General features: G+C 25.7%; 52 protein-coding genes and 7 tRNA genes (2 of these 59 cut by a window edge). 41 read left to right on the top strand and 18 right to left on the bottom strand.

Translation table 4 applies throughout. The annotated features are described in order from the left end of the window. The 20 genes from EXC38_RS01570 to EXC38_RS01480 all read left to right on the top strand — a co-directional run. On the top strand, nucleotides 1-240 hold the 3' portion of the coding sequence (locus EXC38_RS01570) for a DNA-methyltransferase (RefSeq protein WP_129694597.1). The gene continues 534 nt to the left of window position 1, outside the view; 240 of the gene's 774 nt are visible here — the last part of the coding sequence; the start codon falls outside the window, past its left edge; the stop codon is at nucleotides 238-240. A gap of 257 nt (nucleotides 241-497) precedes the next feature. Beyond that, complete coding sequence (locus tag EXC38_RS03485; RefSeq protein WP_165056855.1) at nucleotides 498-671, top strand: hypothetical protein; 174 nt, start codon at nucleotides 498-500, stop codon at nucleotides 669-671. 509 nt (nucleotides 672-1,180) lie between these two features. After that, the gene (locus EXC38_RS01565; protein ID WP_129694596.1) at nucleotides 1,181-2,716 is read left to right on the top strand and encodes an MAG3960 family lipoprotein; all 1,536 of its coding nucleotides are present in this window, start codon (nucleotides 1,181-1,183) and stop codon (nucleotides 2,714-2,716) included. Continuing rightward, nucleotides 2,716-2,904: a hypothetical protein gene (locus EXC38_RS01560; protein WP_129694595.1), complete on the top strand. Its 189-nt coding sequence runs from the start codon at nucleotides 2,716-2,718 to the stop codon at nucleotides 2,902-2,904. Before EXC38_RS01565 ends, EXC38_RS01560 begins: the two co-directional genes overlap by 1 nt. A 126-nt stretch (nucleotides 2,905-3,030) precedes the next feature. Next, nucleotides 3,031-3,291 carry a conjugal transfer protein gene (locus tag EXC38_RS01555; protein ID WP_129694594.1) on the top strand — a complete coding sequence of 87 codons (261 nt, stop codon included), beginning with the start codon at nucleotides 3,031-3,033 and terminating at the stop codon, nucleotides 3,289-3,291. A 13-nt stretch (nucleotides 3,292-3,304) separates the two neighbouring features. Further along, a complete protein-coding gene (gene dnaG / locus EXC38_RS01550; RefSeq protein ID WP_129694593.1) occupies nucleotides 3,305-4,972 on the top strand; it encodes a DNA primase in 1,668 nt (555 codons plus the stop codon). Between the two features lie 9 nt (nucleotides 4,973-4,981). Continuing rightward, nucleotides 4,982-5,461, top strand: coding sequence for a hypothetical protein (locus EXC38_RS01545; protein WP_129694592.1), 480 nt, complete (start codon nucleotides 4,982-4,984; stop codon nucleotides 5,459-5,461). 10 nt (nucleotides 5,462-5,471) lie between these two features. Next, on the top strand, nucleotides 5,472-5,891 hold the full coding sequence (locus tag EXC38_RS01540) for a hypothetical protein (protein WP_129694591.1): 420 nt from the start codon (nucleotides 5,472-5,474) through the stop codon (nucleotides 5,889-5,891). An 11-nt stretch (nucleotides 5,892-5,902) separates the two neighbouring features. Next, a complete protein-coding gene (locus EXC38_RS01535; RefSeq protein WP_129694590.1) occupies nucleotides 5,903-6,427 on the top strand; it encodes a hypothetical protein in 525 nt (174 codons plus the stop codon). Nucleotides 6,428-6,439: 12 nt separating this feature from the next. Further along, nucleotides 6,440-6,790 carry a hypothetical protein gene (locus tag EXC38_RS01530; protein WP_129694589.1) on the top strand — a complete coding sequence of 117 codons (351 nt, stop codon included), beginning with the start codon at nucleotides 6,440-6,442 and terminating at the stop codon, nucleotides 6,788-6,790. Nucleotides 6,791-6,935: 145 nt separating this feature from the next. After that, complete coding sequence (locus EXC38_RS01525; RefSeq protein WP_223213793.1) at nucleotides 6,936-7,145, top strand: Mbov_0395 family pilin-like conjugal transfer protein; 210 nt, start codon at nucleotides 6,936-6,938, stop codon at nucleotides 7,143-7,145. A gap of 28 nt (nucleotides 7,146-7,173) precedes the next feature. Then, nucleotides 7,174-8,805, top strand: a complete 1,632-nt coding sequence (locus EXC38_RS01520; protein ID WP_129694588.1) for an Mbov_0396 family ICE element transmembrane protein — start codon at nucleotides 7,174-7,176, stop codon at nucleotides 8,803-8,805. A gap of 10 nt (nucleotides 8,806-8,815) precedes the next feature. Next, complete coding sequence (locus EXC38_RS01515; RefSeq protein ID WP_129694587.1) at nucleotides 8,816-11,647, top strand: Mbov_0397 family ICE element conjugal transfer ATPase; 2,832 nt, start codon at nucleotides 8,816-8,818, stop codon at nucleotides 11,645-11,647. Between the two features lie 92 nt (nucleotides 11,648-11,739). Then, on the top strand, nucleotides 11,740-12,357 hold the full coding sequence (locus tag EXC38_RS01510) for an Mbov_0398 family ICE element protein (protein WP_129694586.1): 618 nt from the start codon (nucleotides 11,740-11,742) through the stop codon (nucleotides 12,355-12,357). Between the two features lie 18 nt (nucleotides 12,358-12,375). After that, on the top strand, nucleotides 12,376-16,218 hold the full coding sequence (locus EXC38_RS01505) for an Mbov_0399 family ICE element protein (RefSeq protein ID WP_129694585.1): 3,843 nt from the start codon (nucleotides 12,376-12,378) through the stop codon (nucleotides 16,216-16,218). Between the two features lie 354 nt (nucleotides 16,219-16,572). Beyond that, nucleotides 16,573-17,385 (top strand): Mbov_0400 family ICE element protein, encoded by an 813-nt coding sequence (locus tag EXC38_RS01500; protein ID WP_129694584.1) that lies wholly within the window; start codon nucleotides 16,573-16,575, stop codon nucleotides 17,383-17,385. Between the two features lie 101 nt (nucleotides 17,386-17,486). After that, nucleotides 17,487-18,728 carry an Mbov_0401 family ICE element transposase-like protein gene (locus EXC38_RS01495; protein WP_129694583.1) on the top strand — a complete coding sequence of 414 codons (1,242 nt, stop codon included), beginning with the start codon at nucleotides 17,487-17,489 and terminating at the stop codon, nucleotides 18,726-18,728. A 449-nt stretch (nucleotides 18,729-19,177) separates the two neighbouring features. Next, entirely contained in the window at nucleotides 19,178-22,495 is a 3,318-nt protein-coding gene (gene cas9, locus EXC38_RS01490; protein ID WP_129694582.1) for a type II CRISPR RNA-guided endonuclease Cas9, read from the top strand. A 146-nt stretch (nucleotides 22,496-22,641) separates the two neighbouring features. Beyond that, nucleotides 22,642-22,717 (top strand) — tRNA-Thr (locus EXC38_RS01485). Between the two features lie 3 nt (nucleotides 22,718-22,720). Continuing rightward, nucleotides 22,721-22,805: transfer RNA gene (locus EXC38_RS01480), tRNA-Leu, on the top strand. A gap of 136 nt (nucleotides 22,806-22,941) precedes the next feature. On the opposite strand, the gene EXC38_RS01475 is transcribed toward EXC38_RS01480, so the two are convergent. From EXC38_RS01475 to EXC38_RS01460, 4 genes are all read right to left on the bottom strand, one after another. Beyond that, a tRNA-Val gene (locus tag EXC38_RS01475) sits at nucleotides 22,942-23,017 on the bottom strand. A 3-nt stretch (nucleotides 23,018-23,020) separates the two neighbouring features. Further along, nucleotides 23,021-23,096 (bottom strand) — tRNA-Glu (locus EXC38_RS01470). Between the two features lie 4 nt (nucleotides 23,097-23,100). Continuing rightward, nucleotides 23,101-23,175: transfer RNA gene (locus EXC38_RS01465), tRNA-Asn, on the bottom strand. A 128-nt stretch (nucleotides 23,176-23,303) separates the two neighbouring features. Continuing rightward, a tRNA-Thr gene (locus tag EXC38_RS01460) sits at nucleotides 23,304-23,379 on the bottom strand. A 162-nt stretch (nucleotides 23,380-23,541) separates the two neighbouring features. On the opposite strand from EXC38_RS01460, the gene EXC38_RS01455 reads away from it, so the two are divergent. From EXC38_RS01455 to EXC38_RS01395, 15 genes are all read left to right on the top strand, one after another. After that, complete coding sequence (locus EXC38_RS01455) at nucleotides 23,542-23,982, top strand: division/cell wall cluster transcriptional repressor MraZ (protein WP_004414549.1); 441 nt, start codon at nucleotides 23,542-23,544, stop codon at nucleotides 23,980-23,982. After that, entirely contained in the window at nucleotides 23,979-24,890 is a 912-nt protein-coding gene (rsmH, locus tag EXC38_RS01450; RefSeq protein ID WP_129694581.1) for a 16S rRNA (cytosine(1402)-N(4))-methyltransferase RsmH, read from the top strand. The genes EXC38_RS01455 and rsmH overlap by 4 nt, the downstream gene beginning before the upstream one ends. Before the next feature lie 3 nt (nucleotides 24,891-24,893). Continuing rightward, nucleotides 24,894-25,961, top strand: a complete 1,068-nt coding sequence (locus EXC38_RS01445; protein ID WP_129694580.1) for a hypothetical protein — start codon at nucleotides 24,894-24,896, stop codon at nucleotides 25,959-25,961. Nucleotides 25,962-26,023: 62 nt separating this feature from the next. Beyond that, complete coding sequence (gene ftsZ / locus EXC38_RS01440) at nucleotides 26,024-27,151, top strand: cell division protein FtsZ (RefSeq protein ID WP_057247585.1); 1,128 nt, start codon at nucleotides 26,024-26,026, stop codon at nucleotides 27,149-27,151. A 110-nt stretch (nucleotides 27,152-27,261) separates the two neighbouring features. Continuing rightward, nucleotides 27,262-27,924, top strand: a complete 663-nt coding sequence (locus EXC38_RS01435; RefSeq protein WP_129694579.1) for a 16S rRNA (uracil(1498)-N(3))-methyltransferase — start codon at nucleotides 27,262-27,264, stop codon at nucleotides 27,922-27,924. A 90-nt stretch (nucleotides 27,925-28,014) separates the two neighbouring features. Further along, nucleotides 28,015-28,449: a 50S ribosomal protein L13 gene (gene rplM, locus EXC38_RS01430; RefSeq protein ID WP_004414564.1), complete on the top strand. Its 435-nt coding sequence runs from the start codon at nucleotides 28,015-28,017 to the stop codon at nucleotides 28,447-28,449. Continuing rightward, nucleotides 28,449-28,847, top strand: a complete 399-nt coding sequence (gene rpsI, locus EXC38_RS01425; protein WP_129694578.1) for a 30S ribosomal protein S9 — start codon at nucleotides 28,449-28,451, stop codon at nucleotides 28,845-28,847. Before rplM ends, rpsI begins: the two co-directional genes overlap by 1 nt. Nucleotides 28,848-28,889: 42 nt before the next feature. Then, a tRNA-Ile gene (locus EXC38_RS01420) sits at nucleotides 28,890-28,966 on the top strand. Between the two features lie 100 nt (nucleotides 28,967-29,066). Continuing rightward, nucleotides 29,067-29,234: a hypothetical protein gene (locus EXC38_RS03480; protein ID WP_165056854.1), complete on the top strand. Its 168-nt coding sequence runs from the start codon at nucleotides 29,067-29,069 to the stop codon at nucleotides 29,232-29,234. Nucleotides 29,235-29,370: 136 nt separating this feature from the next. Beyond that, nucleotides 29,371-29,610, top strand: a complete 240-nt coding sequence (locus EXC38_RS01415) for a hypothetical protein (RefSeq protein ID WP_129694577.1) — start codon at nucleotides 29,371-29,373, stop codon at nucleotides 29,608-29,610. 5 nt (nucleotides 29,611-29,615) lie between these two features. Further along, on the top strand, nucleotides 29,616-29,771 hold the full coding sequence (locus EXC38_RS03475; RefSeq protein WP_165056853.1) for a hypothetical protein: 156 nt from the start codon (nucleotides 29,616-29,618) through the stop codon (nucleotides 29,769-29,771). 146 nt (nucleotides 29,772-29,917) lie between these two features. Further along, nucleotides 29,918-30,184 carry a 30S ribosomal protein S15 gene (gene rpsO, locus EXC38_RS01410; RefSeq protein WP_004414576.1) on the top strand — a complete coding sequence of 89 codons (267 nt, stop codon included), beginning with the start codon at nucleotides 29,918-29,920 and terminating at the stop codon, nucleotides 30,182-30,184. 153 nt (nucleotides 30,185-30,337) lie between these two features. After that, complete coding sequence (locus EXC38_RS01405) at nucleotides 30,338-30,865, top strand: tRNA (cytidine(34)-2'-O)-methyltransferase (protein ID WP_129694576.1); 528 nt, start codon at nucleotides 30,338-30,340, stop codon at nucleotides 30,863-30,865. A 13-nt stretch (nucleotides 30,866-30,878) separates the two neighbouring features. Then, complete coding sequence (gene ylqF, locus EXC38_RS01400) at nucleotides 30,879-31,721, top strand: ribosome biogenesis GTPase YlqF (protein WP_129694575.1); 843 nt, start codon at nucleotides 30,879-30,881, stop codon at nucleotides 31,719-31,721. 1 nt (nucleotide 31,722) lies between these two features. Beyond that, nucleotides 31,723-33,870, top strand: a complete 2,148-nt coding sequence (locus tag EXC38_RS01395; RefSeq protein ID WP_129694574.1) for an SGNH/GDSL hydrolase family protein — start codon at nucleotides 31,723-31,725, stop codon at nucleotides 33,868-33,870. A gap of 40 nt (nucleotides 33,871-33,910) precedes the next feature. Here EXC38_RS01395 and ffh read toward each other — a convergent pair whose 3' ends face one another. The 3 genes from ffh to EXC38_RS01385 form a co-directional block, all read right to left on the bottom strand. Then, the gene (gene ffh, locus EXC38_RS01390; RefSeq protein ID WP_060823268.1) at nucleotides 33,911-35,236 is read right to left on the bottom strand and encodes a signal recognition particle protein; all 1,326 of its coding nucleotides are present in this window, start codon (nucleotides 35,234-35,236) and stop codon (nucleotides 33,911-33,913) included. A 70-nt stretch (nucleotides 35,237-35,306) separates the two neighbouring features. After that, nucleotides 35,307-35,432, bottom strand: coding sequence for a hypothetical protein (locus EXC38_RS03595; RefSeq protein WP_268164553.1), 126 nt, complete (start codon nucleotides 35,430-35,432; stop codon nucleotides 35,307-35,309). Nucleotides 35,433-35,435: 3 nt separating this feature from the next. Continuing rightward, nucleotides 35,436-36,092, bottom strand: coding sequence for a hypothetical protein (locus tag EXC38_RS01385; RefSeq protein WP_129694573.1), 657 nt, complete (start codon nucleotides 36,090-36,092; stop codon nucleotides 35,436-35,438). 310 nt (nucleotides 36,093-36,402) lie between these two features. Here EXC38_RS01385 and EXC38_RS01380 point away from each other — a divergent pair, with 310 nt between their 5' ends. The 4 genes from EXC38_RS01380 (at nucleotide 36,403) to EXC38_RS01365 (ending at nucleotide 38,885) form a co-directional block, all read left to right on the top strand. Further along, nucleotides 36,403-36,636, top strand: a complete 234-nt coding sequence (locus EXC38_RS01380) for a hypothetical protein (protein ID WP_129694572.1) — start codon at nucleotides 36,403-36,405, stop codon at nucleotides 36,634-36,636. Nucleotides 36,637-36,654: 18 nt separating this feature from the next. Continuing rightward, nucleotides 36,655-37,068 carry a hypothetical protein gene (locus EXC38_RS01375; protein ID WP_129694571.1) on the top strand — a complete coding sequence of 138 codons (414 nt, stop codon included), beginning with the start codon at nucleotides 36,655-36,657 and terminating at the stop codon, nucleotides 37,066-37,068. Nucleotides 37,069-37,166: 98 nt separating this feature from the next. Continuing rightward, a complete protein-coding gene (locus tag EXC38_RS01370) occupies nucleotides 37,167-37,781 on the top strand; it encodes an Mbov_0392 family ICE element protein (RefSeq protein ID WP_129694570.1) in 615 nt (204 codons plus the stop codon). Nucleotides 37,782-38,273: 492 nt separating this feature from the next. After that, nucleotides 38,274-38,885, top strand: a complete 612-nt coding sequence (locus tag EXC38_RS01365) for an Mbov_0392 family ICE element protein (RefSeq protein WP_129694569.1) — start codon at nucleotides 38,274-38,276, stop codon at nucleotides 38,883-38,885. A gap of 169 nt (nucleotides 38,886-39,054) precedes the next feature. On the opposite strand, the gene EXC38_RS01360 is transcribed toward EXC38_RS01365, so the two are convergent. From EXC38_RS01360 to EXC38_RS01315, 10 genes are all read right to left on the bottom strand, one after another. Next, complete coding sequence (locus tag EXC38_RS01360) at nucleotides 39,055-41,130, bottom strand: BspA family leucine-rich repeat surface protein (RefSeq protein WP_129694568.1); 2,076 nt, start codon at nucleotides 41,128-41,130, stop codon at nucleotides 39,055-39,057. 109 nt (nucleotides 41,131-41,239) lie between these two features. Further along, the gene (locus EXC38_RS01355; RefSeq protein ID WP_129694567.1) at nucleotides 41,240-42,001 is read right to left on the bottom strand and encodes an MSC_0882 family membrane protein; all 762 of its coding nucleotides are present in this window, start codon (nucleotides 41,999-42,001) and stop codon (nucleotides 41,240-41,242) included. Nucleotides 42,002-42,141: 140 nt separating this feature from the next. Then, nucleotides 42,142-42,633, bottom strand: a complete 492-nt coding sequence (locus tag EXC38_RS01350; protein ID WP_129694566.1) for a single-stranded DNA-binding protein — start codon at nucleotides 42,631-42,633, stop codon at nucleotides 42,142-42,144. 6 nt (nucleotides 42,634-42,639) lie between these two features. Then, entirely contained in the window at nucleotides 42,640-45,309 is a 2,670-nt protein-coding gene (locus tag EXC38_RS01345; RefSeq protein WP_129694565.1) for an Mbov_0397 family ICE element conjugal transfer ATPase, read from the bottom strand. Nucleotides 45,310-45,311: 2 nt separating this feature from the next. Further along, nucleotides 45,312-46,898 carry an Mbov_0396 family ICE element transmembrane protein gene (locus EXC38_RS01340; protein WP_129694564.1) on the bottom strand — a complete coding sequence of 529 codons (1,587 nt, stop codon included), beginning with the start codon at nucleotides 46,896-46,898 and terminating at the stop codon, nucleotides 45,312-45,314. A 50-nt stretch (nucleotides 46,899-46,948) separates the two neighbouring features. Then, nucleotides 46,949-47,275: an Mbov_0395 family pilin-like conjugal transfer protein gene (locus tag EXC38_RS01335; protein WP_129694563.1), complete on the bottom strand. Its 327-nt coding sequence runs from the start codon at nucleotides 47,273-47,275 to the stop codon at nucleotides 46,949-46,951. Nucleotides 47,276-47,322: 47 nt separating this feature from the next. Then, nucleotides 47,323-48,513 (bottom strand): hypothetical protein, encoded by a 1,191-nt coding sequence (locus tag EXC38_RS01330; RefSeq protein WP_129694562.1) that lies wholly within the window; start codon nucleotides 48,511-48,513, stop codon nucleotides 47,323-47,325. A gap of 31 nt (nucleotides 48,514-48,544) precedes the next feature. Then, nucleotides 48,545-49,225 (bottom strand): EcoRI family type II restriction endonuclease, encoded by a 681-nt coding sequence (locus tag EXC38_RS01325; protein ID WP_129694561.1) that lies wholly within the window; start codon nucleotides 49,223-49,225, stop codon nucleotides 48,545-48,547. After that, entirely contained in the window at nucleotides 49,225-49,635 is a 411-nt protein-coding gene (locus tag EXC38_RS01320; protein WP_129694560.1) for a hypothetical protein, read from the bottom strand. The genes EXC38_RS01325 and EXC38_RS01320 overlap by 1 nt, the downstream gene beginning before the upstream one ends. Nucleotides 49,636-49,644: 9 nt before the next feature. Beyond that, nucleotides 49,645-50,229 (bottom strand): hypothetical protein, encoded by a 585-nt coding sequence (locus tag EXC38_RS01315; protein ID WP_129694559.1) that lies wholly within the window; start codon nucleotides 50,227-50,229, stop codon nucleotides 49,645-49,647. Nucleotides 50,230-51,145: 916 nt separating this feature from the next. Here EXC38_RS01315 and EXC38_RS01310 point away from each other — a divergent pair. Then, nucleotides 51,146-55,486, top strand: coding sequence for a hypothetical protein (locus tag EXC38_RS01310; protein WP_129694558.1), 4,341 nt, complete (start codon nucleotides 51,146-51,148; stop codon nucleotides 55,484-55,486). Nucleotides 55,487-55,579: 93 nt separating this feature from the next. On the opposite strand, the gene EXC38_RS01305 is transcribed toward EXC38_RS01310, so the two are convergent. Further along, nucleotides 55,580-56,176 (bottom strand): Mbov_0392 family ICE element protein, encoded by a 597-nt coding sequence (locus EXC38_RS01305; protein ID WP_129694557.1) that lies wholly within the window; start codon nucleotides 56,174-56,176, stop codon nucleotides 55,580-55,582. A gap of 77 nt (nucleotides 56,177-56,253) precedes the next feature. Between EXC38_RS01305 and EXC38_RS01300 the strand changes: the two genes are divergently transcribed. Continuing rightward, nucleotides 56,254-57,671, top strand: the start of a protein-coding gene (locus tag EXC38_RS01300; protein WP_129694556.1) for a hypothetical protein. Its footprint extends 2,722 nt past the window's final position; the window shows 1,418 of its 4,140 coding nt (coding positions 1-1,418); the start codon lies at nucleotides 56,254-56,256; its stop codon lies off the right edge, out of view.

The raw sequence follows: 57,671 nt of genomic DNA, 5'->3' as shown, positions 1-57,671 counted from the left end.
CCACTTGTTTATAAAAACGAAAAGAAGTATGGAAAACATCCGACACAAAAGCCATTGCCATTGCTTGAAAGAATACTATTAGCTGCTTCTAAAGAGGGAGATCTTATTTTAGATCCATTTAATGGAAGTGGAACTACAGGGATAGCATGTAAAAATTTAAATAGAAGATATATTGGAATTGACGAATCCAAGGAATACTTGGATTTAACAATCAAAAGATTCGAGGAAAATAAAATATAATTTTTATGGTACAATATTTATACTAATTAAATTAATTAGTAATATCGCGGGGTTGAAAAACCCTTGCCTTCCGTCTATTTGTTTCAACACATAGACAATATTTGAGGGGTTACCCCTCTTTTTTTCTTTTCTCTTTTTTAAAAGTATAAAATTTTATTATTAGCACCGCTACTAATGACCAATTTTATACTTTTATTAATAATAAATTAAAACACGCTACAAAAATAAATAATATTCAACTACCTAAAATTAACCATATGGACTTGTATTACGATTGTTGAGAAAAATATCGTTATGGTATATTTAATAACTTAAATTTCGGTCAACTACTAGAATCTGAAGAACAAGATATTAATAGTTGTTTATACATTAATAATAATGACGATAATAGTTTAACAAACGACGAAGACACACTAAAATTTAGAATGTAAATTTAAAAACAAATGAAAAACTCAGGTGATAAGGATCCTGAGTTATTTTTTCTAATAAGAAATTGTACAGCACAAAAACTATTCGTTATTTGTAAATTATGTACATAATAGATTATAATACTTTTCATTAAATTTTTTTTAAATTTATTTAAAAAAAATGATATAATTAAAGCAATAATATTTCCAAAGATTAAAAACTTAGACGTTAGGGTTTTCGTGTTAAAAAAGAGCAAGTTTTTAAGTTAAGGAAATGTATGAATAAAAAAAGAAATGGTATCTGTTTTTGAAGATTAAGAGGTCAAAAGATAAATAGTAATCATACATATTCTATTGCCTCAGCTTACAAGTGAGACAATGTAATGAAACTAGCCACAAAACACTTAAAAAGTGAAAAGTGAGACAAAATAATTGTCGAGCAAGTTAAAATCATCAAAACAATTATCCAAAATTAATTATTAGTATTAAAATTAGGTTAGCATTAAATTATTGAAAATGATAAGGATGTTAATATGAAATTAAAAAAACTATTATTACCAGGAGCTTTGCTTACTTCTTCAATTGCAGCTGCTATAACTACTTCGTGTTTTTGGGACACAATTCCTAAGAGACCTAATCCAGGAGATCAAGAGCAGGAAGGACCTAATCCTTCACCTAATCCTGGATATCCTGATGACTTTAAGCCTATTTCTGAGCCAGTTGTAAAATGAAGTTATAATGGCATAAATTATTTAGTAGCAAAAGATGATAAAATAAACCGTAAAAGGGTTTTTTATGCCGATATGGTAATGTTTAACGATTCTAAAGAATTTAAAAAATTACTACCTACATATGAACAATATGAAGCGGTAAAAAACTTAACTGATAATGAGTTTCCGACTTTTGCTGGTGCTTCACAATTTATTCGTAGCTTAGACCCTTATAAACGAAATTTAATTTGGATTTCTAAAGGTGATAAAAACTCATTAGACCCTAAAAATTTCACAATATTAGTCAAAAAAGTTTTACGCTTAATGGAAGAATCAAGAATATCTGAAGTTTTATTAAACCAAAGTGGTGAATCGTTTTTTAATGTTGCAACGCAAAAGTCTATAGAAGACGTAAAAAGGCTTTTTATGTCAGCACCAGATGAAGGAACAAAACTAAGCTGAGCATTAAAAGATAAAAGTGGCTTATTCCCTTCTATTGATTATGATATTCCATACGATTATAATCATCCTGAGGGTCATCGAACAACTAATATTAATAGAAAACTTTTTCATGTGCCTTCTGGGCTTTGAAAAATGCAAAAAAACTTTGACATTTCGGGGAATTGAGAGGCTAATCCACAGTTTTTATATCGTGAATTTGAAGCGAGAAAAATTGAACCACAGAATAAAGCTATAGATTTTGATCCATATGATTATATGTGAATTAATAAGGCTAAGGTTTATGGTATGCAACTTCCATTATATAATATGCTAATAAGTTATTTAAAGGTTTTAAAGGCTTTTACAAATGCAATTAATGCTAAGGAATATCCGACTTTAGATGATATTAATGATAATGGTTCGATTATTAATCCAAATAAGAGCTTAAGAGAAAACTTTTTCGTTAAAACTAAAGCTAACAATAATCAGAGTATTTTTCAATTATTAATGACATTAGAAAATGATGTTTTAGAGTATATGAAGTTAAAGAATATAATGGGCTTTACCGCCGAAGCGTGAAACTCACCTAATATGCAAATGTTCCCTGGCGGTGCTAATTATAATAATTATGAAACTGATTTTCGTGACGCGTATGTATGAGCACATTATCAATATCATAACTTTATTCAACCCTTAAGAATAGTTTTAGATAATAATATCGTGTATGTTGAAAATAAATACGAAGATGCTTTCGTAAAAAATACATTTAATAAGCCTTATTATGAAATGATTTGAAATAATATTAAATTCCTTGATAAATTAGATAAGCCTAGAGTAATTTCCCAAAGCGAAGCTGAAAGTAAATTTAATGAAATAGTTAAAGACTTTTCTAAGAAATTTGGATGAAAATATAAATAATGAATGATAAAGAAATAGTTCCCGCAACAGTATTTGAAGCTAACAAAAGTTTCTGAAAAAATTGTGATGAAGATTTTAAACAAAGCAGTAGGTTTTATAAAAAAAATTCCTATATTTACGCTGACAATTCTGAAACATCAGATTTACTTTTTAATAAATTAATAAACTTTGTTTTAGACAAAAAATAGACCTCTTAAATTTAGTTTTAAATAGATTATTATTTTAATTAAATTTTTTCAAATAACAGATACCAACAAAAAACATTTGTTGGTTTTTTGTTATCTTTGTTTTTAAAGTTCGAAAGGAATAAAAATATGAAAACAAACGGAATAGTAATTTTAGGGATTATATTTCTTGCGATTATCGCTTTATTAGGATTAATTTTGCTATTAAGTGAATATCGTGGATGTTTTTCAAAAGATATTAGGGTAAAAACTAATGCACGATTAATGTATAAAAAACAGTGAATAATTACCTTGATTATTGTGATATTTGCAATTTGAGGCGCAATCGCTTTAGGTGGATATTTAGCTTCCGCTAATTGAAATATCGAAAGCACAAGCAAAATTAGTTAAATGGAGATAAATAATGAGTAATAAGCAAAATATATGAGAGTATGTACTTTCTAAAAGCGACATTGTATCAATAATTTCTGACTATGTTCCATTAACAAAAAAAGGCAAAAATTATGTAGCTTGTTGTCCTTTTCACGATGAAAAAACACCATCTTTTAGTGTTAGTCCAGAAAAAAATATATTTAAATGTTTTGGTTGTGGAAAGTCTGGAAATGTAATCAAGTTTGTTGAATACAAAGATAATGTATCAGCCTTAGAAGCGACTAGGAGATTAGCTGAAAAGCAAGCTTTAAATATTTCGCAGTATAAAGATTTTTATGATAAAAGTGGTTATACTAATGAACATTTTAAAATTTTAGAAGTTAACAAAAGCGCTTCAAACTTTTTCAGATATCAAATTACGTTTGAAAGAACTACGAAGTTAGAAGAATATCTAAAGTCTAGGGATTTAAACGACGAAATTATCAAGGAATTTCAAATTGGTTTTGCTTCAAAAGATAAATTAATATATGACACTTTAAAAGAACACCAATTTGATTCTTTTGAAATTTTTAATTCTTCTTTAATTTTAAACTATGATAATAAGAATTTTTTCAATGATCGTTTAATGTTTCCTATTTATGATGAGGGCGGTAATATAGTTGCCTTTTCTGCCCGTGACATAACAGGATTACAAGAACCTAAATATTTAAATAGTGCGGAAACTATAGTATTTAAGAAAAATGATGTAATGTTCAATTATTATCATGCTAAAGATGATATTTCAAAAACAAACGAAGTTTATTTAGTCGAAGGACAATTTGACTGTATTGCATTATATAAAGCTGGTATTAAAAACGTTGTAGCTTTAATGGGTACAAACTTATCATTAAATAATTTAAAACAATTTCAAAATAAAACCATAACTTTTTTCTTAGATAATGATGAAGCAGGGCAAAATGCTACTTTAAAGAATCTTAAAACAATTTTAGAAAATAATAGAACTTTAAATATAAGCATTAACTTTGTGGCAAATTATTTAAATAAGGACCCGGATGAAATTTATAAATTAGATAAAGGTGAAACTTTAAAAAGATTATGTGATAACAAAATTGATATTGTTGAATACTTATTTAGAAAAGTTAATGAAATTAATGAAACTCAAAATAATGCTAATACAAAAAATATCGAATATAAAAAAGTTTTTGAATATATCAACTTATTAGAGCCTTCACTTGAACTTATGCTTAAAGATAAAGTAATTAATAATAAAGTTCTAAATAATGACTTATATGATTACTATAAATTAAATTTTAAGCAACGTTTTGAATCTGAAAGTAAATTTTATAAGCCTTTTTCAAAAGAGCGTTATAACGGCTTAAAAACCACCTTAAACAAAGAATATAAATACAAAGCAAATAAAGATACTATTCAAAACTTAAATAAACTAAATAATGAATATCAATTTATTTCTAATATAGTGCTTTTAGCTTTAGAGAATCCTAAATTTATAAATTATTTTGAAGATAAAAGAATCAAAAAAATTATTAAAGAAGCTGAAAGTGTAGTTAAAAATAACAAAGAGATAAATAATGATATTTTAGTTAATTTAATCGATAAAGAATTTACGCTTAAAAAAAATAAGTTTTATCCTTTTCGAAAGAGAAATAAAGAAACCTCAGATATTAAGCAAAAAATGTAAGGAGAAATTATGACTTTAAACCAAATTAGTGAAATTGAAATAATGGATTTATTTACTGGGGATGCTTATAAAGAATTTAATAAAAACCCTGAAAGATGAGAAGGCCAAACCTTTTATGATTTTTTAATAGATAATAAATTTTTTGATTATGATAATTTTGACTATAACTTAGTTGCATATGATAGAAGTAATAATAATTTATCAGAATGATTAATAAACAGCCACAAAGAAATGACAGATGCATTTGATGCTTTATATAACGAATATGAAGCTGATTTGAAAGCATCTGATTTTGTTGACGACCCTTATAGGGTAGAATCATTTTTAATAAACCAGACATTAATAAATAAATTTGGGGATATTTTTAAAGAAAAGTTTCCTAATATCGATATAAATGATGAAATTACTTTGGAAAAAATGGAAGAAGTTCATAACTATTTCGCAACATTAAAAAACCAAGATACTGATGATATCAAATTAACAATGTAAGGCGATAAAAATGGATAGAATCAAATTAGAAAAAATTGTTGATGAAATAAATGATGAACTAAGTACAGCTCATGAATCTTGGAAAGTAGAAGCAGATGCGATTAGAACATGTATAAACGAAATTATTAATGATTTAGAAGCCAAAAACATCGACTGAAAAAAATTTGAAGTTGATCAAGACAAGTGGTATGAACTTTTAGTAGATCAATATTTTGATTTACCTTCATATATTGATGAATATGATTACTTAAGAGAAAATAACGTCGATAACTTTAGATCATATTTCTATAACGGACATAGAACTATTCCTGAAATTGCACGCGAAATTTTATTTGAAAACTGTCGTAAATTTCTTTCACCAATAGAAGAAGAACTATTTAAAGAAGATACTTCTCAAGATATCGAAGACGAACCCAAATTAATAATGTAAGGAGAATAAATATGATTTTTAAATGTAAGACAATTAAAAGTTTTGATTTATATGAATATGATTATAAAAACGATAAAGAAATAGAGCCTGAAATTACCCTAGGTGAACTAAAAAACGCAGTAGATTTTCAAATAACTTCGGAAATACAAAGGTTTGGTTCACGTGCACAAACAAAAACACTTGAGGCTTTCAATGAATTAATATCAAATATCATCAAATATTATGATGAATATAAAAAAATTGACGGTAAAACTGTTGTTGTTGATGAGGATTTTGCCACTTCTAAATTATGAACCAATAATTTAGAAAATGCAATGGCAGTATATGGCGATGAATATGATTATTTAAGAGAAAAAGAAATATATGATTTAAATTATTATTATTACAAGTTTAATTCACATACAAGCACTTTAGAAGATATTGCTAAATATGAAATTGATAAAGAACTTGAAGAAACATTCGAAAGTTTAATTACTAATGTTTTTTATAAGAAAATTGAAAACCAAGATACTGACGAATCCAAATTAATAATGTAAGGAAGTGAAAAAGTGAATAGTATATTATTAACGGGAAAATTAATGTCTAATGTTTCTTTTAATAAAACTAGAGCAGGTAAGAAATATTTATTTTTTAAATTTAAATATAGACAAATGATTAATAAAGGTGATTATAAAAATTATGAACTACAGTGCATATGTTTTAAAAAAGAAATTATTGACCAAGTAAAAACTTTAAATTTAAAAGAGAAGCAAGAACTAAAAATAAAAGGGATTTTTCATATCCAAGAACTAGTTAATCCTTCTACTAATAAAAGTTCAACTTATTATTCGGTAATCATTAAAGAACCTGTTGAACTTATGAACAAAAACAAAAGCCAATCAAATAAAGAAGTATTTTAAAATGAAAACTTAGAACAAAATAAGGGAGAAATTTATGAAAAATTTAATTAGTTATATGGAAGCGGATACCGGGGGTAGTCTAAAAAGTAACTTAGGCGAGCTTGCGAGTAGAGTACAACAATATATAAACATTGTATTGGGCTCAATGACTGGTATTCTGGTATTAGCAATTATGATTATCGGTGCAATCGCCTGATTTAAAGCTTCTAAGGCTGATTCTGATGAAGAAAGAAAGCAACAACTAAAGAAAATAAAATGATTGGGATTATTTATTATCTTTATTGTTGTTGCGTGAGGAATTTCTGGAATTGTAACTACATTGTTACAAAACACTTGAGCAGTAGAAGCATCATAATAGTCTAAAAAATAAAGGAGGATAAAAAATGTTATTTAATTGACTTTTCTATGCATTTTTTTCCGCAGCTTACTATCCTTTTGTTGCACTTCCTTTAACAATAATCAAGGGTGTTGTAAGTGTATTTCGGATGATAGGTGTAGGGCTTCCACAGTATTTATTATTCGGAATCCAACCTGGCGATTCTTTTGAAAATGTAAAATTACCCTTACTTTTTGGAAGATTGGCAATAATATCTGTATTTGTTTTTGCTATTTTATTTGTAATAAGTGCTATTAGAGTTTCTTTTCAAAAAGGAGATCAACCTAATCCGATAAGAGTTGCGATGAAGAACTCAATATTAGCAACGCTGTGATTATTGGGATTACCATTATTTCTATTCTTATTTTCATTATTTTCAGGAATAATAATGGATTTACTTTTAGATCATTCAAATTTAGGGATATCAAAACAGATATTTATGTCCATTAGACAACCAGATTCTATTATTTCCATAGAAAAATGAGGAAACTTTGCTGATAATGGTTTTGCAATTCCGTCAGATGAATATGCTAATTTTTATTGAGGAGAAGGAATAAAGGTTATTTTCTTTGGCGCAGCAATATCTTTTGCAACGCTTATTCCATTAATGTTAGGAATACTAACTTTAGTCCAAAAAATATTCCAACAATTTTTCTTATTTATAATCAGCCCGTTTATAGCATCGGCCGCGATTGCTGATGATGGAAAAAGAATGAAACAGTTTCAAGACATGTACGCTGCCAAAACTTTTGCTATATTAGGATTATTAATTTCATTACAACTGTTTTCAGCATTTGTAAATAGAAGCATTGGATGGGTAAATAGTATTTCAGGTTTATCTTTCATATCAAGATTTATCATTTTATTTGCTGTGATTGTTGGTGGGGCTATTTCAATGGGCTCGATCACCACCGAAATAACTGCCTTTGTAGGCGAAAGTGCAAGCGTTCGTGAAACAATTGGCGAAACAAAAGGATTAATTAAAGCATCAATGGCTTTAGGTGGAGCTGGATGGGCTTTAGGTAAAGCAGGAGCTAAACTAGGAGGCGGAAGCGCTAGATTACTAACCAAGAAAAGCCCAATAGCGCAGAATTGATTTAATTATCGTGATAAGCAAAAAATGTTTAAAAAAGAATTCAAAGCAGGAAAAATAACACGATCAGATTTAGTTAATAAAAACTTCGAAGCTTGAAAAAAATATAAGGCAGACAAGGTCAATATTAAGCAACTCAAATGGAATAAGAAAAACGAAGGACTTATTTATCAACAATATCAAGATGCTTTAGCTAACAATCAAATTACCGAAGCTGATATTCCGGAAGTTTATAGAAGTGAAAATAAAGAACTTTTAGACTTATCAAATAGACAACTTTATAAAAAAGAAAAGAAATTACTAAAAGATTTAAACAAAAACTACAACAAAAAATTTGAATCGCAATTGACTGAAACTGAAATTACAAAAAGAGCTGAAATTAATAAAAAAATAAGTAATATTAATTATCTCGCTGATAGACATATTAAACCAGGTTCTAAGTGGAATAAGAAAATAAAGAAAATTGATTGAAAATATAATAAACCACTAAATTCAGAAGTTAATGAAGCATATAAAAAAATAATTAATAAAAATAAGAAAGACTAGAGGTAAAAACATGCTACAACCGAAAAACCTTAAAAAAGTGCAAGGTAAGTTTTGAAAAAACTTTACTTGATTAGACTATTTAGTTATTTCTATTTTAGTGATGTTCGCAATTCTAATAGGATATACCGCACTTCCGGAAAGTATTTCAAAAACAATTAAATTTATAGTTTCTATTGTTTTGACCTTAGTGTTTAGTATGCTTCTTATTAAGTCAAAAAAATATAACTGTCGTGTGTATGTTTTATTTTTTAGAATGATTAAGTTTTGATTTTCAGTTAAAAAATTTAGTAAAACAAAAACTTCACCTAAAAATTTAATTCCTTACGCTGAACTAATAGAAAATAAGTTTATCAAAACAAAAAGATTAAAAAGTGGTACAAAATTTTTCTCAGTAATCAAATTTAAGGGTAAGTCGCCTTGAAATGAAGATGATGAGGATAGAGAATCATTTTTAAAAAAATTTACTAATTTAATTGATTCTACTGATATTCATTTAAGCCTAATAAGACAAAAAGAACTTATTGACTATTCACAAAACTTTAAGTCATTAGAAGAAAATGCTAACAAAAAAGTTAATGAACTAATAGATAAAAACGCACCAGTTAATGTAATTGAAAATTATCAAAAATATTATGAATATATTAACGATGATCTAAATTTATTAGACACTAATTTACTTGTTGATATCTACTACCTAGTAGTTTATGATAAAAGTGTTTCAGAACTAAAGAAAACTATTGCTAATGCTACGACTTTCTTGAATTCTATGGATATTGAAACTAATATTCTTGAAAACTATGAAGTAATTAGTTTTTTAGCAAGATTAAATAACAAGGAATTAGATTTAAATTTAGTGCAAGAATACTTAGAACAAATTGAAGAAAACAAAAGGGAAGCGCTAATTAGAAATAAAGATAATTTTGAGTATTTAACATTTAAAGAAAAAGTTAAAGCATTTTTTGCCTTCCTTAAAAGTAAGTTAAAACTGAAAAAGAAGGTTAAACTAGATAAAACTAACATTAAAAAACCAAAATTAACACTAGATTCTATTTTAGCTAATGATAAAGTTATCTTTAAGCATAATTATTTTATTAGGGATAATAAGTTTTGCTCAATTAATACAATTTCTGAACTACCTTTAAATTTAGCGGAAGGATGAGCAATAGATTTGTTTGATAATAATTCTACTATCGTATGGAATCTAGGAATATTTAATGAAGAAATTCAAGCTACTTTATTAGACAAGACTTCAAAAAAGATGGTAGATAATTCAAACTTAGTTAAGTCCAAATATTATCAAAAGGCTGGAGGCCTTCAATTAGAAGCTATTGAATATTTGGAAAACCAACTTCAACTTGATAAAAATGTCTTAACTAATAGTTCTTTAATGATTATTAATAGTGCTGATAGTTTAAAAGAACTTAGAACTATCGAAGCTAAAATATTTGCTAATGCTAAAAGAAATAAAATTACAATTAATCCAGTTCCATTTAGGCAATTTGAAGCTTATAGCCAAGCCTGTTTAATTACAACTAATAACTTAAATGAAGCTATTCCAATGAGTTCATATAATGTTGCACACGGATGACCTTTTGAAAATGAGGAAAATAATGATAAAAACTTCTTTATTTTAGGGGCAACTGCTTCTACAGGGGAACCAATTATCTTTGACCAATTTTACAAGGGGTCCTCAAGAAGAGTTAATTATAATATGTTTTCTGTAGGATCTTCAGGAAAAGGGAAGTCAACTGACGTTAAAAAAGCTGTTTTAGGTCATTTAGCACAAAACAATAAAGTTTACATTATCGACCCACAAAATGAGTATTCAATTTTGGGAAAAAAATTTGGAGCAACAATTATCGATTTAGGATTAGGTTTTAATACTGTTATTAATCCTTTAGAAATTCAAACGCAACTTTTTCAAGATGATGAAGAACTTTCTATTAAGTTAATCGTTAATAAACATTTAGAGTGAGTTGAATCGTTTTTTAGGCTTATAAACCCCGATTGAACCATCGACCATATAGTTTTAGTAATGAACTTTGTTCGCGCGTTATATGACAAATTAGGTATATATAAACTAAAAACTTTGGATGAACTTAAGAAAATTAAGTATCCGATAATGTCTGATTTAATAAAAGCCATTAAAAATTATAAATTTATCGATGAAATTGAGAAAAATAGAAAGCAAGAAACCATTTTGAGAACATATGAAAGATTATCCTTCTTATTTGAATATAATGGGAAATATGAACATATCTATAATGGCCAAACTAATTTAGATTTATCTAATGATTTCATTATCTTTAATACTCAAAAACTTTTTGATACTGGCGACGGTAGCGGAAGAGTAGGACTTTTTGTATTATTAACTTTCATTCAAAACAAAATATTTAATAATGTTATCGAAACCCCAGATAAAAACTCACTTTTAGTAATTGACGAGTTGCATATGTATATCGATCCAAATAACTTTACAACATTAAATTTCGTTTACACAATGACAAAAACAGTTAGAAAATTTAATGCAGGGATGATACTATGTACGCAAAACCCTTCGGATTTCTTAGGAAGTTCGATGATTACTAAAAAAGCTGAGGCTATCTTGCAAAATTGTCAATATTCCAAGTTTTTTGGTTTAAAACAAAAAGATTTAGAAGCCGTTAATGAGATGTTTAAAACTTCCGGAGGATTAAATAATTCTCATCTTAATTTTTTAGCAGATGCGGAAATAGGAAACTTACTATTTAGCTTACATATGTATTCGAAAATAAAGTCACAAATTTATTACAACGATTTTGAAAAAGAGCTATTTTTCGTAAAAGGTCATATCGGAAATTAATTACGTATGCCTACGCGTATGCGTGTGCATAATGCGTGTATGCGTATGCGAGTATGAACAATAATATAAAAACTATAAAAAAGGAGTAAATTATGCAAAAAGAATCTACACAAAATGAAAACCAAACCAAAAAAAGAAGAGACGTTAGGGTAACGTTCAGATTATACGACGCAGAAGATATCGTGTTTTTTGAACGATTTAAAAAAGAATTAATAGCTACCGGAGATACTTTATCATCAGCAATCGCCGGCATTATTCGGAATCATTTATTAGAAAGAGAGAAAAAGGTTGTTTGAAAACATTTACAAGATGATATGTTTTATGCCTTTAGAAAAGCACTTTTTGCATCATTAATACCTTTTTCTAACAAAATAAATGAAAAAATAGACGGAGTTTTGATAGAAAACAACATAATTAACACTAAATTGAATATGTTATTAAATGCTAATTCACAAAAAACAACTTTAAATGAAGAACTTTTAAATTATAATAGCAAGAATTTAACAGATGAACCACAAGTTTTTGAAAATGCAAGGATAGTTTTAACGGCTAAATTACAAAAAGAAAGAGAGAAAAAGAAGATTAAAGCAAAAGAAATAGAAAAAGCGCAAAAAAACTTTGAAAATTATTCAAAAAATTCAGATAATCTAGACCCAGAAATATTACAAGATTTTAGGGATTCAGAAGATATTTACGACGATGATTTATAAGTGATTAGAGGATAAAATATGAATAAATTACAAACTTTATTAACGGCTTTAGAAATATCATTATTACCAATAGGCGCTGCTGTTGTTGCTCCTTTGGTTGATGAACTTGCTGAAGCAATTAGAAGTACATCATTAGATAGAAATGAATATCATAATTTTCCCAATGAATTAAGATCTAAAAAATTAAAACCTATTCACATAATTAATAAAACTTTACCATATCAAAATTTAAAAATTAAGAATGATTTTGATCTTTATGATTGAAATGTTCAAGAATCACCAAGACAATATAGAAAAAATAGGGAAAATGCTTCCAAGACAATTAGCAGTACTAGTTTAGATACACTTTTATCAAGAATGGAAACCTATATTATTAATTTTGATAAAGAAAAATATAAAAGATTAATAAATATCCAATTATCAGGTTTTGAAAATTTTGAAAAACACAATTTTAGTATTACTTTAAAGGCATCAAATGCACGCTTTTATGAAACAGCACGTCAAACTCAATATCTTAATCCGGAACTAACTTCTTTAACTTTTTCGGCCTCAGCAACAGTTGAAAAAGCACCTAATGATGCTAAATATGAAATTGTATGAAATAAATGAATACAAAGTGTTTTACAAAGAACAGAAAGTTTTACTATTTCAAGCGATACTGGAGGAGATTTATCTTATGTAGAGCAAAATATTGAATACAAAGATAATGTGAAAAGTAATATTGATTATTTAAATGAATATATTAGTGATTTAAATAAAAGAGCCCAAACTATTATTGATGAAAATTTCTTAAAAATAAGTTTTAAAATAGTGGATGCTAAAAATAATAGAATTAATTTATATTTAAACTTTCCAAATGAAAGAAAGTATCTTTTAGCTTCTAATATCAAGATAAATTATAAACAAACCAGCAAGTATGACTTAAAAAAATTACCTGACAAATTAATTATTAAAACAGGTAAATGGGTTGATTTTGAGACTAATACAACAGCTTTAGTTGATGACGTTTTAGTTCCTGATCCCAAGGATATAAAACCTAAGAAATTAACCGGAAAAGAATGATGGGGAGGTCGCTGAATCGCTCATACACCGCTTTCTTTAAGTTTTACTGCATCTTTAGATGAAACAGAAGTATTATTAATAAATGGTAAAAGAATTGATGTTTTAGACCAAACCTTCGAAACTGATTTAGTTGACAAACGAAGAACACCGGATGATAAAGAAACGCAACTAAATTATGGCATTTCAGATGATGAAGATATTGAACATAATGAAGAAAATTCTCATAAAAAAAATGAGTATAAAATTGAAATTATTAAATATAAAACTCCAGGAAATTTAGAAATTGAATTTAGATATACAAAAGTTATTGTTATTGATTCCCGTTCATCAGCTGCAAACTTTAAGTGATATGCTTGGGACCCGGCAAATAATCCTAATCAACAAATTTTAATTGAACCTTATTTAAAAGATGAAAAAGGAAATAATGTTGTTGATAAAAATGGGGTTTTTGTATTAAACCCTAAATACGACCCAGCTATCGATAAACAAACTGGTACTAAAAAACAATTAGTATGGTTCTCATTTAGTGATATGAAAAATGCTGGTAGAACTTTATTTGACGCAGAAGATGAAAAAAATACCAAAAATAATTCTTTTGCTAGATATTATAGCGAGGCTAAAAAAGCAGATTATTATTCTAAGTCATTATTGCCATATAATTCAAAAACATTATTTGTTCCACATAATGATCTTGAGAAATTAGATGCTGGTGTAATAATGGAGGCTAGTGTTTTAGGTAAAGGGGCTTTAATGTCATTAATGGGTAATAATGAAAACTTTACGTTATTCAAATTAAATGAAAGTGGTTATTTTACAAAAATAGATGATAAATATTACAAACAACTGATGACAAAAACAGGGGAAAGTTCATATTTTAGTAGCTCAGGAATATGGCTTTTTGTTTCTAATACCGAAAAATCAATTAGTAATTACAAACTTGTTTTAATAAAAGAAGAATCTGATCCACAATCTTACTTTACTGATAATATATCTATCTCTGAACACATAACACCACTTTTTCAAACTAATCAAGGTAAAAAGTTTTATCATTTTTTAACAAAAAGAGGCTTATCAGCAAAAGATATATACTCCTTAAATTATGAAGATGCTATGGAATATTATAAATTGTATATTAATGCACTATATAATAATGCTAAATACAGCAACCATATTGTTATCACACCTAAATTTAAAAAAATAGCAGATAATACATATACTACCGAAGAATTTCAAAATAAATATTTTAATAATCATAAATTATTTGAAACTGATTTAGTTGATGATTTTGAAAATAAAGACTTAGTAGCAGTTTCAAATATTTCATTTAATGAAGAAAAAACCGGAATTTATGTTAGTTTTTCTTTAAGAACACATGAAAATATTTATTCATTATCTTCTAATAAATACTTTATTCCAATTAAATTTAGGGATGTTGAAATGCAAGCTAAACAAATAATTAATTTAAATATCAATAAAAAGTATTTTCTAGATTTAGCTAAAAATACTTATATTAATGAATTTGTTGAAGCAATTGATAGAAAACAAATTTTTGACTTAAGTGATGAGTATTTTGCAAAAATTGATATTACTTTAATTTTTTCACCAACCGAAAAAACTTTAAATATTAGAGTTAAATTGTTAGATGAATTTGTCAAAAAATATGTATTACAACCACAAACAAGTTGAACATTCTTTTTAGATAAATTTAAAACTGATGATAAAAGTGTTGTTGATATCTTTAAAAATTTAAAATTAACCGAAATAAATTTAAGCGGAATAGATGATCTGGAAGTAGCTAAGAATTTAGTTCAAAGTAAAGTTGAAGAGGCTTTACCTAATTTAACAATAAATGAAGATTATGTAATCAAAAATTTAGAAACCGCCGTAAAAGAAAGATTAATTCCCCAAAGCGGTATTAATGAATTTAATCCGCCTTTCTTTTCTAATTTAATATTAGAGGCCTTAAAAGATAAAATTGGTTATAAAAAAATAAGAATAATTAATACTGTTGATAAGTTAATTACTAAAGATTATGATTTAAGTATAAAAAAATTACCTGATACGGAAATAAATGAAAATAAATTATCAAAAATAAAGAAAAAAGTTATCGAAATAGTTAATAAAAACTTCGAAGATGAAGAGTTTGAACTTGATAAAGATATTATTATTACAAACTTTTCAGAGGGTGTATCAGCATTAACCAGAAGTAATAATACATATACTTTTATTATTAAAGGATTAAATTATAAAATTAAGAATCAAACAACTATTAATATAAAAAATGTAGCTTCTCGTGTTATAGATGATACTAATAATAATGATCCAGAGGATAATCCTATTGATAATAATGAAGATGAATCTTTCAGCCTTAAAAATTTAAAATTAAATAATTTATCATTTAAAGAGTACGTTGCAAGTGTCTTAAAAAATAGAATAATTACAGAAATAACAAGTAATTTATCTAAAATTTACAAGCTAGAAAAAGATTTAGATTATTATATCAACAATAATGAACTTAATGAACTAGTAAAAAAATTAATTAAAAAGTCTGATGTGCCTTTATCAGGAAAATTAATAATTCATTCTATAAGTCCCAAAACTAAAAATAGTAGTTCTATTACTATAAGCAATTTTAATAAATTTTATGAACCAAGTGATGATTTAGAAGAAAATGATAAAACAGAATTAAAAAAGACTTTAATGATTATCTTCATTCCACTTGCTGTGTTTAGTTTAGTTGTAATTTTGCTAGTTATATGATTAATTTATGTAAGAAAAATTAAGAATAAAGTATCATAATTTTTTACAAAAATATAATTTTTATGGTACGATGTTTATACTAATTTAATTAATTAGTAATATTGCGGGGTTGAAAAACCCTTGCCTTCCACGGGTTTATTTAATAAACGACGTGATATTTTGAGAGGTTATCCCTCTCTTTTTTTATCTTTATTTAATATAAAGTATAAAATTTTTATGATATAATTTGTATGTGAAAATTATATGGGTGGTGCATTAAAAGCACGGGCCCCGCTGGACTTGAAAAAGTCCTTGCCATCCACCACTTTATTAAATTAATGTGGTGATATTTAATGAGGGGGTTATTCCTCTCTTTTTTATTATCAAATTTATATTTAAAATTTTAGGAAAAATATGTTAGGTAGAATTTTAAAAACAAAACAAGAAATATATAAAATTTTCCCCATATCTAGAAATAATAATTTTTCGCCTATAGAAAGCTGAAATAGTAAAACTTCAAGACCCTTTGTAGTATTCTATACTAATGATAAGGTTTATTATTTATCAGTTAAATCTTTAACAAAAGAAAATGAAAAACAAACATTATTAGACAAAAACAATTTAATACTTCCTCAAGGGATATATGATGATGATCACCCGTCCGTAATAAATTGTGGGTCGATAAATATTATGGATAGAGCTTTATTCGAAAAAATTTATAATGTGAAACACTATAAAAATAATTATTTTTTAGAAAAAGAAATTTATTGCCAAGTTATAAATAAACTAAATAACAATCTAGATAATTTAGTGTATCATGAAGTAGATCATATAGATTTTGAAAATAATAAGACGATCTGAAAAGCTGGGGATTTTCATAAAGAACATAGAAATATTATGGAATTTATTATTCCAGAAAGTTTACGTATTTTAAAAGATGATGATATTTGAATTAGCACCGCTTCTAATGACCAATTTTATACTTTTATTAATAATAAATTAAAACACGCTACAAAAATAAATAATATTCAACTACCTAAAATTAACCACAATAGTATTTATTATTCTTTTTGAGAAGAGTATAAGAATGATAATAAAGCTATAAGCGATATTAATAATTTTGGAGAGTTTTTAGAAATAGCAGAAAGCGATCCAAATACTTTTTTATACCTCAAACCTGAAGATAAACAACCCACGGACGAAGACACGCAAAAATTCAGAATGTAACTTTTTATAATATAATAAATATATGTTAAAGCAAAAAAACAAAATAAAAAATTTAGCTACCTTTAACTAGGTAGTTTTTTGTTATCTTTAGGGGATAAAAAATGGAATTTCAAATAGATATATTTAACGATAATTTTGATTTTATGAAGGAATTATACCAGCAAAAAGTTAATGAAATTAATAAGCAAGAAGAGGACTTTAGAACTAATTTACGTTTTAAATTACATCCTAACTGGAAAATAGCTAGAAGGCTAAAAAGACAATGAATTACCTTTGCTGGTATATTTTTTCTTAATTTAACTATGTATGAATATATAGATGAAAAAACTCAAAAAAAGAAAAGAATTACATACTATCATAATGAAAAATTAAGGGAACTTTCTACCTCAAAGTATGATAAAGATATCATAAAATTTTGCATAAAAAACTCATTAGAAAATATACCTAATCCTTGCTATCTAAAAAAATATTTACCCTCAAAACAGCTACTAAATTTATATATGAAAAAATGAAAAATTCAGAAACAAATTGAAGAAAAAAATAGAGAATTAATATCTGAAAAAAGTAATAATTTTTCTAAGTTAAATGAGGATATTTTTTTAGAAATTGATGACCTTTTTATTAAGCACAAACAAAATTTTAAACTAGAAAAAATGAGAGTTAGAGAGGTTATTTTACATACTAAAAATTGCTTTCAAAACCGTAATATTTTATGTATGTTTTTCACTAAAAATATTAACGAAAAAACTAACGAAAATAACGATCTAAATTATGTTATTAACAAGGTCAAAGAACAGCTAGAAAACATTAATTTAAGAGATAATAATATAATAATAAATGGAGATGGAGCTAGATGAATGTATACCATTTCTGATAGCTTAAATGCGATATTTAATCTAGACTATTTTCATATTAAAAAACAAATAAATAATACTTTTAGTTTTAATAAATTTGCTACAAAAATGAATAAAAAATATTTCAAAAATTGATTATCTTCAAAATATAAATTACCTTGAAATTACCTTTTTGCAGAAGCTATAGATATTAGAAACTTTAATTATTTTTATGATATATTTGAAAATTTAAACGACGAAATACCCAATAAGAATCTTCCCCATGAAATTAAAAAGAATATAAAAACTTTTTGAAAATATATTATTTCTAATGCTAAATCTATATTTGATAATCCCACTATAAAAAATAGTAGTTATACAGAACATTTTGTTTACCACACTTTTAAAAGGCATATAAAAAAGCCTCACGCTAGGTTTGGCTTTAAAACTATAAAGATGAAAATTATTTACAAAAATGTACAAAATGGGCTAGGAACTATAATTTTTTAATTTTTTGATATTTTTTTGTAGGCGCACTTTTGCGCCATATTAGTTGTCATAAATAACTATTTTTTAATATATATAAAATATATATTAATATTTTTGCTGGTGCAACATCAGAGACAATTTTGAGACAAAATTTAAAATGTGGCGCAAAGTGGCGTCAAAAATAATCTTAATTTTTTAAAAATCTATTTATATAATTAATTATATAAATAGCAAGGTATAGTTGCCCCTTTGGTAAAAAGGTCTGGCGCAACGCTTACCTTGCCTTTAAAGGGGCGCGCGCGCGCGTAAAGGAAAATTCGTTACATGGCGACACTTTCCCAGGCAAAAAAATACCCCGGCAAACCGGGGTATAAATATTTTTAAGAAAAAATTAAAAAATAGTTGTATAATAATTTTGAAGTTGTGGTTCGCACAACACACCTAAAATTTACAGATCCATTAATTTAGTATTGAAAAATAAAGATATTTTTGGTTTTTCTTCCGAAAAAGAAATATATGATTCTTTTGAAAAAAACTCAGCAAATTGGCCAAATATATTAGATTTAAAAATTAAAGCATTAAATCAAAAAATAGAAAAAAGCGAAATTGTTTGACTATTACATGATTATTTAAAAAATCGTGGATATTTTTATGCAACTAATGAAGTAAATATAAATGAAACAAAACAGGATAATTGTTTTCCGAGTGAATTATTGTTGGATTTTTATAAAGAAAATAACTTTTTCAAATCAAACAGCTCTATATCACGCGAAAATGGCGGATACACATTTTCTAATAAAGATTGAATAAAAGAAATTGAACATATGCTAACTGTTCAAGAAATCAATATTAACTTTTCAAAAGAATATATTTCTATTTTTAATTATGTAAGACTTTTTTCGGAAGGTCCCGGTAGTTTAAATAGTGCGAGTGAATATGGTATTTATAATTATGATGAAAATGGAAGAATTGTAAAAAAATATACAAATATATGAGATAAAACAATTGGTAAATGTAGTCTTTTTGAAGATGAAAAAGTTATTTCTACTTCATACCCGTCATATGAAATATTTAATTTATTAAACAATCTTGCAGATATAAGATCAGCTCAGTTATTTAACGAAAAAGAACAGTGATCCCTTAGTCCAAAGAATAAAGAAGAGTTATTAAATAACTTATTTCATAATATTTTAAATAAAACAAAAGCACAAAGCATAACAATAAAGCAAATTGAAAAAATCTATATCAAGGAAAAAGGACTGGAAGATATTAGTGATCAATTGAAAGGAAAGAATCTTTTAAAACAATTTGGGTTGAATAATAATTTAACAACACTTAATTCGATAAATAAACTATTAAAAATCATTAAGAATTTTTCTTCAGAATACAATGAAATAAATACTAAAAAAATATGAGATCTTTTACCAATTTTAGACGATATATGTTTAATAATAGAAGTTCCAAGAAATTTGGATGAATATTATAAGTTATTCTCTGAACATGAAATTATTGAAAAACTTTCCATTGGTAAAGAAGCAAAGGAAGATTTTATTAAACAAATTATTTCAATTAAAGAATTAAATTTTAATAAAAAAGGTAGTTTATCAAAAAAAGCAATTTACTTATATTTAAGTAAAATGAGAGATTTAAAAAAGAATTCTGAATTTATTAAATGAAACGATGAAGAATTAAAACAGATTGTAATTGAAAGAAAAGAGAAATCAAGAATAAATCCTAATAATAAATATATTGACCCTTTTATTTTTTCAGATGATATTTTATCTCCAGCAGCTAAACAAACTTTTGAACAAGCTATAAAAGTTTTAAATAGAATTATAAAGTTATATTCAAATGAATATAACATTAAATCCATAGTAGTTGAAATGCCTAAAACTAAAAACGATAAAGAAACAATTGAAAAATATAATCAAGATAATGTGAAAAAAGATTTTGAAGGAATTATTAAATTATTACCAATAAATATAACAGTTGATGAATTGTTAAAAAAGAAAACTAAATCTTTATTAGAAAAATTAAAATTGTACGTTCAACAAGATGGCATTGATTTATATTCAATGCAAAAGATGGATATTTGAGAAGTAATTAATTACCCAGGAAATTTTGAAATAGACCATATCATTCCATATTCATTATCATATGATAATTCAGTTGGAAATAAAGTTTTAACTACCAAAGCTAATAACCAAGCTAAAGGACAAAAAACAGCAATGGAATATTTAGGTTCATTGAATCTATTTAATATTGATGAATACAAGACTAAATGCGCTCAACTATTTTTAAATAAAGATACCTTTACTAAAAATAAGAATAATGTTGTTATTACCGAAAAAAATGCTGAAAATAAATATAAAAATCTTACATGAGATAATTTTAATGAATCGAATAAAAATGAATTTATTAATAGAAATTTAAATGATACTAGATATGCAGTCAAATTATTTGTCGAAACTTTACGTAAACATTTCGACAATAAAGAAACAAAAATTATTGGAATAAACGGACATGTTACAAGTTATTTTAGAAATATATCTTTTTTACGAAAAGATAGAAATTTTAACTATCACCACGCAATTGATGCATCAATTATTGCTTTAGTTATAAATAATAATAAATATATCGCAAGATTATTAACAATTGCTGATAATGAATGAAAAATTTTAAATGATCATCAAATGGAACAAAAATTTACTGGAGAAGTAAAAGAAATTACTGATTTAGATTTTAAAAAGAATATAATGGCTCATTTTGTATCTAAAATTATTAAAGAAAAAATAAATTTAATAGTAGAAAATAACTATGAATTAGTACAGTTTTCACGAAAAATTAAAATTATGAATAATGCTCCTTTATTTGATCAAACTTTATATGGATTAAAGCAAACAGAAACAAATGAACAAGACAAAGTTTATAAAGTAGTCAAAATTAATTTGATTAAAGAAAAAAATAAAGAATTACAAAAATACTTTGAAAATCCAATTGTAGAAGAGGGTAGAAATAAATACTCTGTTTTAATGGCTCAAAGTCATTTAAAAGAATTTAATAATTTAAAAGAGATCTTTAAAAAATATAACTTGAAAAATAGTAGGTCTGCCTTTATAGATTATATGAATGATTTAAATAGTAATTTTCCAGAATTGGTCACCAAAAAAATGATTGATAACGCTATTGCTACAAATAGAGTTATTTATCTAGATTTAAATAATATGAAAACCAGATATTATAAAGATCTAAGAATTGTTGAAAAATCATTAATACCGATTAATTTCAAATATAATAATGGAAAATCATTTAAGGATACAAATACAACTTTATTTTCTTTGGTTTACAAAAACGAGAATAATAATTATAATTCAATACCTATCAATTTTTTAACGTATAAATTTGGAAGTAAAAATAATAATTTATTAGATGAAAATATTTACAATAAAGGTAACTTACAAAAATATAAAGAGAATTTAAAAATTAGTTTTAGTGAAAAACCTTTATTTGCCATTAAACAAGGAACCATTTTGAGAAGAAAAAACCCTTCCAAAAATTGATTTGAAAATTTATATTACGTATCAGGGATTTCTAAACAAGAAGATATGGATACAAAATATAAATTAACAAATTTAATTAAAACTAAACCCTCAGATAAAGAAAATAAAGAAGAAGTCAAAACTATTATTAGCAAGTTAACAAATCCTCTATTAAAAGAATTTGATATTATATATCTAGATGAACTTGGGAATGAATATAAAGCAAATATTCCCAAACTAGATTGTTAAACAGAATTTTAATAAATAGCGCCTATAAGGTTTTAAATAACCTTTAAGGTGCTTTTTTGTTCTATAAAAAAAATTCAAAATATAAAATACTATTTTTTATAAAAAATTAAAAAATTATATATAATTATAAAGCATTAAAAACACAAGCCGTTTTAGCTCAGTTGGCAGAGCAACTGACTTGTAATCAGTAGGTCGTAGGTTCAAGTCCTATAAACGGCACCATATGCGCGAGTGGTGAAATTGGCAGACACGTTAGTTTTAGGCACTAATGCTTTACGGCGTGAGGGTTCAAGTCCCTCCTCGCGTACCATATCATTCATTTGTGGAGAAGACATTAAAGTCTTCTTTTTTTTATTTAAATCTTTTATAAAAAAACGAACTAAGTTAATTAGTTCGAATTTTAAAATAAAAAAAATGCCTTATGGCATTCAAGGTGCATTTACAAATGGTGGAGAATGAGGGGCTCGAACCCACGACCCTCGCCTTGTAAGGGCGATGCTCTCCCAACTGAGCTAATTCTCCAAATGGTGACCCTAGCGGGACTCGAACCCACGCATGTATGGATGAAAACCATATGTGTTAACCACTTCACCATAGGGCCATAATGGCGCCGACTATTGGGATTGAACCAACGACCAACTGGTTAACAGCCAGCTGCTCTACCGCTGAGCTAAGTCGGCACTCATTTAACTAAATGCTTAATTATTATAACTTAAAAAAATAAATTGTTGCAAAAAAAATATTTTTTTAATAATTTTTTAATAATTAACGGATTCATCACCGACATAACTCGATTTATCAGCAATTATGGTGCTGGCTAGAGGGATCGAACCCCCGACCCACTGATTACGAATCAGTTGCTCTACCGACTGAGCTAAACCAGCATGTAAAGTATTTTAGCAAATTTTAAAATAAATTTAATAATTAAAATAGCAAATTTAAGACCAAAAATATCAATTCTTTATTTTTTTTATAAAAAATATATTTTTTTTGTAATAACAAACTAAAAAAGTGTAAAATATGGTTGATAGTGGGAGGAAGTGGAAATGTATGGTAAATACGAACGAAGTTTAGATGACAAAAATCGTGTTGTTATTCCGCCAAAAATTCTAAGTGAATTAGGTGATGAGTTTTTTATCACCATCGGATTTGACAAACAACTAATTTTCAGGGATAAAAAAGAATTTGAAAAACTAAAATCTAGACTTGATGAAAATAATTCACTAAATAAAGATTTAAGAGAATTAAGCAGATTTATTTTTGCTAACACCGAATTAGTTAGCCCAGATAAATTAAATCGTATTATTATTCCTAAACACTTAACTTTAAAAACCGCTATCAAAAAAGATGTTGTATTCATTGGTTCAGGTAACATTTGCGAATTATTTGCAAAAGAAATTTATGATGCAAAAGAAAGTTATTTTGAAGAAGAATCAAATATTGATGATCTAGCTCAAAAATTATTTGAACAAGGAGTTAAGTTATAGAATCACATATTCCCGTTTTACTTAATGAGGTGGTTAACTCGTTAGAAATTAAAAAGGGTGGGATTTATCTAGATTTAACTTTAGGTCGAGCAGGTCATAGTGTTGAAATTCTTAAAAAAATAAAAGAAAACGGCTCGGGTTATTTAATTTGTTTTGATAAAGATATCGAAGCGATTAACGAATCTGATCCAAAACTTAAGCAAATTAGCAATTCTTATAAATTAATAAAAAGTGATTTTAGATTTCTTAAAGAAGAACTAAAAAAACTAAATGTGGAAAAAGTTGATGGAATTTTAGCGGATTTAGGTGTTTCAAGTCCTCAGCTTGATAAAACCGAGCGTGGCTTTTCATATTCACAAAATACGAAATTGGATATGAGAATGGACTTAGAATCAAAATTGGATGCCAATATAATAATAAATGAATGAGAAGAAGAAAAAATAGCTCAGATTTTATACGAATATGGTGATGTAAAATTGGCTAGAACAGTTGCGAAATCAATCGTAAAAAATCGTCCTATTTCTACTTCATTTGAATTAAATGAAATTATTAGAAACGCATTACCAGCTAAAATAGTTCGTCAAAAAAATCCATCAAAGGCAATTTTTCAAGCATTAAGAATTGCAGTTAATGATGAACTAAATGCACTAGATGATTTATTAAATCAAATTAATGATTTATTAAATGTAAATGGAAAATTAGCAATTATTACTTTTCATAGTAAAGAAGATGCAAAAGTAAAAAAATTTTTCCAAAATCTTAACTACACCGATCCGAAATTAAAAAAACTTCCGATTCAAATAGAAGCTAAGTGAAAACAAAAAATCATTTTTCCTTCTGAAAAAGAATTGGAAATAAATAGAAGATCTCATAGTGCAAAGTTGAGAGTTATAACAAAATTAGGTTAAATTATGAAAAAGAGAGTTATTGTTGCTTATAAATTTAAAGTGAATATATTTTCCGTAGAGGTTATTGAAAAAAGCTCATATGGAAATATTTTGGTTTATAAAAAAGAAACAAATAACACTTCATTTAACCTTTTTAATTTAGATAGTTTTATTAAATCAACAAAAAAAGAAATTGAAAAAACAATTGCTTCAAAAATAAATGATGTAGTTGTTATTGTTCAAAATTCCTCAGATTTATCAATTCATAAAAAAATTATTTTAAATAAATCTAGTACTTCTAATTTAACTGAATTAGATATAGCTAAAAAACTGTATCAATTAGAAAAAGCTAACAAACAATACTTATTTGATTATTCATACATTGAACAAAAACAAAATGAAAACTTTATTAATTTAAGTACGCTTGATTGAAATAAAGCAAAAAACATTTTTAATTTATTTATAAAAAATGATTTAAATGTTTTAAGAATATACGATTATGATTTCTTAAATAATATTTCTTTAGATTATAAAAAAGAAAAAGGAGTAGCTACCTTAATTTCTTTTGAAGATCTTAGCTTGAAAATTGAAATATTAAAAAATAATATTTGTATATTTAAAAAGGAATTAAAAATGGGAATTGATTTCTTAATTAAATTAATTGCGGACCATTTAAAAATAAGTGAGAATCAAGCAAAAATAGAATTAAATTTATGAACTTTGAACTTGCATGCAGGGGATAGTAAAGAAATTGAATTTTTAGTAAAAAAATACTTATTTTTAGTTGAAAAAGAATGTTCAAGTTTTAATATGAAATTATTAGAAAATCAAAATGTTAAATTTAGTTGCTTAAATTCTAAAATTGCAAGTATTTTTAACAAATTTGACAACCAAATAACTAAGTTAATTAGCTTTAATAAAGAAAGTATTTATTTAAATGAAATTATTAGTAATGAAATGCTAGGTATTATTAGCTTAATTGATAATAATGCACAAAACACTATTAAAGAAATGACTATTACATCTGAATTATTTGTATTAGATACATATAATTTAGAAAATAAAAATTATTCATTTAATTACAATAAATAAAAAATAATTACTTATATAATTTAATTTATTTAAGTTTAGTTTTATTTTTAAGGAGGCTAACCATGGCAGATTTAGAAAATTTTAATTCAGTTGCAAAAATTAAAGTTATCGGCGTCGGTGGTGGTGGTAATAATAGTATTCAAAGCATTTTAGATACAAAAATTGATGGATTAGAGTTTATTGTAGCTAATACAGATAAACAAATTTTGGATAAATTTGATAAATCTCTTACTTTACAATTAGGAGATAAAAGAGGAATAGGGGCTGGAGCTAACCCCGAAGTGGGTAAATCAGCAGCTGAACATTCTGCACAAGAAATTAAAGAAAAAATCAAAAATGCTAATTTAGTTGTTATTACTGCAGGAATGGGTGGTGGAACCGGAACTGGTGCTGCACCTGTGATTGCAAAATTAGCTAAAGAGCAAAATTCTTTAGTAATTGCAATTGTTACAACTCCTTTTTCTTTCGAGGGAACAAAAAGAAATCAAATTGCTTTAAAAGGAATAGAAGAGTTAAAAAAATACGTTGATTCTTATATTATTATTTCAAATGACAAATTAAAAGACAAATTTGGAGAAATTTCTTTTAAGGATGCTTTTAAGGTTGCAGATAATATTGTTAAACAATTTATTAGAACTGTTGTAGATATTATAGCTGTACCTGGTTTAATTAATTTAGACTTAGCAGATTTAGAAACTTTAATTAAGAATTGTGGCGAAACCATTGTTGGTATTGGAAATGCTAACGGTGAAAATGCCGCAAAACAAGCAATGCATCGCGCTATAAATAGCCCAATTATTGATAGCAATATTAAGGGTGTTACAAAAGCAATTGTTTACTTTTCATCATCTAAAAATAGTACAATCAACGACTTTCAAGAAGCAATAAATGAGCTAAAAAGCGTTGCGGGTGAAAATGTTGATGTTATCTTTGGTGTTGGATCACCAGCTAGTGAAGAAGCAGAAAAACTAGGCGAAATTTATGTATCTGTAATAGCTACAGGAATTAAAAAAGCCGAAAATGAAAACGATTTTAAGTTAACAGAAGAACAAGTTACTCAAAAACGTTATAATGAGGATGATACACAAGAATACTTAACACTTTCTAATTACTCATCTTCAAAAAATAAATCATACTTAAATGAAAACGATTTAGGTGATGATGAAAATGATGAACTACTTTATAAATAATTTATTAATAAAATGATGTAAGAAATTTTATTAGCATAAATAAATTACTAATAATGTATTAATCAAAAAAGAGGCACTCCGCCTCTTTTTTATATTATAATTTTTGAATTATGTATAAATTTTTTGCTTATCAAAAAGAAAAAGAGTATTTTATATTAGACGAAGATGTTTTAAAACATTTAAAAGTTATAAGAATTAAAGATCAAGATTTTTTAATTAATTATCAAGATGAGTTTTATTTATGTAATTTTATTTTTCCTAATAAGGCTTTAATTAAAGAAAAAATTTCAACTAATAATGAGTTGGATTTTGATGTTGTGGTTGCTATACCATTAATTAAACAAAATCATTTTGAAATTGCATTACAGAAATCCGTTGAACTGGGTGCTACCAAAATAATTCCGTTTATTTCTGAATATACAGATAAAACTAATATTCAAATTGATAATAAATTATTGCGTTTTAAAAAAATAATTTTGGAAGCCGCTCAACAGTCTTTTCGTAACAAAATTCCAACTTTAGAAAAAGTTTTAAAATTTGAAGATCTTTTAAATTTAGATATTCCAAATAAAATTCTTGCTTATGAAAATGAAAAAGCCAATAAAATTGAAAAAGTAAATAAGAATACTTTATTAATAGTAGGACCTGAAGGCGGTTTTTCTAAAAAAGAAATAGATTTAGCAACTCAAAATAATGTTAAAATTGTTGCGCTAACAAAAACAATCTTAAGAGCAGAAACAGCAATTATTTATATGCTTGCAAAAATAAATTAAATAAAATTATTTTTGTTATAATAGATAAGCATAAATTTAAATTGCAATTTAATTAAATCAAAAAATATATTTACATTAGAAAGAGAAAGTATGCGTCAAACAACAATTATTAGAAAAGAATTAGTTGACAAAAAGTGATACATCATCGATGCAGCCAACGTACCTTTAGGTAGACTTTCAACTCTTGTAGCTTCAATCCTTCGTGGAAAAAATAAACCAACATTTACACCAAATGTTGACATGGGCGACAATGTAGTTGTTATTAATGCAAAAGATGTTCTTTTAACAGCTAAAAAAGATGAAAAGAAAATTTACTACCACCACACTGGATATCCTGGTGGATTAAAACAAATTACTGCTGCTGATTTAAGAGCTAAAAAACCAGAAGTTTTAGTAGAAAAAGCAGTTAGAGGTATGTTACCTCACACAAAACTAGGCCGTAAACAATTTAAAAATCTATATGTTTATGCAAATGCAGAACATAAACAAGTATCACAACAACCAACATTAATCGAGGTTAAATAATGGCAGATAAAATTAGATACTATGGTCTAGGTCGTCGCAAATCATCTGTTGCCAGAGTTTACTTAATTCCTGGAAAAGGTAGTTTTGTAATTAATGGTAAAGAAGCAAGACAATATTTAAATTCAGATATTTTATTAAAAGATGCTTTAAGTCCATTTACCGTAACTGAAACAACAAATCAATTTGATATTTTTGCAAATGTTAACGGTGGTGGATTAACAGGTCAAGCTGGTGCTATCAGATTAGGTATTGCTAGAGGACTTTTAGAAGCTTCAAATAATGAATATCGTAATAAATTAAAAGATGCCGGTTTCTTAACAAGAGATGCTCGTGTTAAAGAACGTAAAAAATTCGGTTTGAGAAAAGCAAGAAGAGCAAGACAATTTTCAAAACGTTAATTTTTTTGTGGTATACTTATATGGGTTTTATCCCATTGTAATGCGAGCGTAGCTCAGCTGGTTAGAGCACACGACTGATAATCGTGAGGTCGATGGTTCAAGTCCATTCGTTCGCACCATTTCAAGAAATTGATCATTAAACACGCACTGGCGTGTTTTTATTTATTAATAATTGTTTTAAATTAAAATATTTTGACTTAATGTGGAAATATGTGATGAATGTTATTATTAATTTTTCCAATTATTATTATTATTATTTTTATAATTATCATTATTTCTATTGTTAGATTTAAGAAGAAACTTAATTCTGATAAAGAAATACAAAACAATAATCAAGATAACTCAGAACAAAATGTTGTTGAGGACAAAGAAGTTACTGTTGATTAGATTATATCATCCACTTTTTATGATAATGTTTTGCCAAAGGAAGATTTATAGTAAAGTTGAAGATTTTTTTAGACCCTCAAAGAATTTTTAGAAAGAGAGAAAAATAATATTTGGGTTAAAAGATATTATCAAGTAATTGAAATTATGGAAAAAAGAAGCTATCATTGGCCTTTATAATGAAATTATAATATTTGACTATTATACTAATTTTAAAAATGAAATAGGTCAATGAAATTGTTGTCGCCATCATATAGTTGAAATAAGAATAAGCGCCCAAGAATTTAGCTCTAAGGAATCTGGTATGTATGAATACTATAAAATATCAGAAAATATATTAATTAATTTTTGATCAGCATTTATTTTTTACATTACTTAATAATCATGGTCAAAACAACTTCTCCTAATGATAATATGTTATATCAACTTAATACAACTTTTGATAATGATAAAAAAGTTTTGAATATTGAGATAATATCATTCAAAAATATTGTCAAGAATATACTATTTCTTATAGAAAAACTTGACGTAATAATTTAAAAAGAAAAAGTTTAGAAAATTAATATTTAATCATAGCTACTAATGAAAAATGAAGATATTTATTAAAAAGTGCTATACTTATATCGATTAAAAATTATTCCTTGGTAATAATTAAGATTATTGCTAGGTTATGAAAGGATCGAAACATGGTTTCAAAACAAAGAAAAAGCGAATTAGTTAAACAATTTGGTAGAAATGACAAAGATACAGGTTATCTTCCTGTACAAATCGCAATTCTTACCGAAGATATTGAATCATTAAAAAAACACTTCGCAGTAAATAAAAAAGACTTACATTCAATGCGTGGATTTATGGCTAAGGTTAACCACCGTAAAGCTCTACTAAGCCACTTAAAGGATGAAGATTACACTTTATACCAAACAACCATTAAAGCTCTAAATATTAGAAAATAATTTCGATATTTCAAGCTTAAAACTCAACACCAAACGTTGAGTTTTATTTTTTTATAAAAAACTAATTCTATAAAAATAATTTAAATTAGTGTGATTTTAAATTCCAAGAGTTAATCAACTTTATTTTTTACTATTTATAGTAAAATTTTTACTATGATTAACATTATTTTATATCAACCAGAAATAAGTCCTAATACCGCAAACATAATTAGAACATGCTTTGCTGGAAAAGCCAAACTTCATATCATTAAGCCCATTGCTTTTGATTTGCACCCACATTGATTAAAAAGAAAAGCAGCAGGTCATTTTTTAAGCGAAATACAACATGAAATTCATGAAAGTTATGATAAATTTATAGAAAAATATCCAGATAAGAATGTTTTTTATATTACTCGTTATGGACTTCACAATTATGCTGAAATTAACTATAATAAAATTTTAAAAAAAGAAAAAGAAATTTGAGTAATGTTTGGAACTGAAAGCACAGGAATTCCCAAAAGAATTATGCAAGACAAAATTGCAAACTGTTTAAGAATTCCAATGAATGCACAATGTCGAAGCTTAAATTTAGCTAATTCCGTTGCAATTATATTATATGAAATTTTACGTCAAAATAATTTTGAAGATCTATCAGTTTATGAGGTTCAAAAAGGTAAAGATTTTATTCTAAAAAAAGATTAAAAAAAGGATTAACATGATTCATTGATTTCCTGGTCATATGGCCAAACAATTTAGACTTTTACAAGAAAAGCAAAAACTTTTTGATTTATTTATCGTTGTAATGGATGCAAGACTTCCTAAAAGCTCTTTTAATGAAGAGATTTTTAAACTTATCAATAATAAGCCAATTTTATTTGTTTTTAACAAAGCGGATAAAACTAATTTAGCTAAATTGAACCCTTTTTTAGAAAAGTATCAAAAACGTGGACAAGTTGTTATAACTAATTTAAAAAACAAAGACGGATATGCCAAAATTAATAACGCATTAAATAAAGAATTTTTAAAATTTAAGGCTAAAAATGATCTAAAAGGAAAATTAACACCCGCTTTAAAGTGTGTTGTTTTAGGTGTGCCTAATGTGGGTAAGTCTACTTTAATTAATACTATGTCTAAATCTAAATCAACTAAAGTAGGGGCAATAGCGGGCATAACTAGATCAGAACAATGAATTAATTGCAAAAACTATATGTTATTAGATACGCCCGGCTTATTAATGCCTAAAATTGAAAGTGATGAAGCTGGTGCGAAGCTTGCTATTGTTGGGTCAATTAGACAAGAAGCAATTGATATTAATGAGTTAATAGTTGCTTTATATCGATTAATGTCAAAATATTATCCTGAGAAACTAACCGAAATTAAATTAGAACCTACTTTTAGTGAGGAAGAAATTTTTGATAACCTTGCAAAGTACGCCCAAATTAATAATTTACTTCTTAAAAACGGTGTTTATGACATTAAAAAAGGAATAAATATGTTAATTAATTATTTCAAAAATTTAAATAATGTAATTTTTGATGTATATGAGGAAGGTAAATAAAATGACTGACAAAAATACTTCAAAAATTAAAATTAATTATATTGCTTTAGGTGATGCTTTTGCTTCGGGATTTAATTCAAAAGTTGGATTTCCTACTAACGGATTTTTAAATCAAGACGGAAAAATTTTAGGTTTATGTTATCCTTCAACACTTGCCAATTTAATTAAAAATAATGATAATTTAGAACTAAATAGCTTTTACAACTTTTCGGTTATTAATGGATCAATAGATTTTTTAAAGGCTTTATACACAAATGATAAAAAAACATTAAAAAAAATGTCTAATAAAATCGACTTAATTCAATCAATAGATTGATTTTCAGCCAATATATTTGAGAACTATTTTTCAAAATTCTTAAAAGACTGAAATATAAATAATAATGATTTTAGTTTTTTTTCAAAAAAAATAAAAGAAGCAAATTTAATAAGTATAACAACAGGTTTTTACGATTTTTTTTCTAATTTACCTTTAAAAGAAATTTTTTCTTTGCACAAGTTAAATTCAAAAGAAAGAGATGATCAAATAAAACTAATTCAACAGCATGTTTCAAATGTGAGAATAGATGTTGAACAAAAATTAATAAATTTTATAGCAACAATAAAATCGCTTAATAATAAAGCAAAGATAATTACCACAAATTATTCGCCTTTATTACTTAATTTAAAAGATGCGATTTTGTCATTTACTAATATAACTTTAAAAGAACGTTTTGATATTTATTCTTATTTACAAAACGCATTAAGCCAATCTATCAAAAACGCTGCAATAAAAGGTTCAGTAGATTTTATTGATATTAATGATAAAACATATTGAGAAGAAAATAAGAGTTATTTATTTGAAAATATTTTTTCAATTTATCCAACTGAAAAAGGCTATAAAAAAGTTGGAATGGATATTTACACGAAATTATTTTTTAATAAAAAGCATTTTTTATTAGATTTAAATAATCTAATATTTAAGGATAAATATATTTCTGAACAAAATTATTGAATGGACGATGCAAAATATTATATGTCTATTTCTAATAGTTCTAATAATTATGATTTATTCAACAGCGTTTATGGTAGAAATAAAAATGAGAATGTTTTTATTCCAAATAGTTCAGAGTCATACTTTAATAGTAATCTTGATAAGAAAAACCGTATAACTGATTTTTGATCTTTATTTATAAGATATAGTAAATTTCCAATTAAAGATATTTCAAAAAAATTTATTATTGAGAAATTTTTAAAAGCACCTGAAGAGTATGAAAGTGTTAATAAAATTTTAGAATTTTTAAATAATGAACAAAGATCAAAAGCAGCAATTTTGATTTTACTAAAGGATCAAAAAGTGGATAATATTCTTTATATTATCGAACAATCTTTGATTGCCAAAAAACATAATGAAGCCTTTTATATAGATTATCAATTAATCAAGAAAGAAATTAATTTAATTTTCAAACAAGAACAAAATTTAGTTTATGATGTTTTTAAAAACTTTTTTAGTTCTGGTTTAATTAATGATTCAAAGGCAGAAATTAAAGAAATTACTAAAGCAATTTTCAGTGATGCTTTAAATACCAGTTTATTAAGTTATTTATTTAATATAAAAAATGATAAACGTTTTAATAAAATAAAAAAATATCTTTCAAGCTTAAATACATTTAAGGAATTTATCGATTTCTTTATCGAATCACTAATTAATTATTCAGATATTTATGTTAAGTTAAAAAACTTTGATGAACTTTGAAAACATTTTATTGTTAAAAATAAATATAATTTATTATTTCTTTTTGACAAAATGTTAGTTGAATTAACCAATGATGATAATATTAATAATACCGTTGATTTCTTTATATCAACAATTAAGAATTCAATTCGTTTAGAATTAGATTCCAAAGATTATAAGGCATTAAAAAATGCTATTAATAATATATTAAATATTTGCAAAAATAATCCTAAATATTTAAATAATATTTTCTTAAAATTTCTTGATAACGCTAAAAAGATTTCAATATATGACTTAATTTTTCAACTTAAAACAAGTAAAGAAAAACTATTTAAGAAATCAAATCTTGTCTCAATAAACATCTTTTTTATTACAGGTGTAAAATTATTGAAAAATCTTTTTATTGTTAAAAAAATAATTAAAAAAAATAAACTATAAAAATAAAACTCCTAAGATTTTTTCTCGGGAGTTTTATTTTTTAACCTAAAATTCCATTTTTAATTTGTGGATTTGAGCCCATTTCTTTCATTTGTTTTGACATTCTTTCAAAGTCATTTATTAGCATGTTGTATTCTCTTGCACTTCTTCCTGATCCTTTGATAATTCTGTCTTTTCTAGTTGGATTTTTTAAAAGTTTAGGGTTCTTTTTTTCTAAGTCAGTCATTGAATTAATTAAATAAGTGTAAACCTTAAATTTATTTTCAGCCTCATCTATTTTTTCATCACTAACTTTATCAGCCATACCAGGAATTAATTTAAGTATAGATTTCATTTTACCTAATTTTTTAATTTGAGATAAAGAGTTCATTAAATCATTAAGATCGAATTTACCACTAATCATTTTATAGCCAATTTTTTTCATCATTTTTTCATCAACTTCTTCCGAAGCTTTTTCGATTAATGATAAAACATCACCCATTCCTAAGATTCTGTCAGCCATTCTGTCAGGGTAGAATAGTTCTAATCCAGTAATTTTTTCACTTACCCCGATAAATGCAATTGGAACTTGTAATAAATGAGTAATAGATAACGCGGCACCACCTCTAGCATCAGAATCTAGTTTGGTTATAATTGTTCCACTTAGATTTAGTTCTTCATGAAACTTTTTAGCTGTATTAATAACATCTTGACCACTCATTGAGTCAACAATTAAGAAAATATAATCAGGTTTAACTTTACTTTTTATATTCTTTAATTCATCCATTAGTTGTTCATCAATTGCTAAACGACCGGCGGTATCAATAATAACTAAATCGTTTTTATGCTCTTCAGCTGCCTCAATTGCTTGTGTTGCTATTAATAAAGCATCATTTTCACTTTTTGTATAAAAGTCTGTTTGTGTTTGTTTTGCAAGCTGTTCTAATTGATCTCTAGCGGCTGGACGATAAATATCATCTCCGACTAATAAAGGTTTTTTAAAAATACCTTTCTTTCTAAAGTAAACTGCTAATTTTGCTGAAGTTGTAGTTTTACCAGAACCTTGTAGTCCAACCATCATTATTTTTGTTGGATAAGATTTGGGCTTAATTTCAATTGTTTTATTCCCTAGTATTGTTGTTAATTCATCTTTAAATATTTTTAAAACTGTTTGTTGTTGGTTTAATTTACCAATAATTTGACTATTTAAAGCTTTTTCCTTTACTTGTTTAATAAAAGATTTAACAACTTCTAAATTAACGTCGGCCTCCAATAACGCCAATTTAACTTCACGTAAAATTTCTAAAATATCTTCCTCATTAATTGATAATTTTTTGTTAATTTTATCAATTGATTTTTGAATTCTTCTTTGTATAAAATCTAGCATGTATTTATTATAATATAATAAATTAAAATAAAAACGCCATTAGGGCATTTTTTATTTATATCATTTATTTTTAGCAATAATTTGGCATTGTTAATATTATATATCCAAAAACCATTCCAATAATTATTCCAATTAATGCTAATAAGCCAAATATGACACCAATTGTTATTAAAATATTCTTCTTTTTATTTGACATAAATTAAGCTCTTTTCATTTCTAATTTGAATTCAATTTCAATGTTTTTCTTAGTAATTAAATTTTTAATTTCTAGAGAAGATTTCTTATTTAAATAATCAACACTTAAATTAAAAATAAATTTTGGTTCTTTATCTTTTATAAAAATATGTTTGCAATTTAGTTTTTTATTTATAGCATCATAATCTTGTTTTTGATTAGAATTAAAAGCGAACTTATTGACATAATGCCATAAAACATTATTCTCGTTTCTTTGAATATGAGTATAATTTTTTTGAGCCTCAATATCATTTAATTCCTTAAAAATATCATCAAAAAGATTTTGATTTACTTTTAGCATCACTGAAAAATAATCATCTTGGTTTGTGTTTCTAACCTGGCACTTTCTATGTACTCAATTAAAAACAAAATAATATTCATCATCAGATTTAACAATTTTTGAAATTTGTTTTGATTTTAAAGCGTTTTCATTGATTGAAAAATACTTTTCTGCTTCTTTGTTAAGGCTTATTATTTTTGAGTCAAATTCATAATCCTCTTTCTCATATTCTTTAGGTAAATAAGGTTTTGTAAATGTGTTGTAATTATGGATTGCTATTCCACCAAAGTAAAATCCTAAAATAGTACTAGGAATTAACACACCAGCTAATGTTCCAAACAAAATTTTTGGCCATGTTCAAAAACAGGTGGCATCTATAGAAAACTACTAATTTAAAGCATTACACAACATAGGTATGTGTGGTATAGAAAAAAGACTTAGCTTGGATTGGTAGAAACAAGAAGTCCTTTTCGAAGGACTTTTTTATATTATCTTTCTATGGTATTCTGCACCCCAAAACTTGTAATTTTGAAAAAAATATTTAGAAGTTAAATGAAGAAATTAGTTTTGTGATTTCTTTTCGATGACCCGCGAACCAATCGTATGCAAAATCAATTCTAAAATATCCTGAGATTTTATTATAATAACGAATTTGGCTTTAGATTTAGCATTTATAGAAATAATGTCACTACAAATGTCACTACAAATGTCACTACAAATGTCACTAAAGAAATATTTTATTATGGTAACAATTTACAAAGCAAATTATGGTAAAAACGGTAACGTTACCGAAAATGTTACCAATGTTACTAAAAACTTTACCAATCTTGAAATGGATTTAAAAAGAATCACATTAAAAACCAAGATACTGATGATATCAAACTAACAATGTAAGGAGATAAAAATGTATAGAATCAAATTAGAAAAAATTGTTGATGAAATTGATGAATGAACCAATTACAACACCTGGGTGCACTGAAAAACAGAAGTAGATGCGATTAGAACATGTATAAACAGAATTATTAATGATTTTGAAGCTGAAAATATTGACTGAAAAAAAATTGAAGTTGATAAAGACGAGTGACATGAACTTTTAGTAGATCAATATTTTGATTTACCTTCATATATTGATGAATATGCTTACTTAAGAGAAAATAAAGTCAATAACTTTCAATGATATTTTGATAACGGACATAGAACTATTCCTAAAATTGCACGGGCTGTTTTATCCAAAAACTGTCTTAAATTTCTTAGACCAGTAGAAGAAGAACTATTTAAAGAAGATACTTCTCAAGTTATCGAAGATGACCAAAATTAACAATGTAAGAAAGAAATTATGCTCAAAGAAGTTCAATCCCACTTGAATTAACAAAAACAATTTTAGAGCAAATATTAAACCAAATGAAAGGGAAAAAAATGAGAAAACCATTTAAAAGATGTCAATTGCAGCCTTTAAAATGATATGCTTGTGAAAAAGAAAATGTTTTTAAATTATTTAATAATACATCCAAAACCTTTCAAGATAAATTAAATCAAAAAATATATACAAACGCAATCAAATTAATTGCATCCAGTTTTGATGATTTAGATGAAAAACTAAATGAAAAAATCTATGATTCGATTAAAAACCTAAGGGATTTAGACAAACTAGTTAAAATAGCTAAATTAATAGATGAATTGCAACTTACTAAGTCAGTTAAAGACTCAAATTTATTTGAGTTATTTATTAGAAGTAATGATATTTACCAGTTTGAAGAACTGTGAGCAAAAATTGACAAAAATATTAGAGAAAATGGTTTAGATGGACAAGTGCTTTTGGCATCGGATTTAATTAATTTTAAAGAAGCAACAGATGCAACAAAGGCCTTAGTAAAAATTAATGTTTCAGGTAGACTAGAATTAATTCTAGCATTGCGTAGTGAGTTTATGGATTGAATTAATGAATATTCTATTGATGAATTAATTAATTATTTTTTATATACCAAAGATGATTTTATAAGAGATTTTAATATTCAATTAGAAGATAAATAATTTGAAATTAGCACTTAATGAAGAAGATTTAAAAGACTTGTTTTATGGTTTAAACTTGATTGCAAGATAACAATATCTCAATAATTTTGAAGATACCATCATAATCGAGTTTATACGTGATTCTGATAGGGAAACTTATATTGACTTAATAAAAAATATCTCTCTTTAAACTCAGAAGATTTCAGTCTTTTATTTAGAATAAAAATCATAGATTTCTTAATTAAGAATACAAGCCTTGACGATCTGACATCTTTATATAAGGCAACTAAGGATTTAACTGAATCACCAACAGATGAAACTATTGATAATTTAATAGATTTTAACCCATTTTCTGTTCGTCAATACTATGATGAAAAATACGAAGAGTTCCCTAAAAATCGAAGAAAATAAAAAACTAATTGATTTAGTTATTAAATCACATTAATACAACACATATTCAAAAACAAAATAAGAATAAAGTACAACAAGAAAAGAATAAAGGAGATAAAAAAAATGGATAAGTTTTTTAATAATAAGTCTTTAAAAGAAAAAAATTGAATCTACGACGGATATGCTCAAACAACAAATTACATAGAAACATTCGAAAAGAATGCAGTTTCGATAAACAATGAATCAAAAAGACGAACATATTTGACATTAATTGAAGACATTCTCTGGAATATCGTTGATTTTGATGATGAATTAAAAATTAAAGTTCTAGATGTTTTAACTAGGGAAAATGATTTTGGCAAATTGTCAGCTATTTATCAGATAACCAAAGAATTGGATGAAAATGATTTAGATGACCATTCGCTAGCTGAAGATTTCTATTCTGAAAATGATATTCATCACTTTAGTGATGTTTGGTATCTGATGAATGAAGAAGTCAAAGCAAAAGGTTTGGATGAAATAGACCAATATTTGCTGCAAGATCTATTAGAAATCAATGGTAAAGCAGATTGAGTCCAAATTAATGGATATGGCAGAGCGTATGCAATTGAAGATATAGAAAAAGAGTTTAATAATTGAGTAATTAGTGACTTAGAAAACTTAATTAAGAAATCAAACTATACTCTTGAAGATTATTTGGATCATAAAGAAGATAAAGAAGATGAAAAAGAATAAATAAACAAGTATATCACTTATGAAAAGCAAATATCTTAAAAGATTTCCACAATATAAAAAGTCGGATTTCCGACTTTTTTTAACCTGAATTATTAAGATAGAACAATTTAAGATTTCTTAATTAAAAACTACTGAAATAGGTGTAATAGTTAATTGTTTTTTATTTGTATTAAGCATCAAACTTAGGTCATTTATCTTTTGTTCAATTATTGGTATATCAATTAAAATAATCTCTTTGTACATCTTTTTTTAGATGTCAACTAGAAAGGTTTTGATTGAATGAAGAAGCACTATAAAACATTGAGTACATGTTTTTAAGAGATTTGGGAGTTCATCTATTCAATGGTTGATTGAAGTTTTTCGCTCTATTAAACATGTTCTGCATATTGATTACATTTTCAACATTTCAACTATTCAATGGTTGGTTGAAGGACTCGGCGGTATTAAACATGCCCCGCATATTGATTACATTTTCAACATTTCAACTATTCAATGGTTGGTTGAAATTAAATGCCCACCTGAACATTGATTCCATATTTTGAACATTGGATACATTTCAATTTTTAATATCTTGATTAAAATTACGAGCATTGTCGAACAATTCTTGCATATTACTGATATTTGATGTATCTCATTTATCAAGGTTTTCTATTCTATGACTAACTAAATCATTAAACATTCTTTCTATATTAGTTATAACATTGGGAAGTTGTGAAACTTTATTGATATATTTTGGCATTTCAACCCCCCTAACATATTTATTATCTTCCTGAACATAATATCCAATTTGTGTGATTTCTTTAATATCTGTTCTTTTAGATAAAGATTTGTCGTATATATAATACTCTATATTATCTATTCCTATATATTTAGTAGGAGATGTCATAGTTTCAGGGTCTCATTCAGATTTATTAGGATATTTTATATTTATGCCTCCTTCTAAAGTGACTAAAGAACTTGGATAGTCTTCTGAAGAAACTCTCATAAATGTTTTTAGTTTTACTTTTAGTGTTCCATCAATATTTTTACTAAATCCAAAGGGGATTGTTAAACCTGAATCATCAAAGTTATACTCTTTATCCTTTAGATTAGGAAATCTATTTTCATATTTTTTTATAAGTTTTTTTAGTTCATTATTTACTACTATTTTTGAATGAAAAGGAGTTAGTTTAGGTACTACATAGTTGTTAAATAAATACTTAATTGCTTCTTCTGCACTAAACCCTGCTAATGAAAACGATAAACTAATAATGTCACTATTAAATGCTCTAACATTAAAATTACGATCTTTTGATATTTCTACTCTATCGGTAGATTTTTTATCCTGTAGTTGCAATACTTCATTTTTTAAAAACTCAGGATTTAAAATATCAGAACTTCAATAATCAATGTATTCTTTAGGTATTTCATCAAAGTGTTTAGATAAGTCTTCTCCAAGCATTTTAATAACTTCACCATAAGTTTGACCAGTTTTGATCTTGTCAGCAGTCTCAGTATCCCAAGTTTTATTAACTAATTCTTTTAATTTTGGAATCACGTCATAATTTCAATCAATATGTATTTCTTTTGGAACTCTTTCATCTAACTTTGGAGCATTATTATAAATTGAAGTATCATTGATATCTTTTAATTCTTTTTCAAAAGCATCTACCTTGTTTTTTAACTCTTTTGCAAATACCTTAACTTGTTTTTTATCGTCCTTACTTAAGACATTAATTAATTTTGAACCATCTAAATAAATGTTATAGTCTTTATTTTTATATCTTAAGGTTTGGGTTTCATATTTTTGCTTAACTTTGTTATAAGCATCAGAGATATATTGATTTTGCATTAAATTAACAAATCTTTCATAGGATTGTCAATATAAGTCAACATCTGTTAAATAATCCTTAATATCAACTTTTTCTTCAGTATTAAAAAATAAGTCTCTAATGAAATCATCAATTAAAGTAGTTGCTTTTTCAATTTCATTTTCTTTATTAGAAGTAATTGCATCTTTGGCAATTTTCATTAAACTTCGATATTTTGTTTGATGATTAGATTTAAAGTTTCTATCTTCAATTGAATCTCATTTAACTTCTAAGACACTTAATTTCGATTGTAGTTTTCCACTTAGTAAAGCTTCATTGCTTATTTTATTAAAAGTTTTTTTACAAGAAATAGCAAAAAAAGAAGTAGTGGCAGCAAGCGGAATTGATGTGGATAGTAGTAGTTTTTTTATGATGTTTGATGCTTTCTTTTGCATTTATAGGCTCCTTTATTTAGATTTTTTTAGATGATAAATTGATATAATTCTGATTTAAAAAATTATTTAATTACTGTTAAAAATTATATCAATTTAGACTATTTTTTAACTATTTGGGTCTTAATTTAGTGGTTCTCTTCCAGATAAGAATAAAAAATGCAACTGGAAATACAATAAGAATTAAGAAACTTCATAAAAATATCTTAAAAGCAAACTTATTAGTTGCTGATTTAAGTCTTGAGATTTCTAGATAATCAACTGAAGAGATTGAAAAAAATAATTCATAGTTAGTTCTTCTTAATTTTAGAGTAATTGACTTTAATAAAAAACTGATAAAAATAAGAATTAGAATTGAAACTATAAATCAAAGAAACATTCTCGGGTCAATAAAACTTTTATCCATATTTATTTTTTGAGCAAGTCATTGATTTTTTGTAGTTAGAAATCCATAGAAGTTTGAACAAAAGATTGATAGATAAAATAAACAAGAAAAGGATATTCAAAAATTAATAACTTGTTTTTTTAAGAGATTTCGATATATCTTTAAAAAAATTAATGGTGTAAAGTTTCCATTTTGATTTTCATTTAAAATAAATGCCCAGGCCTTTTTTAAAGTAGAAATATCAATTGATAGAAGAATGATTTTAATGATAGAATAAATAATATAAAAGAATGGAAGAATATAAAATCATCAAGGAACTATCAATGTTTCTTTATTATATAAAATAATATTTATGTATATTTTTTTAGTAAATAACAAGGTTAAAACAATTGATGAAGAAAATAATAAAAGAAAGAAAAAAACGAGTGACACTAATTTAAATCTTTTTTCAGTATAGATTAAACGATTAGCAACAATTTGATTTGTCATTTTCTTCCTTCTTTATTTTAAGTTTTTTAGTTCTAAAAAATATTTTATATCTTATAAAGAACTTATGTTTGAATTTCACCTTCTTATCTTTTGTTTTTAGCTTAAAAAATTAAAGGTAAAATTACCTTTTTTGTTTTAAGCTAATAATCTCAAGTTAGACCATCTTCATCATTGTTTGTATCACTATAACTAGAAGTACTATTATTATTGCTTGATTGCCATTGATTAATTTGATCAGTTTCTTGTTTTCAATTCGCATTACTATCTAATTGATTATTTAAACTTCTTCTTTTTTCAATTACTTCTTTTGATTCAAGTGGTTCAATTGTTTTTATATCAACAAAATAATAATTAGAAGTAGTACTTTCATTTGATGTGTTAATTAAATAATTTAATTTCCCAGTGATTGAGACTAAGTCACCTTTGTCTAAAAACTTGTTAATGAAAGAAGCGTTATTATTAAATGCCAGACAATTAAAGTAATCAGTTTGTCTGCCTTCTTCAATTGCTGTATATTTTTTATTTATGTCTTTCTTTAGAGCAATTACAAACTTAGAATAGGGTTTGTTGTTTTTTGTTAAACCTAATTGTGGTTTAGATACAAGTCGCCCGATCATATGCACACTATTCATAAATTATTAACTTAATTGACTTAAGTCTCCTTTCTTGAAGATTATTTCTTTTTCTAGTCCGTTGTAATATAGTTGCATTAATATTCGATTATTACTTCCAATGTTCATAAGACCTTCACCAATTGCTGCAGTTGAAATAAAAGTTATTTCAGATTTATTTAAACCACCACGAGATTTGTACATTGAATTAACGGCATCTAAATCCTTTTGGTTTAGTCTTAAAATTAGTGAATAATCAATGTTTTCAATAATCGCCTGAGTTTTAGTTGCGATTGTACTATCCTGAGCGAAGTCCGAAGGTTGTTGGGTGGTTAGAATTAAACTTCCATTGTATTTTCTTATAGTCTTGACTGTATCAAATAAGAAATCGATGATTGCTTGGTTTTTGTTACTAATGAACTTATGAGCTTCATCGACAACAATAAGGATCCGTTTATTATCTTGGTTTAAAAAAAAGTTGTTTGTAATTTTGTTTTGTACAAAATTAAGGATTAAATACATTGCAGCTTGAGCTGATGGTGAAGCGGTTTCTTGAATTAGATTGTAAGTGTCAATAACACAGAAATCATCTGACGTTATATTTATATTTGTAACCCCATTGTATAGATTTTGATATTGACCATGGTCACTAAAATCATTTCTGAAATTAATTCAAAGTTCTTTTATTTCTTTATCAAAGAACTCTTTTTCGACTTCATTTTCAAACTCAAAATTAGCTAAAAAATTAATTAAGTCATTAAAAACTGGATAATCTTCATTTTCTGCTTTAGATATCTCAAATGAATCTTCAAAGAATCCCCATTGTTTGTAGAGTTTCTTTAAAACTATGAACAGTGCTCTTAATTTGTTATCTGAGAAGTCTGGATATAAGGTTTTAATAAATATACATACTTTCTTAATGTTATCAATGACAAGTTGGTGATTTGTAATTTTTTGATTTGTATCACTAAATTGGACATTAAGTTGCAATGGATTTAAAGTTGTTTCAAGTCCTTTTCCTAATTCAATTCAAGTTCCATTTAACTTAGGAATTAAATATTTATATTCTCTTTGTGGGTCAATGACTATAACACTATCACCGTTCATTAAGTAATTTAAAAATAACTTCGAAGTTGCAGCTGATTTTCCTGATCCAGGTACTCCCCAAAAAAACATTGAAAAGTTAGTTCTATCTTTTGTTTTTTTAAATATATCAAGAATTATTGGGGATGCTGTTGTTTTCGAAAATCCCCATAGTAAGTTATTTGAGTCATTTAGGTCAATATTAACTCAAGGTCAACCCATTACAATATTTCTAGAAAGCATTTCTAAGTTGTTATTCATACTATCTTTATTTGAAAAAATAGAGTTTAAATATGCATTTCTTTGTAAATATAAATTAGGGTTTAGATTTGCTTGAATTGTAGCAGCATTATTTTTATTGATATTTTCAATTTCTTTTAAACTTTTAGATGAGGCTGCTTTGTTTAAGAGGATTAAATTGGATTTGAAAAAGTTCATATTTTCGATATTGATAGCCTGTGTAATTTCAGACAATACTTCGTTTGATAAGGCATTCTTATTTTTTGCAAAATTAGATTTTTCATCATTATTATTTAATTCCAACCTATCCATCGTTTTATCTAAGATTTCTTGTTTTTTCTTTAAAGTTAATGGAGTAAGATTTCAAATCACAGTAGATGGTGAATTAAAGATAACATTGGCTCATCCTTCATTAATTTGGAATGTATTAAAGTCATTAACAGTTTGAAATGATAAGAATGTTTTATCAACTTTAATTTTGTCTTTTAAAAGTACTACTTGTTTTGGACTTAAGATTTCATCTAATGAAAACTTTTCTTTCTTATTTTTGATTTGAGAAAATGAAAGATATTTTTCTATTTTCTTTTCATCTAATTCAACATTAAAAATGAAATTAAGAAAATCGATTAGAGAATATTTCGAAAGTAAATTAAGACGAAGTGGAGTGTTTGAAAATAGGGATTGAATCTTTGATACATTGTTTTTTAATTCAGCAATTGATGTTGCTTTTACCACAATGTAATACGCATCAATATTTTCAGTAATATCAAGAGTGCCTAAGTCATTTAGGTTATTTTTAAAGTATTCGTTTCTAAAGTCTAAATCAATTTGAGTATCTTTTTCAATTGCTTTTTTAATAAAATCATAGTTTGCTTCAAGATTTGAAGATTTTGGGATTTTTACAAAGGAAATAGGAAAATCAATATTGTTTAGAACATTTATAACAGTTTGATAGTAAGACATTTTATCTTCATAATCGTTTGAATAGACATCATATCCCTTAAAAGAAAAAACAGAAAAGTAATTTGCTGCATCTATTTCAACAAAACTATCATTTAAAACATCTTTAAATTGAACAAGTGACTTTGTATTTGAAGAAAAGTATCTTCTTGGTTTGAAATAATATTCAATTCATCTGACAATAAAAACATAATATTTGCAATTATGCTTTTTATTTGGCAATACAATTCAGGCTGTTGAAACAAAAATTGCAGAAGCAATTAAGATTTTAGCAAATAAAGGAAGTGTCTTAGAAATATAAAATCCACAAACATAAGCGATTGCTGAGCAGAAAATTATAATAAACATATCAAAAAGCGAAATTGACTTAAAGATTTGCAACTTGATGTCTGAAAGTTTTTTATTTTGTAACATTATTATTTATCTCCTTTGATTTTTTGCCCTGCTTTTGTTTTAGCTCAATTGCTAGATTGATTTGCTCTTATAAGATTTATATCTTCAATTGCTTGATTGCTATTTTTTAACTTTTGGTGTCTTAATAAAGTATCTTGTGAGATGTTTCCAGATTTCCATTCATCTGATTTTTCAATTTGTTCAATTGCACGATTATTATATTGTTTTGCCACTGCAAGATGTGCTTCAAATTGTGATGAACTCTTTATACCTGAAAAATTAAGTCCAGTTGCATTTACTTTGTTCATCAACAGATTTTGAGTTCCAGCGTCGTATTGCACACCATTTGTAGATAATATCTCTCTACCCACTTTTGTATCTAATCCACTAGATTTGGTTAATTTCATACTATTAGCAAGAGTGCCGACCTTACTACTTGCCATTTTACCAAGACCACCCATTGCCGCGGCTACACCACCAGTTGCAAATGCTGATCCTAATGTTCCGCCAGAAGCAATTGTTGCTGCACCAGCAATGCCCTTTCCAATCATTTTCTTTCCATAATTTAGAGTGCTAAATGATTGAACGCCGAAGTATGAATCAAGTTTTTTCTTTAAAAACTTTATAGATCACCCTACTCCAAGTCCCGTAAGTGGATTTAATAAGGTAACACCAGAAGCACCAAGTGCCTTTCCATTTCTTAAGAAATTGCTAATCGCAGTAAAGGTTCCAAAGAATAGTAGAATTAATAACATATAAATAACGACGAGACCTGCTGATTTGAAATAAGCATTTTTCCAAGATTTTAGTTTTTTGCCATCATCATTAATAGAAGAAATTGCTACAGCTGGGGAGACTATGAATAAGAAATATTGAAAAATTGTTTGCTTGAACAAATCAACAATGATGCCCAAGTAAAATATAAATAATACAATTCACATTATTGTGGCATTTAATAATACTGTTCAAGGCGAATAATTTTGAATATAATAGATATCTATATATTGATTTAAAGAAGGAACTTTGTATCATTCTCAAGGACCATTAGTTGGATTATTAAATCTTTGAACAATTCAAGAACCCTTGTCTGTGATTGTTGCAAACATTGCCTGAATTGGACTATATTCTCTGTTGGGGTCGCTAATTACTGAAAAACTTCTTGTGATTGTTGAAAGTAAAATTGATAATAAGAGATTTACTGTCAGAAACAAAATTGGAATGGCAATGATTGTAAAAATAGACGGTAGTGCTTGTTTTAGAGCAACTTTAAGGGGTTTAGCAGTCCCCCTTTCATTTTTATTTATTGCGTGTTTAATTAAGATTGCTGCAAATAAAAAGATAAAAAGACCGACTGCTAAAATTGCAACTGTTATGAAGAAGACAGGTAAATCACTTAAACTAATTCCTTCTTTCAAGTCACTTAATGATTTTTTAAATATTAGAAAATTGATTAAATCAAGGGAGATAAACTTTGTAAAACGATATAGTCCTTCTAGCATTACTCATCAGGCGCTGACAAATATACTCCAAAAAATTGCAAAAACTCCATATTGAAGTGAATTACCTATTTGTAAAAAGAATCGTTGGACACTATTGATTTCTGTTTCCATATTTTATTCCCCACTTCGTTATGTTGATTAACTTATTATTTTTTATTATTTTATTTTGTTCAGATTCCAGTTGCTGTCCCAATTATTCCCATTGTTGTTCCAAATAAAGCAAGGATTATTAAACCAACAATAAATGCAATTAGGATATTTTTCATTCTTCTTTTTGCTGCTGATGCTGCATCCCTGTCAGCTGATTTTAGTTTGAATTGTGCGGATACGGCAGCAAAAATACATGACACTGCCAAAATACCAACTATTACTCCTAGAACGATGGTACCAATTGAAAGCACTTGATTAAAAATAGGAGCAGAGATTTGCTTAAGTAGGTTGGCTGCATTGTCATTTGCAGCTGTGTTTTCTGCTAGTAATATAGTCATAATTACTCCTTTCTTTTTTTAGTTTGATTAGTTTGAATGTTTTTTTATTAAGATTTAATTTTTATCTTTAAATAGTTACTAAAATAATCAGTAATTTTTTGGAAGTTTTCTTTTTGAGTTTCTAGAAAAGAAGGTTGGTAAAAAGTGATGCCCGAATTATCTTCTTTTTGTTTATAAAGGTATTTAGAAAAATATTCATATTCCTTTGGTAGTTCTTTCTTAAAGAAGTTATCTTGAGATTCAATGCTAAACAGTGGATTTAAAATTACATCCATAAGCATTAAAACATCATTAAAGAATAATGCTTGGTTTGTATCACTGGACATTAAAATAGAAAAATAAACATTTAAGATTTTATCTTTTTCTTCTGCTTGACCAAAAATGTTATTTTGAAGAAGGAAAATATCTTTTAATTTTGTCTTCAAATCATCAAAGGGATTATTTCCTTTTAAAAAATCTTCTAAATCTTCTAAAGTATGAAATCTATCCTTATTTTCTAAAATTACTAAGTTTAATGAAGCAAATGAAAGTAAGAAATTAATTTGATGTTTTATTTTTTCAAAAAAGATAGGAAGACTTTTAATTAGATTTTTTTGGGTATGAAGAAAGAAGAGATATCCCTGAGATTGGAATCTAATAGCATCTTTTTCAGCTTTTGTTAAAGATGAAAGGTCACCATCTTTAATTCTTGATAGAGAAAAATATTGATATTCTTTAAAAAACTTATTCTTTAGTCAAGAATGATAATCTTCTTTTAATTTGTATCAACCTTGATAGGGAAAGTCTTTAAATCATTCATATTTCTCATATTCTAAAAAATCTTTACCTTGTTTTATAATCTTAGTTAAGTATTGATTTTTATCTAAAAAAACTTTATATTCAGTGATTGTTGAAATGTACTCTGATAGTTTTTTAATTTTTTGATTTTCAGTTAAATCATGGTGATAAAGAATTGAAAACAAAACTCAGGTTAATTCAACAGCACCCCTTATTTCTTGTCTCTTATCATCAAAAGAAAGAGTTTTTGCATAATTGGGGATACTTAAACTATATTCTTTAGTTCTAACTAAATCAAAAGTCAAATTGTATTTCTTTTGTTTAAGTGGATTATTAATGGGCATTGATGGGAAACTAGGTCTTTTGTCAATTTCAAAAATATCTTTAGGTTCAGAAGCTGGTTTTCTTGGTTTATTAGTTGTGCTGGGCAAAATACAAGATACTAAGACATTTGGGGACATTGGAATTAGAAGTCCACTTAATAGTATTAATTTAAACTTCGAAGTCATATTTTGAAGCAAAAAATAATAATGCTCTTGTTGCTATTTTGTAACATATCTTATACATGTCATCAAACTTAAAGTTGCTTTCATTATAAAAATAGCTTCCAGATGAAACAAAAGTTCCATTAAATAAATTGATTTGATTTAAAGGGGCAAACTGTGCAATTGTTGCTAACCTATCCAAAATTATTGAATTTGAACTAAAGTCGCTGCCTGAACAAAAAACCACTAAGGGAATAATTTGTTCATTTGCCAAAAAAGTTCTTAGTGCAATGACATTCTTTCCTAAACGCTCTATGGCATTACCTTTAGCTGGAGATAAAGTCCCCTGAGTTTTCATTTCAGAAATTAAAATTGGATACTTTTTAGTTACATCATTTGGATCAATTACATAAATAATTCCACCATCAGGGCAAATGAAAGTTGAATCAAAGTTGGATGAAAAAGATGTAGAAGATTCAATTTTATTTACTATTTTTGCAATTTCAGTTAAAAACAACCTAGGTTTAAGTTCAAAACTTAAAGAAGGATGTTTCTTTTTCAAATTTTCTAAAACCGACAGGACAACATCTTGAAGCAATTTTTCTTGAACATGTGCATCATTTGTAAAATAACAAACTGTTGGTTTTATTTGTGATTCTGAAGTTGTTTTAGTATCCAAAATTGCCATTAACAAACAAAGAAGTCACTTTCATTTGATGAAAACTCTTGATGCAATGATTGCATTACAGAAATTGCTTGGTTTCTTTCTATTTCAAGTAATGAAATTAATGAACTAATGTCTTTTTCAGTAAGTGCTTTAATAATTGATTTAAAATCATTTTTTGTTGTAATTATTTGATGCAATTCATTAAGACTATCTCAATATTCAAAAGTTAAAAGCGAGCAAAAAAGTTGTAGTTCTTTATAAGATTTAAAACCTAAGGCCCTTTTTGGTTGAAGTCAATAAACATATAGTCTGAGCTGGTCTTGGTTTTTTAGACCAGTGCAATCAAAGTACACTTGGACTTGGTTTGAAAATGTGACTAGGTTTAAACGTCTATTAAGATTTTGGATTTTAGAATTGATAAATATTTCCATAAAATTAAATTAATTTTGTGCTTTTGAATCCAATTGATTTTCGTTCAAAAGATCACTTATCATTTTTTCTTGATGCAACGTTTCTTTTTCTAAAAAATCATTTTCTTTTGATTCTTTATCTAAAGTTGAACTTGAAAAAGATGAAATTTGATTTTCATCTGATTTTTTAGAATCCAAAATTAGACTTGGTTGGATCTTAGCTTGTGAAATGCTTTTAGATTTAATATCCAGTTGTTGTGTTGAAACTTTAATCGAAGTATCTTCTTGAACCGCCATGACAAACCATTTGGAGTGTCTTGGGGTTGGTTTAGAAGAAACTCAGTCTGATAAAAATTGATTTTTAAGAAATGCAAAAGTTATCATTCAAGTCAGTCTGAAAACAAAAAATGTAACAAACAAAGATAAAAGTAGAGTTTCTAATTTAGAAAATAAGTAATCAATCAAGGTTTTGGAATTAGTAGGTAAAGAAGACTTCTTCAAATTAAAAACAAAATATGTAATTCCTAATGCAATTGCACTGAAAACCAAAAAAAGTAAAACTTGTAAACCAATTTTCAAAACTTTAGTTTTTTTAGAATAAATTGCAGTTTTCATTTCTATCCTTCTTGTGATTTTTTTAGGTTAAAGTGGATATAATGAGACTAAAAAGATAAAAAACAAAACTACACATTATATCTACTTTTAATGTGTATGTGTTATGCAATTAAAAAGAACTAAGCTTTGGTTGTGGTTTTTTAGGTAGGTAACTAAATTATATCGGGAAAAAATGACTTGCTGCAAAAAAATCTAAGTTTTTTTAAATTCCTGAAAAATAAAAATGAAAAGATTATTTCTTATCCAAAGAAAGGATATTTTCTTTATTTCTTTTTCTTGTTTTTTTCTTTTATATATTTTCTTTTTAATTTCTTTTTTTAATTTCTTTATTAATAGTTAAGTTAAATATTATATTTGATTAGTTAATATTTATTAATAAGTTAAATTAAACTTAATTAGATAAATTAAGACAAGAAAGAATTATTTATTTATATTTCTTTAAGGTTAATTATATTATTAAGTTAATTATATTTACTAAAATAATTAAAACTATATAGTTAATATTTATTAGCAAGTAATATATTAATTAGTAAATATAATTTACTAATAAAATCTAAATAAACTAGTACTAATTATGTATATTATGATTATTTAAATTAAAACTTAATGATTAATATAAGTTTTTTTAGTTAATTATTTAGTCAAACTATATTAATTATTGGATTTTAATTTTTAGAATCATTAAGAATCAGCAATTTGATTAGCTTAAAAGGTAAAGTTATCTTAGTTATTTAATACTGTTAATGTAACCTAAGAAACACCTAAAACAAAAAGAAAACATCTCTTCTTTTCTTACTCTTTATTATTTTTTTGAATTAAATTGAAATCCGATATAATTATTTTTAACACAACCAAGTTAAGTTTATTTTTCTATCTTTCATACCTAAATTAGATATGAAAGGATTTTTGTTTTATTATGAAAAAAAGAAACATAGTTGCTTTGTTATCCCTAATTTCACTCAGTCCCTTAACAATTAGTAGTACTTTTCCAGTTAGCAAAAAAATTGAAGAAAATAATACTATGAATAAAAATCATCCGGATTTTAAAAGAGTTTTTTTAAAGTTTAAAGAAACTATTTCGATATTACCTTTTAAATATTATGACAATGACTCTATCTTGTCAGATCGACCTAAAATAATTTCTCCTAAATATGAAATTAAGGAAAATGAAATTAGAATTACAAATAGAACAAGTTTAGAACCTAATAAACCAACTTATGAAGTAGATTTAGGGACTTATGAATCAGATTATTCACTAGATGTTCTATTCTATCGCAAATATGACATTATCACTAATGATGATAATTTTACTTTAACAAGATTTGAAACTAAAACTAATAAAAATGGAGCTCAAGAAGAGATATCTAAGGAAGAAAAAATTATTCTTTCATCATTACCGGAAGTTATTTTTAACAAAGAAAAATTAGAAAGCGGATATAGACTTAACCTAAGTTCTTCTCTAGATGAAAAAGAATCTAAAGAACTTAAGGAAGAACTTGAAAATAAAAAGAAAGAAGTAGTTAAATTAAATCATGAGATTATAAAGTTAACTAATTCAGCAAGAAAAAGTGTTAATAGTAATAGAAAAACAATAATAAAAGAAAGAGATAAAAAAGTTAAAGAATTAAATGCTAAAAAGATTGAATTATCCAATTTAGAAAACAACATTTATTCAAACAAACCTAGAGTTTTTATTTTAAAAACACCAATTTTAGATGAAGTTACAAACACTACATTTATCTTTAAACAAACTTTTAAATTAAATAATAATTCATTCAACGTTAACTCAACTTTTAAAGAAAATGAAAAAGGTTCTTATTTTGAAAAACAAACTTTATGGTTTGACACATCTAGATTTTCGACACCTTTTCCTGAAAATATGAACTTTATTCTTGAACCTAAAGCAACTGAAGAACACAAGAATATTGGATTTTTTGTTGAATCAGTCTTTTCGGACCAATTTTATATCCCATCATTAGATTTTAAACAAAATGAATTATTTTTGTATGACCTAACAAAGTTAACAAGAAACCATGTTGGAAGGTATGATTGACCCAAAGCGGAGTTTTATTCTCAAGACCAATTAGAATCTTTCTTTAATTCTGGAGCATATTCTGGAGCTCTAAAAAATCTAATTTTATATGGAGTTAGAAACAAAAAAACTCAATTAACTAAATGGATTTTAGTTCAATTATTGCCCCCATTTACTACTGAAAAAGATTTAGAAAATGACTTCTGAAATAAAGTGGACTATGAACCAATTATTGAAAAAAACAATGAAGAAATCAAAAAATTAGAAAAACTAAAAACTGATGATAATAAATCAGATGAAACAAAGAAAAGAATTGAACATCAAATTACTATTCTTAAGCAAAAGAATAAAAAATTAGAAAAAAATCTAGATTTCATAGATTTACTAAGCCCATATTTAGAATATATTTCCACTAATGAATCTAAAGAAAAATTAAAGGACATTGCAAGTCTTTTAAGTAATTCGTTATTTAGACTTAATGACCCAATAATTAATTCATCACACTCTAAAATCAATCATCCAAAATCTAGTTTTTTTCAATTTCTTTCTAAAACAAAAGGTATTCCTTCGAATGATATAGCATTTCTAAATTATCCAGATGTATATAGTTTATTTGCAGAATATTTAACATTCCTAGCAAATGATTGAACTTCATATTCGTCACTTAAAATACTTAAGTTGGATTTTGACTTTGATAAGTTAGCAACAACTATAACAAACCAAAATGATTTAGAAAAATATAAGAGTAATCACTTAGATTTCTTTAAAGATTTTATATCTTTAACATCAAACAAAGAAAAAATTAAATTAGAATTAATCAAAGATTATATTGAATCTTTAGAACTGAGTTTCAATGAAAAATTAAGTCATTTAACTATTAAAATTAAACCTAAAGAAAATGCCAAAAATGAATATCAATTCAATCAAATTGAGTACATATTGGACTTAAAAAACAAAAAAGATATTACATTAGATTTTTTAAAACCAAAGATTGAACTAAATCTTCAAACAATCAAAAATGACATTAAAAATCTTTCTGCCTTTAGATTTATCGACTATATCACTAAACTTCCAAACTGAATCATTAATGAATCAAGTAAATATATTAATTCATCATTTCTAACTGGTGATTCAAATCTTGATAAGTTTTTAAATGGTGAATTAAAAGAAGCGAAAATAACTTATGACTTAGATACTTTTTATTCATCAAATGCGAAAACTTTGAAGTTTAATATAAAATCAACCAACTATGATTTTGGAACATTTATTATTGATGATCTAATTTTCCTAGGTGATTTATTTGAGAATATAAAGTCTGATTATCAAGTAGATAATAAATCAATCATCGAAATTAATCTTTTTAATGAAATTAACTTAAAAAAAGATTATATATCTGGGAGTTTAAGTCCTTCAAGTTTAAAAGAAATCATTACTAATAAATTAACTAATTTTCTAAAAGAAAAGGGATTTAACTATGAAGATTATAAGAATAATCTTGATTCAGCTATTACTGAAGAAATAATAACAAAACTAATATTAGCTCAATCATCAATCAAGAAAAAACAACAAGATTTTGTTGAAATATCACTAAGTCTTGATTCATCTTCACTGGATAAAAAAGACTTATCATCTAATAAACTTTATTTTAGATTTACGAACATCAAACCATTTGATTTCAAAGATTTAAAACTTAGTGATGTTATTTTAAATATTAATACTATTTTTTCAGAAGCATATACTGACTTTGAATATGAAGTTAGATATAAAAACTTAATTAAGCAATTAAAAGAAGAAATATCAACTAATCTTTTAAATCAATTTAAAGAAAATAATAACAATATTGGAAATAATTACCTACCCGAAGACTTTATATCTAACAAGAGAAATGAAGGATATATATTTAACTTCGAGTTTATTCCATATTATCTAAAAACAAAAGAAATTGAACTTTTAAACAAAGACTATGATGAAAGAAATGAAATCTTAAATAAACACTTAGAAGATTTATTTTATGGGTTAAGAAAAATAAATCTTGGCATTACAATTCCATCCTACCTAAAGCAATATTACTTAAATAGTGATGATTTTAATATCACAGTTCAAAATCATTCTTCCTTAGTTAAGTTAGTTGATTTCTCAAAAATTAAAAATGAAATAGATAAATCTTTAGAAATTAAATATCCAAATTGAAAAAAAGAATTGAATAATAAATATAAAAGTACTTTTAAAGATTTAGCAACTAAACTTGGAATTAGCGAAGACAAAATTAACTTAACTGAAGCATTTTTAAACCCACCAAAAATTGAGATAATTGAAGCATTTAAAAATAATGAATCTATACTAACTGGTGAAATCAATAAGAAAGTGACTTTATTAACCAATAAATTAAGAAATAAAGTCTTTGATAATAACCAATTTTTAGTTGCATTAGCAAAAGAAATCCTTGAAATATATGGTTCTTATATAAATACTTTTATTAAACAAAAAATTGCTGAATATACAAAGATTATTAATCTTTCGTACAATGAAATCTTCTTTGATATTGACCAATTTGCTCCACCAGAGACAAGCTATTCCTTCCCTTATAACAAATTATTTAATTTCTTAATTCAAGATCTAGATTTTTCTAAAGTTAAATCGATTGATTATTTAATTAAAAATGAAATTGAACATATAACTAAGAAAATTAATATCATTCCTTCTTTAGATGCAGATGGAAAACCTAAATATGGTTTCAATGATTTTGAAACATCATTAAGCATTTTTATTAATAAAAATATTCTTTTTGAAATCCAATGAATGAAATATATTATTGATTTAGACAAAAGAACTCAAGGATACTTTATGTTACCGGAAAGTCTAAAAAATAATCTTTATAAAAAATATTCTTTAGATTCTAAAAATGATGAAGAATATCTTCCATCACCTCCAGAAGAAAATCAGGACGACTTTAATAATAAAGAACCTAAAAAACCTTCTAACACCAATGGAAGCAAATTAAAAGGATTTAACATCAAGGAACATTTAGTATGAATAATTCCACTTGCATTAATTCTTCCATTAGGATCAATCTTGTTGCCCATTCTAATAATTAGATTAAAGAAAACTAAAAAATCTTTTTTGTCTGAAAATGGTGATAACTTGAATAACAAAAACAATTTAAAAGAAGAAGAAGATAATCCAAATAATAAAGAAACAAATGGCGAAGAAGTTATATCAAGTTAACCACTAAAAATCAATGATGTTTTATTGAAACTTCTTAAGAGAAAAAGAAAATAATGAAGAACCTAAAAATTAGTTTCTTCTAATTTTATTTTCCTAATAAATAATCTTCTCAAAATCAAAAGTTAGTAATCAATTCTTATATACGTCTTGCAATTGAAAAGGAAATAATTCGGTTAATGAATGCACTTCTTTGTTTCATCAAATAAATGAATCAGTTTTAAATGTTAAGACATTGGGAATTAATACAATTCACTTACTTTTCCATCCTTTGACCTTTAAATCTTCATCAATAACTAACTGTAGATGCTGATATGAAAATATGTTTTTCATATAACAAAAATCTCAAATTGAATATTTTGGATTAGTAATTTCTTTGCTCTTTGGATAAACAAATGAAGGATTATTTGACTTTAAAAAAATTACAAAGTTATAAATCAATTCTAATTTGTATATGATTAAGTTACGACTAAATAATTCATTTAACACTTTTTCTATCCAAACTTCATTTAATTCAATTAAAAAACTATGTATTTTTCTTAACCATAAAATGAAATCATCTTTATTATCTATCTCTTCTGCATCTTTTTCACTTAAAATAAAAAATCTAAATGTCAACCAAACATCATTGTCTGATAAATCATTTAATTCATGTAAAAAAATAGATTTAGCTTGTTGTGTTGTTATAATCATCAATGTCCTTAAAAATATAATATCTTTAATTATAATATATTATAATTAAAGAACCAACCAAAAGTTAAGTTTATTTATTGCATATTTGCCTATTTAATAAATATGTAGTTTTTGTATATTTTCAATTTGTAATATTATTCACCAAATCAATCAACTCAAAAATAACTAAGGAGGCATCTATAAAAAATCCTAATTTTAATAAAAAAAATAATACTAATACTACTCCAAATCATCATTCTAAAAAAATAAGTCTCAAAAAGTTTTTAATCGGGAGTGCAGTTATTGCAGGAATAGGACTTTCAACATCTGGGATAATTCAACTTCAACGTCATATTCAAAGAAAAAACCAAGAAAAAACAAATAAAGAAAAACAAAAAGAAAACAACCTAAATGAAAACAATTTACTAGCATCATATAACACTCCTGCTAGATATTTAGGCAATTCTTTTAGGGAATTAGAATATACATCAATAGCTTCATCTAAATCAATTTTTGATTCCAATTTTATTAAAGACTTAAAAACCAAAATTGAAGAGATCATTAAAAACAAACCATCATCTGAGCTTACAAGAGATTATGATTTCATTATTAACAAACTAAAAAATCTTCCTAATGCAATCGACAATGGTCTAAAATCTCTTAGAATAGGTTTACCTATTAATGACGTTGTTAGTTCATTAGAACATCTGAATAACCCTAAAATAAGAAGTATTGTTTTTGTCTTAGACAATATAAATAAAGTTTTAAAAGACCAATCTTTATTTAAAGATTCTAAGATTGATATATCAAAAATTACAAAGATTCTTCCGGATTTTAAAAGAACCAATAATTCAAAATTAAATGAATATGTTACTTTGTTCACTTTTGATAAAGTAGTAGACTATTTACTGAATATAGTATTAAATGAATATAAGGTCAGCGAGCATCATCTTGGAAATCAATCAGTCTTTTCAACTCCATTTTTTGGAAAAGAAGAATACTATAAGTTTTTTTCAAAGTTTCTTAAGACTTATCATTTGAATAACAAAAAACAACTAAAAAAGTATCTTTTTGAGTTTTCTTGATTAAAAACTAAAGAACAACATTTTATTGTCACTGAAGATTATAAAAACTACCTAAAAAATCTAGGAAATAATCTAAAAAATGAAATAAATAACACAATTTCATCTATTAATTCATCATCTTATCTAAGTTCAGTCAACAACATTGAAACTTCTTTATTTTCAATGGGGCACTATATGTTTTTAAATGCTTTAGAACCTAACCCACTAACAAAAAGATTTCAATTAAATGATTTTGATTTTTTAACTTCATCACTGATTGACTTTTTACCAAATTGAAATTGAAAATACTCCAATGGAACACCAAAAAAACCTTTCTTTTATCATTTAGAAGAAAAGACTAGAAGTTCATTAGTTCAGGAAATTAATAAATTAGAAAAAACTGAAATTGCAAAGATATTAAGATATTCAACTTTTAACCTACCTAAAAATAC

The sequence above is a fragment of the Mycoplasmopsis arginini genome, from assembly GCF_900660725.1.
Lineage (GTDB): Bacteria > Bacillota_I > Bacilli_A > Mycoplasmatales > Metamycoplasmataceae > Metamycoplasma > Metamycoplasma arginini.
The sequence above is the reverse complement of the archived record's forward strand: the minus strand, read 5'-3'. Positions and strand labels throughout refer to the sequence as shown.